The organism is Streptomyces sp. IBSBF 3136 (genome assembly GCF_036815105.1).
GTDB lineage: Bacteria > Actinomycetota > Actinomycetes > Streptomycetales > Streptomycetaceae > Streptomyces.
The window spans coordinates 1-55236 of sequence record NZ_JAJSZC010000028.1 but is presented as its reverse complement, the minus strand read 5'-3'; the positions used below and the strand labels follow the sequence as shown (position 1 = coordinate 55236).

The window sequence follows — 55236 nt, the reverse complement described above, 5'->3', positions numbered from 1 at the left end:
TTCGCGATGTTCTCCGGCTTCCACTTCTGGTGGCCGAAGATGACCGGCAAGATGCTGGACGAGCGCCTCGGCAAGATCACCTTCTGGACGCTGTTCATCGGCTTCCACGGCACCTTCCTGGTCCAGCACTGGCTCGGCGTCAACGGCATGCAGCGCCGCATCCCGGACTATCTCGCGGTCGAGGGGCTGACCACACTCAACACCGTGTCGACGATCTTCTCGTTCCTGCTCGGCTCCTCGATGCTGCCCTTCTTCTACAACGTCTGGAAGACGGCGAAGTACGGGGAGCGGGTCGAGAGCGACGACCCGTGGGGCTACGGCCGTTCGCTGGAGTGGGCGACGTCCTGCCCGCCGCCGCGGCACAACTTCCGTTCGCTGCCGCCGATCCGCAGCGAATCCCCGGCGTTCGACCTGCACCACCCGCAGCGGCGGGGCCGGACGAAGGAGCTGACCGCGCGATGAGCACGGGGGACGAGAGGGTCCTGGTCCAGGAGGTCGAGGGCCATCTGTTGCTCACCGCCGCACGGGAGCAGGGCCGTACGGCGGCGGCCCGGGTCGCCGACCGCCTGGGCTGGCTCACCGAGACCCAACGGGACGACCTGGAACACCACTTCGAGTCGGAGTACTTGGCACTGGCCCGCACCTCGTGGCGCCGCACCGCCGACCGCGCCGAGGAGCTGCGGCACCTCTACGAGGACAGGTACCGGACGCTGCGGCAGCGGATGGTCGCGTGGGGGGTGCTGGGCGCGGCCCTGCTGGCGGCGACGGGCCTGCTGGGCTCGCCGCCGGCTGAGCGGGGCGCGCCGTGCGCCGGCGCCCCAGACGTCTCAGGATTCCAAGTGTCTCAGGGGTCTCAGGTGTCTCAGGGGATTCAGGTGTAGTCGAGCACCATCCGGAAACGGGCCTTGCCGGACATCATCTTCCGGTAGGCCTCGTCCGCGCGGTCCAGCGGGACGGACTCGGTCATCGGGCGGATGCCGTGCAGGGCGCTGAAGGCCATGGTGTCCTCCACGTCCTGCGAGGTGCCCGAGGGGTGGCCGCGGATCACGCGGCCGCTCATCAGCAGTTGCACCGGGCTGATGCCGAGCGGTTCGGTGTCCGCGCCGATGGCGACCAGTTCCCCGCGGTGGGCCAGGCCGTCCACGGTGTCCGCGATGGCCTCGGAGTTCCCGGCGGTCGCCAGCACGACCTTGGCGCCGCCCAGCGACTGCAGCGCCTCGGCGACCGAGGTCCCGGAGGTGCTGTCGACGTAGTGGTGGGCGCCGAGCTGCTTGGCGAAGTCCGCCTTCTCGGGGCCCCGGGCGATGCCCACCGTCTCGAAACCCATGGCGACCGCGTACTGCACCCCCAGGTGCCCGAGACCGCCGAGGCCGAGCACGGCCACCAGGTCGCCCGGCCGCGCGGCGCTGCGCCGCAGCCCGTTGAAGGTCGTCACGCCGGCGCATGCCATGGGTCCGGCGTCGCTCGCCGACACCCCCTCGGGGATCCGGGCCAGCGCGTCGACGGGTGCGATCACCTTCTCGCCGAAGCCCCCGTCGTACGTCCAGCCCGGGACCTTCAGGTTGGGGCACACGATGAAGTCGCCCTCGCGGCACGGCCGGCAGTGGCCGCAGCTGCCGCCGAACCAGCCGACGGCCACCCGGTCGCCGACCCGCCAGCCGCGGTCGTGCACGCCCTGCCCCAGCTCCTCGATGCGACCGGCGATCTCGTGCCCGGGCACTTCGGGGAAGGAGACGCCGGGTAGTCCGCCGCTCACGAAGAGCGCGTCGCTGTGGCAGACCCCGCAGGCCTCCACGGCGACCCTCACGTGGCCTGGTCCCGGCTGCGGCACCTCCCGCTCGACCAGCTCGAACGTGCCGTTCGGGGCGGTCACCTGCGCGGCTCGATACGTACTCATGCGTGTCTCCGGAGAACGGGTACAGAGCCCCCTCATCCAGCAGACCAGCTCCCACCCGATCCCGCGCGCCGAGCCGCACGGATCACGACAGCGCCCGAGATTCGACCCCACGGCACAACAGCCCACCCAGGGGCGCGAGGAACCGCGCGACCAGCCGCGACGGCACCACAGACGGATACGGCAGGGGCACCCCGCGGCGGGAGCCGATCGGCGACGCCGGGTCACCGGTCCCCCTGCCGCCACCCCTCCGGCCGGAGAGTCCCGAGAAGCTGCCGCACCAGCTCGTCGACGACCTCGTCGAGACTCGCGTCCACCCACCCCGCGCTCCAGTCGTGCAGCAACCCGTTGACACTGCCGATGAAGGCCGTCGCCGCGAGCCGGTAGTCGCGCGGAGCCGCCTCACCGCGGGCAACCGCCGCGTCGGCCTCGGCGCGGATCAGGTCGACCCAGCGGGCCCTGCGGGCGAGCCGCTGCTCCTCCAGCGCCGGGCTGACGCCGATGATCTCGACAAAGGTGATCCGGATCCGGCGCGGGTCGGAGGTGACGCCGCGGGCGTAGGCCCGGAACAGCACGGCGACCCGCTCGGCCAGCGGCAGCCCCTCGGCCGCGGCGAGCGCGTCCAGCACCGCCTGTTCCGCCCAGCCGTTCACCTCCAGGTGCAGCGCGGCGAGCACGTCCTCCAGGGTGCGGAACTCCTCGTAGAACTGCCGGGTGGACAGGCCGGCGGCCTGGCTGAGCGCGGCGACCGTCGTCTGCCGGAAGCCCGGGCTGTCACCGAACAGCCGCAGCGCCGCGTCCAGGAACCGGCGGCGCCGCTCGGCCTGGCGTTCCTCGGCGGACCTGCCGCCGTAGCGGCCCTTCGGCGCCCTGAGCCTGCCCGTCACCCGCGCCCCCTCCGTTCACCCACCCGCGCCCAATCTTGTCGTGCACACATCTTGTCGAGTAGCCCGCACCCTCCTTACTTTTCAGTAAGTTCACTGTGAAAGCGCCCGTGTTCAGATTTCCCCGAGGAAAGAGAGCAGTCATGCCTGCCCCAAGAACCAGGCACCTTTGCTCCGTCGCCGCCGCCCTCGCGCTGACCGTCGCCGCCCCCGCGACCGCCGCCTCCGCCACGACCGCCGCGTCCGCCGGCTCCGGTCTGCGTGAGGTGATGTTCGTCGGCAACAACTGGGACGGCACCGCCGACGTCATCCGGTCCTCCGGAGACTTCGCCAAGATCGGCCGCGTCAACGTGATCCCGGACAAGGCCCAGCGGATGGCCGAGATCAACGCGGACCCGATCAAGTGGATCTACTTCACGGCGATCCGCAACGGTGTCGGCGAGGGCCACGACCAGTTCGCCGACGACATGTACTCCACCCCGGACGGCCGCTCGGTGGTCGTCTCCCGGCCGAGCTTCGCGGACGTGGTCTCCGTCGACCTGGCCACCGGCCGGATCAACTGGCGTTTCCCGGTGGCCGGTTACCGGGCCGACCACATGGCGGTGTCCCCGGACGGCACCCGGGTCGCCGTGTCCGCCTCCACCGCCAACACCGTGCACGTGCTGGACATCGGCACGGGCCGGCAACTCGGTTCCTTCGCGACGGGCGACAAGCCGCACGAGAACATCTTCACCAAGGACGGCAAGTACATCTGGAACATGTCCATCGGGGACGTCAACACGGCCCTGGACGACCCGGGCTGGGACTGGACCAAGGGCGACCGCCACATCACGGTGGTGGACGCGAGCACGTACAAGCAGGTCAAGGTCATCGACATGCGCCAGCGGCTGGACGCGATCGGCCTGAAGAACTTCTCCGACGCCGTACGGCCGGCCGTCTTCTCCCCCGACGAGTCGAAGCTGTACTTCCAGGTCTCCTTCTTCAACGGCTTCCTGGAGTACGACGTCGCCACCGACCGGATCACCCGGGTGAAGACGCTGCCGAAGAACCCGGCGACCAGCGAGGACCGCACCACCTGGGTCAACGACTCGCGCCACCACGGCCTCTCGATGAACCCCGAGGGCACGAAGCTGTGTGTCGCGGGCACCATGGACGACTACGCCACGGTGGTCGACCGCGCCACCCTCCAGGAGGGTCCGCTGGTCACCGCGTCCAAGCCGTACTGGGCCACGGTCAGCGGCGACGGCAAGGACTGCGTCATCTCCGAGAGCGGGGCCGACCAGGTCACGGCGATCGACTTCGCGACCGGCGAGAAGGTGACGTCGGTCGCGGTGGGCGACCACCCGCAGCGGGTGCGGCTCGGGCACGTGCAGGCCGACTGGACGGGCCCGTCGGGGAGCTGACGGCCCGGGGGGGGGGGGGGGGGGGGGGGGGGGGGGGGGGGGGGGGGGGGGGGGGGGGGGGGGGGGGGGGGGGGGGGGNCGGGCGGGGCGCGGGGGGGGCCGCCCCCCCGCCCCCCCCCCCCCCGGCCGGGAGGCGCGTTCTCAGAAGTGCGCCGCGACCCACGCCGCCAGTTCGGAACGCGCCGCGCCCAGCAGGTCCGCCGACGGGGCCGTGGCCCCGTTGGTCACCAGGGCGAAGTGCGGGACACCGGAGTCCGCGGCGGTGAGCAGCAGCCGGCGGCTGCCGGTGCCGCCCGGTTCGGGCGCGACGCCGACGGGGGTGGCCGCGGTGTAGGCGGGCGGCCCGCAGACCGTGCCCAGGTCGGAGACGACGGTGGTGGCCGGGGTGGGGAAGGACGCCGGCAGGTGCAGCTCGGTGGGCGCGCCGGCGCCGGAGCGCCAGACCAGCAGCCCGTACTGACCCGAACCGACCAGCCGGGCGACGTCCGGCAGTGAGGCCGGCACCGGGTTCCAGGTCAGGGTGGCCGAGCCGTCCCGGGAGCGGTCCTCATAGGTGAAGGCGAGACCGGAGCCCGCAGTGGCGCTCGGGTAGAGCCGGTCGAGCAGCCGGGCGTCCTGGCGGAGCACCGGGTTCCCCGCGTCGTCGAGCCGTACGGCGGAGAGGTCCTCGTCGTTCCAGCCGTCTTCGGAGGTGACCACCTTGCCGGGGTTGCCGTTCATCGGCTCGTGGTGCCGGCCGTTGTAGAGGTCCCACTGCCACTGCGAGCCGGACAGCACCGGACCGGAGGCAGCAGGGTCCGTCCACCAGCGGCTGCCCGGCAGCCGGGAGTCGAGGCCCTGGTACATCGCCTTGAGGACCGTCGGCGCCTTGTCGGAGACGGTGCCCGAGAGCGGGTGCCCGAACTCGCTGACCACGGCGGCGGTCCCGGCGGCCGCGGCCCGGTCGCGGACGGCCGCGAAGTCGGAGGCGTACTGGCCGTCGGCCGCCTTGCCCCACATCAGGATGCCGGAGATGGCCTTCTGGTCGTAGAAGTGGGTGTTGAAGACGTAGCCCGGGCCGAGCGTGCCCGCGTCCAGCAGTCCGCCTTCCTGCCGCTGGGTGGAGATGTTGGCGTTCCAGAAGAGGTTGGGCTCGACGAAGGCGGGCTTGTCCTGCCAGCCCGCGGCGTCCATCCGGGCCCGGAAGCGCGCGTAGAACGGCCAGAGCAGGTCGCGTTCCCAGGTGCGCGACGACTGCCCGGAGTCGTAGCCGCCCGCGTACGGCTCGTTGTACGGGTCGAAGCCGACGACGCCGGCGAACTCCTCGTCGCTCAGGTGCCGTTGGAGGTAGATCATGGTCGCCTGGGCGGTGCCGAGGAAGGCGTCCTGGACGCCGTGGGCGTCGTGCCAGAAGTCGTACTGCGCCTGCCGCACGGCCGCGTTCTGGGTGATGTTCTGCCCCCAGAACAGGCAGATCCCGCAGGACTCCTTGGGGTAACTCCCGCCTTCGACCGCCCACTTGGGGGCTCCGTCCCCGGTGTACCAGCTGCCCGCGTCGAACAGATACCGGGAGTACAGGTCCTGGTGGAAGTCGGGGTAGACCCGGATGCCCGCGTCGAGGAAGGCGCCCATCTGCTCGGTGACCGCGGCCAGGTAGGCGGTGTCGACCTGGCCGCGCACCGGTTCGGCGTGCGCCCAGGAGAGCGGGAAGCGGACCGCGTTGCCGCCGCCGAGGGCGCGCAGCGCGGTCGCCGACCTGCGGGCGTCGGCGACCGAGGCGAAGGGCAGGCCGCCGTTCTCCTCCAGCTTGGTCTCGCCCGAGACGTTGTACCCGCGCAGCACGACCTCGCGCCCCTGGCCGTCGACGAAACGGCCGCCGCGCACGGTGAGCGGACCGCCGTCGAACCAGAGGGAACCCGAGGGGGCGGCGGCGGTGGCGGGCGGGGCGCCCACCGCCGTCAGGAATCCACAGAGGACGACCAGCACCGGCAGCAGACGCGCCCCAATATTCGGCATGTACACCACAGTCCGGCGTGGTACCGGCGGCGTCAATACCTGCTGACTCGCGAGTAAGTTGACTGGCAGTCAGCCCGACGGATGTCAGTCGCCCACCCGGCGCGTCACGTTCAGCAGGTACTCCTTGCGGTCGAGCGGGTTGTGGTCGGTGCGCGGGCGCTCGGGCAGCGGACCCCGGGTGACCGGCGCGTAGTGGTCGAAGACGGTCTCCAGCTCGCCCTCGCCCCGGGTGAGCCCGGGCAGCCGCTGCCCCAGTTCATGGACCCGGGCGGCGGGCACGGCACCCTCCAGGACGCCGGCAAGGTCGTGCGCGCCCGTGCTCTCCGGCACCGCGCCGAGCCGGGCCAGCACCGGCAGCAGGGCGCCCAGCGTGTCCGCCGGGGCCTCGACCCGGAAGCGGTGCATGGGCTCGTACACCACGGTGCGCGCCCGGCGCAGGGCCTCGATCAGGACCAGCGGGGTCAGGCCGCGGAAGTCGTAGCCGGTGCTGGACATGCTCTTGTCGAATCCCTGGTGGGCGTGGCTCTGCCGAGGCGAGTAGCCGCAGTGGGTCATGGTGACGGCGCAGTCGGTGACCTGCCAGCCGTGCAGCCCCTGCCCCAGCGTCTCGCGCACCGTGTCCTCCACAGCCTTGAAGAAGGCGTACGGCATGGAGCCGAGTTCCACCTCCAGGCCGAAGCGGACCCCCGAGCCGGGCGGTGCCGGGTCCACCCGCAGGCCGACGGTGGCGAGGAAGGGGTTGCCGTCCTTCTTGTTGAACTCCACGGCGGCTCCGCTGCCCACCGGCCGTTCGACGCACAGGGTGGTGGTCTCCCGGAAGGTGACGTCCAGGCCGTACTCGTCGGCGAGGGTGGCCTCGATGACCTCCTTCTGCACCTCGCCGTAGAGGGAGACGGAGGTCTCCTTGCGCAGCTCGTCGTGGCGGACGCCGATGAGCGGGTCCTGTTCGGCCAGCTGGGTGAGCGCGAGGTGCAGCGCACGCCGGTCCGCCCCGGGACCGGGGACGACGACCGTCTCCAGGGTGGGCGGTGGGAAGTGGTGCCCGGCGGCCCGGCCCGGCGTGCCGAGCGCGTCGCCGATCCGGATGCCGCCGAGGCCCCACAGCCGGGCGATCCGGCCCGCCGGCGCCGCCTCCCGCCGGGCGTCGCCGCCGTGGTCGAAAACGGTGAGGGCGGTGATCCTGCCCTCCTCGCGGCCGTCCCCGACCGGGACGCGGTCGCGCACGCGCAGCGTGCCGGAGAAGATCCGCGCGTAGGCGATCTTCTCCCCCGCCGGACCCCGCTCGACCTTGAACACCGTGCCGGACAGCGGGCCGTCCGGGTCGCCGGAGGCGGGCGGCAGCAGCCGTTCGACGCCGCCGACGAGTTCGGCCACGCCGGCGCCGGTGATGGCGGACCCGAACCAGACGGGGTGGACCAGGCCCAGCCGGGTCTGGTCGGCCAGGGCGGCACGCAGCCGGCCGCCGGAGATCCCGCGGTTCACGTAGGCGGCGAGCAGGTCGTCGTCGTGGTCGGCGAGCACGTCCAGCGCGGACGGGCCGAGCCCGGGGACGAACCGGGCGGCGCGGGTGCCGAGCCCGGCGGCGGTCCCCATCGGGACGAGCGGCACGGCAAGCCGGCGGGCCATCTCGTCCAGCACCGCCCCGCCGCGCGCGCCGCGCCGATCGATCTTGTTGACGAAGACGAGGGTGGGGATGCGCAGCCGGCGCAGGGTGCGCATGAGGACGCGGGTCTGCGCCTGCACGCCCTCGACGGCCGAGACGACCAGGACCGCCCCGTCCAGCACCCCGAGCACCCGTTCCACCTCGGCGATGAAGTCGGGGTGGCCGGGGGTGTCGATGAGGTTGACGGTCACCGAGTCGAGCGGGAAGGAGACCACCGCAGACTTGATGGTGATGCCGCGCTGCCGCTCCAGCGCGAGCGTGTCGGTCCGGGTGCTCCCCCGGTCGACGCTTCCGATCTCTTCGGTCACTCCGGCCGTGTGCAGCAGCCGTTCGGTCAGGCTGGTCTTACCGGCGTCGACATGGGCGAGGATTCCGAGATTGAGCAGGTGCACTGGGCGTGATGTCCTTCGGCATGGGGTGGATTCCTTCCTCGGTGGACATGCACGCAGTGCGCATCGGTGGTCCTCTCGCGGTGACGTCGGGTCCCGTGCAGTGCAGCAGGGGCGGCCCTCCGGCGGCAATGGATTAATGCTCAACGAATCCCCCGGCGCAGCGCTCGCCGCCCGCAGAGCACGGAATTAGAGTGACCTACATCACGTCCGGTGGCTGACTACCCACGCCCCTGCCCGGCACGGTCTGGAGGGCACACATGACCCACATCTCGGTGAACGTGGACGGCACGACCTACGAGGACGACGTGGAACCCCGTCTCCTGCTCGCCCACTACCTGCGCGACCGCCTCGGCCTGACCGGCACCCCGATCGGCTGCGACACCTCCAACTGCGGCGCGTGCACGGTCGACCTGGACGGCGCGACCGTCAAGAGCTGCTCGGTCCTCGCCGTACAAGCCGACGGCGGACGGGTGACCACGATCCAGGGGCTGGCCACGGACGGCGAGTGGACCCCGCTGCAACGCGCCTTCCACGAGCGGCACGGACTGCAGTGCGGGTACTGCACCCCCGGGATGATCATGGCCGCGCGCGACCTGCTGCGGGAGAACCCGCACCCCACCGCCGACGAGGTCCGCCAGGCCCTGGAGGGCAACCTCTGCCGGTGCACCGGCTACCAGAACATCGTCCGCGCGGTGCTCGACGCCGCGGGCGCCGAGGTCTCCGAGGAGGTCAGGACATGACCGACCAGGCCGTGGGACCCGAGATCGGCCGCTCCCGGCTGCGCAAGGAGGACGCCCGGCTGATCACCGGCCAGACCAACTGGACCGACAACATCCAGCTCGCCGGACTGCTCCACCTGGCCATTTTGCGCAGCCCGATGGCCCACGCCCGCATCACCCGCGTCGACGTCTCCCCCGCCCTGGAACGCCCCGGCGTCGTCGCCGCGTTCAGCGGTGCCGACCTGGCCGAGGGCCTGGGCTCGCTGCCCTGCGCCTGGCCGGTCACCGAGGACATCGTGCTGCCCGACCACCCGCCGATCGCCGTCGACGAGGTCCGGCACGCGGGCGACCCGGTGGCGGTCGTGGTGGCCCGCGACCGGTACGCGGCCGCCGACGCGCTGGAGGCGATCGAGGTCGACTACGACCCGCTGCCCCCGGTGCTCGACCTGGAGGCCGCGCTCGCCGAGGGCGCCCCGCTGGTCCACGCCGACAAGGGCACCAACCGCTGCTACACCTGGCCGCTGGCCACCGGCGAGAGCTTCGACTCGGTGCGCGAGCGCGCCGAGGTGACCCTGAAGCGGCGCTACCACCAGCAGCGCCTGATCCCCAACGCCATGGAGCCGCGCGCGGTCGTCGTCACCCCGCTCGCCGCCTCCGGCGAGTACACGGTCCACTCGGCGACCCAGATCCCGCACATCCTGCGGATCATGCTCGCCACCGTCACCGGCATCCCCGAGCACAAGCTGCGGGTGATCGCGCCGGACGTCGGCGGCGGCTTCGGCTCCAAGCTCCAGGTGTACGGCGAGGAGGCCGTCGCCCTGGCGGTGGCCCGCCGGCTCGGCCGCCCGGTGAAGTGGACCGAGTCCCGCTCGGAGGGCTACCTCGCCACCCACCACGGCCGCGGCATGATCCAGGACATCGAGATCGCCGCCACCCGCGAGGGGAAGCTGCTCGGCCTGAAGGTCGACCTGCTCGCCGACATGGGCGCCTACCTCATGCTCGTCACCCCGGGCATCCCGATCCTCGGCGCCTTCATGTACCCGGCGATCTACAAGATGGACGCCTACGAGTTCACCTGCACCGGGGTCTTCACCACCCGCACCCCGACCGACGCCTACCGCGGGGCCGGCCGCCCGGAGGCCACCTTCGCCATCGAGCGGACCATGGACGAACTGGCCGTCGAACTCGGCCTCGACCCCGTGGAGGTGCGCCGCCGCAACTGGATCCGGCACGAGGAGTTCCCGTACACCACCGTCGCCGGACTGACCTACGACAGCGGCGACTACGAGGCCGCCACCGACAAGGCGCTGGACCTGTTCGGGTACGACGACCTGCGCGCCGAACAGCGCGAGCGCAACGAGCGCGGCGACACCGTGCGCCTCGGCATCGGCGTCTCCACCTTCACCGAGATGTGTGGGCTGGCACCGAGCCGGGTGCTGCGGGACCTCAGGTACGGGGCCGGCGGCTGGGAGGCGGCGGCCATCCGCATGCTGCCCACCGGCAAGGTCGAGGTCGTCACCGGCACCAGTCCGCACGGCCAGGGCCACGTGACCTGCTGGAGCCAGATCGCCGCCGACGTGCTGGGCGTGCCGTTCGAGGACGTCGAGGTCGTGCACGGCGACACCAGGGCGGCCCCGCAGGGCATGGACACCTACGGTTCACGGTCGCTGGCCGTCGGCGGCGAGGCCGTGCACCGGGCGGCCGTGAAGGTGGTGGACAAGGCCCGGCGGATCGCCGCGCACCTGCTGGAGGCGAGCGAGCAGGACCTGGAGTTCCAGGGCGGCGCCTTCTCCGTCAAGGGCTCGCCCGAGGCCCGTAAGACCATCCAGGAGATCGCCTTCGAGGCGTTCACCAACCATGACCTGCCCGACGGCGTCGAACCGACCATCAACGCCGAGACGGTGCTCGACCCGGAGAACTTCTCCTACCCGCACGGCACCCATCTGTGCGCGGTCGAGGTGGACACCGAGACCGGGAAGACACGCATCCGGTCCTACGTCTGCGTCGACGACGTCGGCCGGGTCGTCAACCCGATGATCGTCGAGGGACAGGTGCATGGCGGCCTCGCCCAGGGCATCGCGCAGGCGCTGTTCGAGGAGGCCGTGTACGACGACCAGGGCAACCTCGTCTCCGGCACCATGGCCGACTACCTCGTGCCGTCCGCCGCGGACCTGCCGGACTTCGTCACCGACCGCACGGAGACCCCGGCCGTCGACAACTCCATGGGGGTCAAGGGCGTCGGCGAGGCCGGGACGATCGCCTCGACACCCGCCGTGGTCAACGCCGTGGTGGACGCGCTCCGGCCGCTCGGCGTGCGGGACGTACGGATGCCGTGCTCGCCGTACCGGGTCTGGCAGGCGATCCGGGCCGCCCGCTCCGGCGCCACGGCGGAGACCGGCGGCACCGGCCCGGCCCAGTCCGGCCAGTCCGGGCAGGCGGCCCAGTCCGGCGACATCGGCCAGTACGGCGACCCCGGTGGGCAGGGCCGGCAGCCGGGAACGGAGGGTTCGGCATGATTCCCCCCACGTTCGACTACACCCGTCCCACGAGCGTGGACGAGGCGCTGCGCGCGCTCGCCGACGCGGGCGACGAGGCCAAGGTGCTGGCCGGCGGGCAGAGCCTGCTGCCGCTGCTGCGGCTGCGGCTCGCCTTCCCCGAACTGGTCGTGGACGTCGGCCGGATCCCGGAGCTGCGCGGGGTCCGCGAGGACGGCGACACGCTGGTCATCGGGGCCATGACCACGCACCACGAGGTGGTCCACGACCCGCTGGTACGCCGGCACGCCGGGCTGCTGGCCGAGGCGACGGCCACGGTGGCCGACCCCGCCGTACGGCACCGGGGAACCCTCGGCGGTTCCCTCGCGCACGCCGACCCGGCCGGTGACCTGCCCGCCGTGGCCCTGGCCCTGGACGCCGAACTCGTCGTCGCGGGACCGGGCGGGCGGCGCACGGTCCCGGCGCGGGAGTTCTTCGTCGACTACCTCCAGTCGGCGCTGGCGCCCGACGAGCTGCTGGTCGAGGTGCGGGTGCCGAAACGGGAGGGCTGGGGCTTCCACTACGAGAAGTTCCACGCCGTCGCCCAGTCCTGGGCCATCGTCGGGGTGGCGGCGCTGGTGCGGCGCGACGACGGGCACATCGCCGAGGCGCGGATCGGGCTGACCAACATGGGCTCGACCCCGCTGAGGGCCACCGCCGCCGAGGAGGCGCTGTCCGGAGCCGACGGCCCCGGGGCGGTGGCCCGGGCCGCCGAGGCGGCGGCCGAGGGCACCCGACCCGCGCAGGACCTGGCCGCCTCGCCCGAGTACCGCGAGCACCTCGCCCGGGTGCTGACCAGGCGGGCCGTGCTGGCCGCCACCGGGATGGGGTGAGCGCCGATCACCCGGACGGACGACCCGGAGCAGGTGCGCGCCCGCCTGGAGGAGACGGGGTACCTCGTCGACGAAGGGCTGGCGATCACCTGCTTCCTGGCGCTGAGGCTGCACCGGCCGCTGTTCTGCGAGGGCGACGCGGGCGTGGGCAAGACCGCGCTCGCCGCCGCCCTGGCCGAGGCGCTCGGCGCGCCGCTGATCCGGCTCCAGTGCCACGAGGGCATCGACGCCTCGCAGGCCCTGTACGACTGGGACTTCCCGCGCCAGCTGCTGCACCTGCGGGCGGCCGAGGCGGCCGGGATCAGGGACGCCGACCGGCTGGAGAGCGAGCTGTACGACCGGCGCTTCCTCATCGCCCGGCCGCTGCTGCGGGCCCTGCAGACCCACCCGGCGGTGCTGCTGGTGGACGAGATCGACCGGGCCGACGACGAGTTCGAGGCGTTCCTGCTCGAACTGCTGTCGGAGTACTCCGTCTCGATCCCCGAGCTGGGCACGCTGCGCGCCGAGGAGCCGCCCGTGGTCGTGCTCACCTCCAACCGCACCCGGGAGGTGCACGACGCGCTGAAGCGGCGCTGCCTGTACCACTGGTTCGACCATCCCTCGTTCGGGCGCGAACTGGCCATCGTGCGGCGACGACTGCCCGAGGTGTCGGCGCGGCTGGCCGAGCAGGTCACCGCGCTGGTGCAGACCCTGCGGGGCGCGGACCTGCTCAAGCCGCCCGGCGTGGCCGAGACGATCGACTGGGCCGAGGCGCTGCACGCGCTGGGCGCGAGCGAGGTGGACGCCGACCTGGCGGTGGCGACCCTGGGTTCGGCTCTGAAATACCGGGAGGACGCGGACCGGGCCCGCGGCCTCGACCTAGCCGCCGTCCTGGCGGCCCGGGGAGGCTGACCATGGCACCCGAACGCGAGGAGAGGGCTGCCGCCCGGCCCAGCGCGACGGGGGCGCGGCGCGACGCGGGGGACACGCGGCCCAGCGCGGCGGGGGCGCGGCCTGACTCGGGGGACGCCCAGCCCGCCGCTGCGGGGGCACGGCGCAGCTCGGCGGACGCCGAACCCACCCCGGCGGAGGCGCGGCCACGCACCGCGGACGCCCAGCCCAACCTGGCGGATGTCCACCCCAGCACTGCGAGCGCACAGCCCAACCCGGCCGGCGCCAAGCCCGACCCGACGGGGGCACGGCCCAGCAAGGCGGGCCCCCAGCCCAACCCGCCGGGGGCGCAGCTCACAGACGCCCAGCCCAACCCAGCGGATGTCCACCCCAGCGCTGCGGGGACCCGGCCCAGCACGGCCGACGGCCAGCCCAACCCGGCGGGGGCGGACCCCGACGCGGCCGGCGCCCGGCCCGGCGCAGCGGGTGTGCCGGCGCTCGGGGGTGATGCCGCGCTGGTCGGGTTCGTGCGGGCACTGCGGGCGGCGGGGCTCGACGCGAGCAGTGAGCGGCTGTACGCCTTCCTGCGGGCCGTGGACCAGGTGCGGACCGGGGTGCGGGCGGACGTGTACTGGGCCGGGCGGGCGACGCTGTGCGCCGGGCACGACGACCTGGAGCGGTACGAGCGGGTGTTCGCCGCGTACTTCGGGGCGACGGGCGGGTCCGGGGCGCGCGCGGTGCCGGCCGCCGCCCCGCCCCGGCTCGGACTCGCCGCCCGGGAGGCGCGCGGCGCCCCGCGCGAGCCCGGTGCGGACGAGCCGTCGGGCCCACCCACCGCCACCCTCGCCAGCTCCGCCGAGGTGCTGCGGCACCGCGACGTCGCCGAGCTCGACCCCGCCGAACGCGCCCAGCTGCACCGGCTGCTCGTCGCGTTCGCCCTGCGCGGGCAGACCCGCCGCTCGGCGCGGCGGCGGCCCGCCAGGCGCGGAGACGTCGACCCGCGCCGCACGGTGCGTGAGCTGCTGCGGCGCGGTGGCGAGCCGGCCCGGCTGCGGCGGCACGCGCGCGTGCCCCGGCCCCGCCGGGTGGTCCTGCTCGTCGACGTGAGCGGCTCGATGGCGCCGTACGCCGACGCGCTGCTGCGGTTCGCGCACGCGGCGGTGCGCGGCGGCCGCACCGAGGTGTTCACCATCGGCACCCGGCTGACCCGGGTCACCCGCGAACTCGCCCACCGCGACCCGGACCTGGCCATGACGGCCCTCGCGGCGGCCGTGCCCGACTGGCGCGGCGGCACCCGCCTCGGCGAGCTGCTGCGCGAGTTCCTGAACCGCTGGGGACAGCGCGGCATGGCGCGGGGCGCGGTCGTCGTCCTGCTCTCGGACGGCTGGGAGCGCGGCGACCCGGAGCTGCTCGGCGCGCAGATGCGCAGACTGCACGCCCTGGCCCACCAGGTGGTCTGGGCCAACCCGCGCAAGGCGCGCCCCGGTTACGCGCCGCTGGCCGCCGGGATGGCGGCCGCCCTGCCCAGCGTGGACGCCTTCGTCGAGGGCCACAGCCTGGCGGCGCTCGAACGGCTGGCGGCGGTGGTACGCGGGGCGGCGGCCGGAGCGGCTCTGGAGAAGGGAGCGCAGCGTGCGTGAGATTCTGCCGGCGCTGGAGCGCTGGTACGCGGCCGGGATCCCGTTCGGGCTGGCCACCGTCGTCGCGGTGAGCCGCAGCGCGCCACGCGGGCCCGGCGCCGCCATGGCGGTGGGCCCCGACGACGAGGTCGTGGGCAGCGTGTCCGGCGGCTGTGTGGAAGGCGCGGTGTTCGAACTCGCGCAGGAGGTCGCGGCGAGCGGCGAGGCACGCCTCGAGACCTTCGGCTACAGCGACGAGGACGCGTTCGCGGTCGGGCTCACCTGCGGCGGCGAGATCACCCTGCTGGTACGACCGGTCACTACGGCCACGGACCCGGCGTTCGACGCGGTCGCAGGGTCGGTCGCCGCGGGCGAGCCGGTGACCGTGGCCACGGTGGTCGACGGGCCGGCGCCGCGCGGCGCGAACCTCGCGGTCTGGCCGGACCGCGAGGCGGGCAGCCTCGGCTCGGCCGGGCTCGACGTCGCGGTCAGCGCCGACGCACGCGGCGAACTCGCTCTGGGCGCCTCCGTCCTGCGGCACTACGGACCGCACGGGGAGCGCCGCGAGGACGCCGTCACCGTGTTCCTGCAGTCCTTCGCGCCGCCGCCGCGGATGCTGGTGTTCGGCGCCATCGACTACGCGGCCTCGGTGGCCCGCATCGGCGACTTCCTGGGCTACCGGGTCACGGTGTGCGACGCCCGCCCGGTCTTCGCCACCCCGAAGCGCTTCCCGGCCGGTGTGGAGGTCGTCGTCGACTGGCCGCACCGCTACCTCCAGGGAACCGGCACCGACGACCGCACGGTCATCTGCGTCCTCACCCACGACCCGAAGTTCGACGTGCCGCTGCTGGAGGAGGCGCTGCGCCGACCGGCCGCCTACATCGGGGCGATGGGCAGCCGCCGTACCCACGACGAGCGGCGCGCCCGGCTCGCCGAGGCCGGTCTCACCGGGGCCGAGCTGGCCCGGTTGCGCTCGCCGCTCGGCCTGGACCTCGGGGCCCGTACGCCGGAGGAGGTCGCGGTGTCCGTCGCCGGGGAGATCGTCGCCCTGCGCTGGGGCGGCAGCGGGGCGCCCCTGACCGGCACCGCCGGGGCCATCCACCCGACCGCCGCCCCCTGAGACGCGAGGAGCACGTCATGGAGCTGCACAACGAGTTCACCGTCCCCGTCCCGGTCGACGACGCCTGGCACGCGCTCCTCGACATCGAGCACGTCGCGCCGTGCCTGCCCGGCGCGGCGGTGGAGAGCTACGACGGCAAGACCGTGACCGGCTCGGTGAAGGTGAAGGTGGGACCCGTCACGGTGACCTACCGGGGCACCGCCGTCTTCGAGGAGCAGGACCAGGAGGCGCACCGGATGGTGCTCGTGGCGAGCGGCCGGGAGACCCGGGGGCAGGGCACGGCCCGGGCGACGGTCACCGCGACCCTGAGCGAGCACGACGGCGGCACGGCGGTGTCGGTGGACACCGACCTGACGGTCACCGGGCGCCCGGCGCAGTTCGGGCGCGGGGTACTGGCGGAGGTGGGCGACCGGCTGGTGGGCCGGTTCGCGGCCTGCCTGGAGGGACGACTGGCCGACCGTCCCGCCGAGCCTACGGCGGTGCCGGTCCAGGAGGAGTCGGCGGCACCCTCGGAGCGTGGGGAGCCGGCGGCACAGCCGCCCCGGGAGGAGCCGGAACCGCTCGATCTGCTGCGGGTGGCCGGGCTGCCGGTGGCCAAGCGGGTCGCGGCGGCGGTGGCGGGCGCCGCCGTCCTCGTCCTGGCGGCCGTGGGGCTGCGACGCCGCGGGCGGACGCGGTCCGGCCGGAGGCGCGGGCGGCGGTAGCCGGGAACGTCCGTGCGGGTCCGGGGAGCATGCGACCCGTCCGTGGCAGGGCCGCTCCGCCGACGGAACCGGCCGGCCGTGGGCGGGGACGCGTAACCGTTCGGATGCCTTGTGGTGGCGGTCGCCGGTGGCGGCCCGCACGCTGGGCGCAGTGGATCGAGTGGACGAGTCGCCGCGCGCCGCGCGGTGGCAGGGCTGCCTGGAGGACCGTGTGACTGCTTCGCCGTCCACCACCGACGCACCGCCGAACCGGTACGACGACCTGCGGGCACTGGTGATCAACTGCACCCTCAAACGCTCGCCGGAGACGAGCAACACCCAGGGACTGATCGACCGGAGCAGCGCCGTCATGGAGGCGCAGGGGGTGCGCGTCGACGTCCTACGGGCGGTGGACCACGACATCGCCACCGGTGTGTGGCCCGACATGACCGAGCACGGCTGGCAGACGGACGCCTGGCCGGACCTCTACCGGCAGGTCCTGGCGGCCGACATCCTCGTCCTGGCCGGCCCGATCTGGCTGGGCGACAACAGCTCCGTCATGAAACAGGTGATCGAGCGCCTCTACTCCTGCTCCAGCCTGCTCAACGACGCCGGGCAGTACGCCTACTACGGCCGCGTCGGAGGCTGCCTGATCACCGGCAACGAGGACGGCGTCAAGCATTGCGCGATGAACGTCCTCTACAGCCTCCAGCACCTGGGCTACACCATCCCGCCCCAGGCGGACGCCGGATGGATCGGCGAGGCGGGTCCCGGCCCCTCGTACCTGGACCCCGGATCGGGCGGCCCGGAGAACGACTTCACCAACCGCAACACCACCTTCATGACCTGGAACCTGCTGCACCTGGCGCGGGCACTGAAGGACCTGGGCGGCATCCCCGCCTACGGCAACCAGCGGACCGCCTGGGACGCCGGATGCCGCCGAGACTTCGAGAACCCCGAGCACCGGTAGCGAGATGCCGAGGCACCCGTTCGCCGTGCGGCCGCCGGGGGTGGCGGTGGCCCTCACGCTCCGGCTTCGTCCCGTCCGGCGCGGCGGCCGCGACGGCGGGCACCGGTCCGCCGCGGGAGACGACGCCGCACTGTGACGACCGACGAGGAGGAGCTGTACGGCGCCGACGAGGATCCCTACGCACTCGCCCTGCGGCCCGGCCGTGGCCCGGTCTACCTGCGGCTGCTCGACGGTCGCCGGATCCTGATGCCGGTACATCGCTGGCACGAGCAGCCCACGGCGGCCGACGAGACCGTGCTGGAACGCTGCGTCGGTCCCGTACTCGACGTCGGCTGCGGGCCGGGGCGGCTGTGCCGGGAGCTGCTCGGTCGGGGGGTCTTCGCCCTGGGAGTCGACATCGCGCCTCGTGCGGTCGCGCTGACCCGTGCCCTGGGCGGGCTGGCGCTGCATCGGTCGGTCTTCGACCGGCTGCCGGCCGAAAGAAGGTGGAAGACGGTACTGCTCATCGACGGCAACATCGGCATCGGAGGGCGCCCTCGCGACCTGCTGCACCGCTGTTGCAGCCTCATCGCACCGGAGGGGCGCCTCGTCGTCGAGGTCGATCCCCACGATGTCGAGGACCTCTGCACCGCCCGCCTGGAGAATCACCAGGGCCAGAGCGGACCGCCTTTCCCGTGGGCACGCCTTGGACGCCGAGCGCTCCGCATGGTCGCCGAGGACCTGGCCCTCGACATCACCGACCAGTGGACGAGCAGGCACCGATGCTTCGCCACGCTGGTCCAGCGCAGGCCGGGCGGTGACTCCGCTGACGTGGATCCACCCTGACCGCGTCGAGCGATGACGGCGCGTCGCGGAGCGTCCGGCCGGCACGGGGCCGATGTCACGGCTGTCCCTGGAGCGCCCAGGCCTCCGGCACGCCGAGGTCCTCGTACAGCCGCCGGCGCTGGCCCTGGCTGAGGGTGGTGGTGGCAGCGGCGAGGAGGCTTCCCGCTTCCTGGGCCGGCGCCGTCTCGACTACACCGCGCACGATCACTGCCCGCACCGCGGGCGGCAGCGCGGGCAGCATCCGGCGAAGATCGGTAAGAGCTTCCTCGGGGCTGCGGGAGGCGCGGAAGGCGGCGAGGACGGCGCCCAGCTCGGCGTCGCCGGCGTACTGCCACAGGGCCGGCATCGCGACCGTCTCCTCGAGGTGAAGGTGTGCGAGGTAGGCGCTGACGACTTCGTTCAAGGCGAGGTAGAGCGCGTGCTGGGCCTGTCGTCCCGCACGCCCCGCCGGCGACACCGGACGCGTCCCGGGGTGCCTCTAACGCCTGCCTGCTTCTCCTTCGTGGCGGTCGAGTTCGGACGCCGCCTTCACCACGCTCGACGAGCGGGCACGCGCGCTGCCTGGCACCCCCGCCGAGGCCCTGCCAGGCAGGAGGACGGCCCGGTCGGGGCCTATGGCGTGGAAGAAGGATCTCAGCGCGAATTCCTTGCTCTGGACCGAAAGGTGGTCAGCTACAAAAGGCCGCGGGCCGGGCCGTGTTCGGCGGCAGGTCAGGCATGCGCGTGGCGTGAGCGGGCGGCACGCGATGGTGCCGCGTGGTGCGCAGGCTCGGCCGGCCCCGCGGCCCGAAGACGCTGGAGCAACAGGGAGGCCGTGAACAGCAGGCCGGCGAAGATGGCCAGCAGGAGTGCGGATACCCACATCTGCCGGCCCCCGGGGGTCTGCCAGCCGGTCCAGGCGGTCGATGCCGCCCACACCAGGGCGCCGGCCGCGTAGAAGGTGCGGATGCGGCGCAGCTGCCGCACGGCCCGCAGGGACTTGATGCGATCAGTCTTGGATGCCATGCCGGCCCGTGTACCCCGGGGTGCGCGGTTCAGCGGACCGCGTTGCCGCTGTTTCCTTCACCCTTGCTCTCGCCGCCGGGCGCGCCCCTCGAAGTCGCGCCGTACCGCGCCTCCTTGGTCCTCGATCAGCCCCGCCCGGTCGGGGAAGTCGAGAACCGCGCCGCAGTGGTCGCAGATCTGGCCGTCTTCGGCGGGCGTGCCGCAGGCCTTGCAGAACCGGTTGCCGTGGTCGTTCTCAGTCTTGTGCGTCATGGTTCTCCTGTGCCCCGTTCTGCCCGCGTCGTGCAAACCGGTTGACTGCCGGCAGCCGGCACACCAGGACCAGGACGGCCGCCATCAGCGATCGCGCGCGCCCTCTGGGGCGGGTCCTCTCCGCGGTCGGGGCTACGGCGCTCACCGGGCTGCTCGCCGTCAGGAGATCGAGCACCGGCGTGCCCCTGCCGTGCGGGCTCGGCGCGCCCTGGCGCCGCGCGGGCCGGCGTCAAGCGCGGCGTGGGCCTGGCCGGGCACAGCTGACGCAGGTGGTCGCCGCCGGACGGATCTGAAGGCGTTCGGGCGGGATCGTCCCGCCGCAGCGTTCGCACTGCCCGTACTGCCCCTGTTCAAGCCGTTCCAGTGCCTGGTCCAGTTCTTCCAGGTGCTCGCGCGCCTGTGCCATCAGGGCGGCGACATGCGCCCGCTCGAAGGCGGTGGTGCCCCCTTCGGGGTCGTGCTCGTCGTCCACGGCGACCAGGGCGTTCGCCGCGACGATCCCGTCGAAGTCACGGCTCAGCGCGGCCGCCCGAGCGAGGGTGTCGGCGCGGTCCGCCGCGAGGCGCGCGCGGACCGTCGAGGAGGTCGCCGGGCGTGGCTCGCCCTGGTCGTACCGAGGTGCGTCTTTCATGCCATGACAACACTGATTCACGGTCCCGAATTCCCCCTCGCCATTCCGCGCCCGCCGTCGCGAGGGACGAAGGTGCGGCCGGCGTCCATCACCTCCGGTGGCACCGTGTCCGTGCGCTGCAAAGGCACCACCGACCTGTCCGGGAGCAGGCCGGCGGTATGCCCGGAGCGCTTGGGGTGGGGCCCCGCCGACGCGGCCCTCAGGCGGCGCGGCACCTCGCGCCGGTCCTGCGAGGTGCCGACCGGCGGACCTGCCGGGTGCCGGCGAGTGGCCGCGAGCCGTCAGAAGTCGTACGGCTTCTTGGCGTTCCAGTTCAACACATCGGCCTCGTTCCAGCGGAACTCCGGCTTCTGGCCCTTGACGTCCACCGAGTAGAAGGGGCCGCTGCGACCGTCCGCGCCGCGCAGCGCGATGGCGAACGAGCGCGCCGTCTGGTTCTTGGAGCCGTAGTCGAAGAGGTTCACCGCGCTGTAGACCTTGTCTCCGGGCCGAAGCGTGATGTGCTTGTCGCCGCCCGGTGCGTCCTTCTTCGAGTGCGGCAGTGCGGGGCCATCGACGTCGTCGCCCAGTTTCACGGCCGGGTACGAGGTGACCCAGCACGGCTTGCTGCCCTCGTTCGACGCCGTCACCAGCAGGTGGTCGCCCTCCTGACCGGCGAACCGGTGCACCGCCGTGACCAGCATCTCGTCCCCGCGGCACCGCACGGCGCCGGCCGTCGTGCCCTTGCCCTTGCTCGTGCTCTCGACCTTGTCCGTCCCGGTCGAGGCGGTCGCCGAGCGCACCTCCGTCTTGGTGTCACCCGCGGTGTCGGCCTGCTCCGCGCTGCCCTTGCCGTTCCCGTCGGACGCGGACCGGCCCTGCGCGCTGCCGGCGGCGTGGCCTGCGCCCGCCGCCTTCGAGCCGTCGCCGCCGCCGCAGGCGGTCAGGCCCACGGCCAGCGCGGCGGTGACGGCGGCTAAGGCCGCGGAACGGGCGGTACGGCCGGCACGATGCGTGGTCATGAGACTCCCCCATGGTCTGTGACGCGGCACCTCCCCCGCTCCCGCAGGGCGGCCGGCCGCGTCGACTGTTTCGCTGCACCCCATGAGATGACGCCCGGGTGGGCCTTGTTCCCTCGCATCTGTCCGCATTTGGTAACAAGGCAACCGGCCCAGACGCATCGGTGTTCGAGTCGAGCCCGAGTCGAGCCCGCCGGCGGTGCGGCCTGCCGGCACACGGCGCCGGGGTCGGCCGCCATGAGCGACGGCACGCTCGTCCTCGGAGGCACCGGCGGGAGGCGCCGGCGACCTGCTCCCGGACGGACGCGTCATCGCGCCCCTCGGCCCAGCCCCGCTCCGCTCCTCGGCCCACCGCCGCGCCGCCCCTCGGCCCACCGCCCGGACCGACCGCCGACCATCCTCGCCGAGTCGATCGGGGCACCGTACAGGGCCCGGGAACGGTGTGTCTGGGTACGGCCTGGCGGGGCACGCAGGAAGGGATCACTGGTGCGGATGACGAGGTGGAGAGGCGGCGTGCGTGGCCGAGCAGGAGCAGGTGCCGCAGGCACAGGGGGTCCGGGACGCGGGGCGCGAGGGCGACCTGCTGCGCGGGCTCGCGGTGGACGACCGGCAACCGGAGCGGCCGGTGCTTCTGGACGGCGACGGTCGACCGATCGAGACCTGGCGGGAGAACCACCCGTACGACCAACGGATCGGCCGGCGGGAGTACGAGCGGACCAAGCGCATCCTGCAGATCGAGCTGCTCAAGCTGCAGCGCTGGGTGAAGGAGACGGGGCAGCGGATCGTCGTGGTCTGCGAGGGGCGGGACGCGGCCGGCAAGGGCGGCACCATCAAGCGGTTCACCGAACGGCTGAACCCTCGCGGCGCCCGCGTGGTGGCACTGGACAAGCCGACCGAGCGGGAGGCGGGGCAGTGGTACTTCCAGCGGTACGTCGCCCATCTCCCGGCTCGCGGCGAGATCGTCTTCTTCGACCGGTCCTGGTACAACCGGGCGGGCGTCGAGAGGGTCATGGGGTTCTGCTCGGAGGAGGAGTACGAGCAGTTCCTGCTCCAGGCGCCGCTGTTCGAGCAGCTGCTCACCGACGACGGCGCCCTGCTGGTGAAGTTCTGGTTCTCGGTGTCCCGTGCCGAGCAGCGCACCCGGTTCGCGATCCGGCAGGTCGATCCGGTACGCCGCTGGAAGCTGTCGCCCACCGATCTGACCTCACTCGACCGCTGGGACGACTACACCGCGGCCAAGGTCGACATGTTCCGGGCGACCGACACCGCGCACGCGCCCTGGACGGTCGTGAAGAACAACGACAAGCGGCGCGGCCGGCTGGAGGCCATGCGCAGCCTGCTGTACCGGTTCGACTATCCGGCCAAGGACCTGACGGCGATCGGTACGCCCGATCCGCTGATCGTCGGCGCGGCGGACACCCTGCTGGAGCCGGGCGAGGAACCGACGGCCCTCTCACCGACACCGCTGGCCGGACCGGGCGGCGGCCCCGGGAACCACCCGGACCCACGCTGACGGCCGGCCGCGCTCGTCCCCGGCAACGACGCGCGGGACCGGCCCCTGATCACCGGGGTCGGTGCGGGGCAGTTCGGCCTTCGCCTCACCACGTGTGCGCCGCCGTTCCGGGCAGGAACGTCAGGAGCCCTCGGCCACGCCGATGCCGATGCCCCGATGAGGTAGGCCGCGCCCAGCAGCTTGAGGACTTGATCGACCACCAGGGAGCGGACGGCGACCAGCGGCCGCCCGACGACGGCGGCGACCATGTGCACGCACAAGCCCCGTCCGGGCACCCAGCGCCGCGGCCCGCCCGCGATGTACGCCGCGGCCCTCGAATCAGCCCATGTGCCAGGTGAAGCTGCCGCCGTTGTTGGCGGCGACGACGAACATCACGATCATGAGGATGATGTCGACCACTCCGAGGCCGATGTCCCACTTCGCCATCACGGAGCCGGTCTGACGCAGCGCCATGACACCGAAGATGACGGCCAGCGGCCCCAGGATGATGGGCAGGATGAAGAGGCCGACGATGCCGCAGACGAGTCCCGCGATCGCCAGTCCGCTCGTCCGGCTCGTCTTGCTCGTGGTGTAGGACGTCATCGGTGTCTCCCCAACTGTCGCGATCGGCTTCTTTCTCTCTTTCGGTTCCCTTCTCGTTGCCCGTCACGGCCGGGTCATGCCTGCCGAAAGAACGCGCAAGTCCTCGTGCTTACCCATGAGTTGGTCACCTCGTGCCATCCGGCGACTCGTCCGAGACCCCTCTCAGGAACGGTTTCAACGTACCGAGTGCACCGCGCCAGCCCGTTCTCGCCTGGCCGTCCCCAAGAGCCCCAGCGGTGACTTCGCCAAGGACGTCGACACGACGAGCTGCGACAACGGCCGACCGTTCCTGTAGGGCTCGTCGTCCCGTCGGTCGCCGTACGTCACCGCGAGCCCGCGGCCACCAGCGTCGCGGTGATGGGTTCGAGCTCGGCGACCAGTTCGTCCAGCTCGGCGGGAGACAGGGCGTCGTACGGCGGTGCGGCGAGCTCGTCGGTCAGGGCTTCGATGCGTTGCTTGGTCTCTCGGCCGGCGTCGGTGAACCGGCCGTCGGTGTCGACGAGCCCGCGCTCGCGCAGGCCGTCCATGACCGCGGCCAGCCGCTCCTTCGGCAGGTGGTGGATGCGCCCGAACGACTCCGGTGGGTGGATGCCCTTCTCCAGCGCCTCGAGCACGTGGGCCTCCGTGCCGCCGACGCGCGCGCCGACCAGAGCGGCGACGTGACCGTCACAGCGGTGCTCGCGCAGCATGGTCGCGGAATGCCACAGTCGGGCGACCGGGTCGCCGGGCACCGGAAGGGTGCGCATTCCGGCGTACATGACCCGGCCTTCCGTGGGCGCCCTGGTCGCGGCTTCGGTGGTCAGGTCCGCCGCGCGCAACAGGCCCGGGGAGTCGGCCAGTTCGGCGCCGAGGATCCGCCGCAGGGAGGCCGCGCTGCCACGTTCCCGCGCGGCGACGGACTCCTCGGGCGGGATCGTCTCCCACGCGCTCGGGATGTGCCGCGCGGCCTCCCCCTCGGCGAAGCTGTAGAAGGCCGCGTGCACGACCTGCGCCGGCACCCGCCCCAGCGGCGCGGCGCGGCTGGCGAAGTAGCCGTCCCAGTAGGTGCGGTGGCCGAGCGCGGCCAGCTCCGCGTTGCACTCGTCGGCGAAGTAGGTGACGAGGCAGATCGGCTCCAGCAGCTCGAACATGCGGCGGGCGGTGTGAGTCATGGCCTCCATCATGCCTGCGGTCGCACCCCGTGGAGGCAGGCCGCCGCCCCGCGAGCGGCACACGGTGGCGACTGCGGACGCCGTGAACGCGAAGCCGCGATCACGGGCTTGGACCGGCGCGCCTGGACCGGTGCGCCCGGCGTGCCGACCGGCCGCGCCGCTGTCGCGGCGGGACGTCTCCGCTGAGGACACTGAGGACACTGAGGACACGTCCACTCGGCCCCCGCACGGGCGCCTCGTGAAGCGGCCGGGTGGTGAGAGAGTGGTCGCATGTGCGGTCGATACGTCTCCACCCGGCGCCCGCAGGACTTGGCGCAGCTGTTCCGCGTCGCCGAGTGGCCCTCCGCCGAGGCGCTCGCGCCGAGCTGGAACGTCGCCCCGACCGACGACGTCTGGGCCGTCCTGGAGCGCACCCCGCGCGACGGCGGCGGTGCCGCGACACCCTTGAGGGAGCTGCGGCCGCTGCGCTGGGGTCTGGTGCCGTCCTGGGCGAAGGAGCCGAAGATCGGCGCACGGATGATCAACGCCCGGGTGGAGACCGTGCACGAGAAGCCTGCCTTCCGCCGTGCGTTCGCCAGACGCCGCTGCCTGCTCCCGGCGGACGGCTTCTACGAGTGGCAGCCGCTCAAGGACCCGGTCACCGGTAAGCCGCGCAAACAGCCGTACTTCATCCACCCCGAGGACGGCCAGGTGATGGCTCTCGCGGGTCTGTACGAGTACTGGCGCGACCCTGCCGTCACCCAGGACGACGACCCGGCCGCCTGGCTGCTGACCTGCACCATCATCACCACCGAGGCCACCGACGCGGCGGGCCGGGTGCATCCGCGCATGCCCCTGGCGCTCACCGAGGACCACTACGAGGCCTGGCTGGACCCCACGCACCAGGACCCCGACGAACTGCGCTCTCTGCTCGCGCAGCCCGCCGACGGGCATCTGGACACGCGCCCCGTCTCCACGGCCGTCAACAACGTCCGCAACAACGGACCTCAACTCCTCGACGAGGTCAGCCTGTAGCGGCAACCGGACCGCGCCGACGCGAGCGAGCGGCTTCGCCGCGTGACGGCGCTACAGGGCCCCGGCACTCTCCGCTTCGGCAGTGATACTCCTCGCCGCCACGATCGCCTCCTACCAGTGACGACCGCTCTCGCGTACGGCGCGGTGGGGGTGTGGTTCGGCGGCTCTCCCGACGCTCGCACGGGAGCGCCCCGCGGCGCTTCGCTGCGGGGCGCCTTGTGGGGTTCAGTCGACCTTCTGCCCGTCGTACATACCGCCCTTGCAGGTGTTGTCCGTCAGATCGGCCGTTCCGCCGCCCTGCCTGCACTGGGAAGGGGTGACGAAGGTCGGGGCACCCTGTGCGGTGGCGGCGGTGGCGGTGGCGGCGCCTGTGAGGCCGAGTCCGGCGAGGGCTGCCGTGGCGATGACGGCGGCGAGGGTTCGTCGAATACGCATGTGGTTCCCTTTCACGGTTTGCCTCGGTTGGGCCACTAACCAGTTTGATCTTCACCCATGTGGGTGGCACGTCATGTACCGCCATTCGGGTGAACGTGCTGTCGGGTGCCGGGCCGGTGACGCGACCCCTCGGACAGGCGTCGACCCACGCGCCCGGTGGCTTCCAGCACGCTGCCGCCGAGATGCCCGGTCGACGGGAAAGGTCCGTCGTGCCGCATCCGTCGGTCACGGCCGCCGGTGCCGCCGCGCGGGTGTGGCCCAGCAGATCCCCGAGGGAGCGGTCGTTGTCCTCGCCGATGTCCCACAGCGGGGTGCCGACGGTGACGGCGGGCACCGCCGGGAAGGGTGCCGGATCGGGTTCCAGGGGGACTGCAGTGGCGGGGGGGCGGGCGTTCGGTCACTTCGTCGAGGTCACGGGGCGGATGCTCCTCGGTCGCCCGGTGTTGTGCGGGCGCGTCGGCGTGCGAGGCGCGGCAGCCGCTCATGCCGTAGAGGCCCACCTGGCGGGCGCGGGCGGCCGCGATGACCTGGCCTTCGTCGGTACCGGCGGGCAGGTGGGCCACCACGTGGAAGCCTGCCGCGAGGCCGGTGACCGGCACCTCGGGGGCGTGTTCGGAGAGTGCGGCGAGCAGGGCGGCGCGGCGGGCGGCGGGTCGTTCCAGCCGTGAAACAGACCCCTCGGCCGGTCTGGCCCGGACTTGGTTCAGCGGACGTGCCCCCACCCGAGTGCCGACGCCCGACCGCGGCGGCCACAATGGGCGGATGACAGGTGCTACGGCCTCGAAGGAACCGGGATGCTGACCGGGATCGTGTTCGACGCGCTGGACGTCCCGCGGATGAACCGCTTCTGGCGGGAGGCGACGCGCGGCCGGACGGACGGCCTGCACCTGCGGTTCGTACCGACCGCGCAGCCCAAGACGGCACACAAGAACCGCGTCCACCTCGACCTGGCCGGGGGGCCGGACTGGGAGGACGAGGTGGCACGTCTGCTCGCGCTCGGTGCGACACGGGCCGACATCGGCCAGGGTGACGTCCCGTGGGACGTGCTGGCCGATCCCGAGGGCAACGAGTTCTGCGTGCTGCGTCCCGGTCACCCGGGCGTGCTCGCCGAGTCCGGCCTCGTCGCTATCTGCCTCGACGTCGCGGAGCCGGACCGCTCCGCGCAGTCGGCCTTCTGGCAGGCCCGGGCCGACTGGCACGCGATCGAGTCCCACGACTGGGGCGTCCGGTTGCGCCGGACGCCCACCGGCACGGTCTCCCTGGTGATGGGGCCGCCCGCCGCGCCGAAGGAGGCGCGGAACAGGCTGCGGCTGGAGGTCACCCGGCACTCCGGGGAAGCCGGTGAGTTCCTCGACGCCGGCGGCAACGAGTTCCATGTCACGGGGTGACCCCCCGCGCGGCGAGTGGTCGCGGCGCCGGCCGTGACCGGATCGGTCCGTATCCGGACGTGATGAGGCCTGCCGCCGGCCGCGGCCCACCGGGCAGGCTGGGGGCATGACCCGAGCACTGATCGTCATCGACGTCCAGGAATCCTTCCGCGCCCGCCCGCTGTGGGAGACCATCTCCAACCCGAAGATCGCCGACCAGGTCGACCGCCTGGTCCGGCTCGCCCGCCAGGCCGGGGACCTGGTGGTGTGGGTGCTTCACTGCGAGCCCGGCAGCGGCGATGTCTTCGACCCCGCCCTCGGCCACGTCCGGCTGATGGAGGAGCTGCGGCGCCGTGACACGGAACCGCTGATCCACAAGACCTCGCACAACGCCTTCACCACCACCAACCTGCAGCAACTCCTCACCGAGCACGGCATCCACGAACTCACGGTGTGCGGCATCCGCACCGAGCAGTGCGTCGAGACCACCACTCGCGTGGCGAGCGACCTCGGCTACCGGGTCACCTTCGTCGTCGACGCCACCGCGACCAACCCCATCCCGCACCGTGACGCTCCCGCGGACCAGAGCGTGGCCGCGCTGTTGGCGGACCCCCGCACGCTGGGCGCCGAGGAGATCATCAGGCGCACCGAGTACGCCCTCGCCGGACGCTTCGCCACGATCACCACCGTCGGGCAGCTGGAGACCGCGGCCGGGGTTCAGGCATGATGACCGGATCGTGAACCACATCGCCTTTCTCCTGGTGCCCGGACTGCACCTGCTCGACCTGGCGGGCCCCGCGCAGGTCTTCTCCACGGCCTCCGACTTCGGGCACCCCTACACGCTCAGCTACATCGCCGAGCAGCCGGTGGTCCCCACCGCCCAGGGCCTGCCGTTGGTGGCCCGGCTCGACTGGCCCGAGCTCGGCCCCGAGGACCTGATCGTGGTGCCCGGCTGGCGGACGCCGACCCTCGTCGACAGCCCGGACATCGGCGCGGCGGCCCTACAGTGCCTCAGGGACCACCACGCCAGGGGCGGGACCGTCGCCAGCGTCTGCGCCGGAGCCGAGGCGCTCGGCCGGGCCGGCCTGCTCGACGGCCACCGCTGCACCACGCACCACGACGTACAGGACGAACTCGCACGCCGCTACCCCCGGGCGACGGTCATCCGCGACGTGCTGTACACCGCCGACGACCGGGTGGTCACCTCAGCCGGCATCGCGAGCGGCATCGACCTGGCTCTGCACCTGATCGCGACCCGGCACGGCCCCGCCGTCGCCGCCCAAGTGGCCCGGGACATGGTCGTCTACGCGCGGCGCAACGGCCACGAGCCGCAAGCCAGCGCGATGCTCCGGTACCGCTCCCACCTCGACGACACCGTGCACCACACCCAGAACCTGATCGACTCCCGCTTCGACCAGCCGTTGCCCCTGTCCGCCCTGGCCGCGACCGTGGGCGTGAGCGAACGCACCCTCACCCGCCTCTTCACCCGCGCCACCGGCGGCCTCACCCCCCTGCGCTACCAGCAGACCTTGCGCCTCGAACGCGCCGAGCACCTCATCAGTCACGGCACCACGGTCGATGCCGCCGCCCGCGCGGTCGGCTTCGAGGACGCCCGCATGCTGCGCCGCCTACGGGCTCGCGAGCAGTGACGGCGCGCGCTGAGCGCTACGCGGACCGCGCCGGTCGTGACGACCGTAGGCGTCCATCGCGTAGGGGCAGTGGTCCTGGCCGGCGTCGGTGTTGCGGCGGCCGCTCACCGCGACAGCCGCATGTGGCTACCGCATCGGCACCATCCCGGACGACGAGATCCCGGAGGTGAGCGTGTCCGCGAAGCCCGCGACCGGCCAGGCGATCGCCGACACGTTCCTGCTGGGTTCCGAACCCGATGCCGCAGCCCGTGTGTCCACGACGTCACTCGGGTGGGTCGGTGTGTGTCTCTAGTTGCTGCCAACAGCGGTGGACGTGCTGTTCGGCCTCGCGTACGGCGCGGACAGCGGCCTCGTCGAACGGCACGGCAGCCAGTCGGTGCGTCGCGCCGCCGGGTCTCATGACACGGTGCGGACGACGGAGCATGGGCGCGCCGATGCTTCGGGTGCGGTGCAGGACCGCGGCCCTGGCGATGAGGATCGCGGCGATGACCGCTGCGGCTGTCAATGTCGTCGCCGCGTGCTGATCTGACATCTGTGCGGACCTTCGCGAGCTAGGAGTGGAGAGCCGGCGGAGGGCCGACCGGCGAGCGGAGGTACCCCGACCGCAGGTGAGCGGTCGGCGCGGTCGGTGTCGTTTCGGGCGGCGGCCGCCGTACCGCTGCGCGGGAGCTTCGTCGCGCACCCGGGCGCGGCTGTGGCTGATCAGCCGGGACGCGTACGTCCGGGAGACGTCGAGCTTGTCGGCGACGCCGCTCTGGGGCATGTCCTCCAAGAGGCGCATGCAGAGGCTCGCGCGCGTTCCGGGACGGCTCGTCGATATGTCGGTCGGCATGCGGAATCGCTCCCGAGACGTTCTCGGGGTTCGCTCCCGTAGACGGCGCTTGCGGGACCGGCCCCAGGCAGTGATGTCAGGGTTCGCCGCACGGGTAATGCCGTGGCCGCCGTAGGGACCGGCAGTCGGGACTTCCCGCTGGGCGCGCGCCTCCGGTCCGAAGCACGAAATGCCTTTTGCCCTCGGGTTTCACCTGTAAACCAGACACCCGGGTGCCCACCACAGGACCGGCTCCGGACCGGCTTCTTCGCCGGCTCCGCGCCTACACGCACTGCACGCTTCGCGTCACGAACCGGAGCTGCCCGCGCGGCAATCTGTCGTTCGCCCGGTCGAGGAGTGCAGCCGGGGGTGCGGATGATGCGTGGACGGCGAAACCTGAGCGACGGGAACCGGCCTGGCCTGATATGCAGAAGCCTCGGTGCGCGCGGGGCGAATCCGGGGAGGGGCGCATGACGGGCGAGAGCACGCGGGGTTCGGGGATCGTCGACGGACGGCCGTGGTACGTGGCGAACGAGCTGCTGGCGTTCCTGATCGAAATCGTCGCGCTCGGGTTGCTGGGCTGGTGGGGTTTCACCACGAGCGGTGATGCGGGGGTCAGCGTGGTCCTCGGTCTCGGCACACCGGCCGTCGCAGCGGCACTCTGGGGGCTGTTCGCAGCACCCCGGGCGCCCTTGCGGCCGTCGCTGCCCGGCGTCCTGCTCGTGAAAGTGCTGGTGCTGGGCGGTGGCGCGCTGGCGCTGTACGGGGTCGGGCATCCGGTCGGGGCAGTGGTCGTGGCGGTCGTGACAACCGTGAACATCACCGTGGCGGAAGTCTTCCGCCGGCCCGTTCCTGGAGGTGCTGCGACTGTGCCCGGAAACGCGGCCCAACGGCCCGAGTGACTTCACGGTGACTTGGCCAGGGACCCGGTATGGTCTGGCATGACCTACGTGATCACCGCCGCCCAGCCGGACGACGCCGCGTCGATAGGGCCCTTGCACCTGCGGAACTGGCTGCAGAACTACACCGACCTGGACGCGGGGATCGACGAGTCCTGGATCCGTGAGCACCGTGGATCGTCCGCCACCGCCGAAGGCATCAGCCAGTGGCGGGAGTTCATCGAGGTGGCGAACCAGAACCCTGCCCCGCACTTCTGCCGTGTCGTCCGGTCCGAGACGGAGATCGTCGGCTATCTGTGCGGCCACTGGGAGAAATCGGAATCGATCACCCTCGGCCCGATGTATCTACTGGACCACGCCCAGGGTCACGGACTCGGTGGCCGCATGATGACCGAGTTCCTCGCCTGGGCGGGCCCCGCCTGCATCCGCCTGGGGGTCGCCGACTTCAACGAACGCGCGATCCGCTTCTACCGGCGCCACGGCTTCGAGATCACCGGTGAGCCTTACCTCTGGCGAGGGAAGCTGCCCAGTGTGCTCATGACCCGCGAGGCGATCTCGGCAGTCGGCTGCGGCTGAGCCGAGCACAGACATCAGGCCGTGGCCGGGCCGTGGCCGGTACGCGGCGCCGGGCACCGTCAGGCGTGCCCTTGCGAGCACTTGGGTGCGGAAACAGAATTGCCCGCCGGGATGCCTGCGGAGGCAGCGGTGGATGGAGGGGCTGCCGCGAAGGCGCGAGAGCGGCGCGGGCCCGGCGGGTGCAACCGGTTCAGCTCGCCCTGGTGTTGGCGACCACCGTATGGGCGCGCTCGTGTTCCGCGCGGGCCGTCTCCAGCAGGCGTCGCCAGGAGGTGACAGTCGGGCGACGCCGCAGCAGGGCCCGGCGCTCCCGCTCGGTCATCCCGCCCCAAATACCGTGCTCGATACGTTGGTCGAGGGCGTAGGCCAGGCACTCGGTCCGGACCCCGCACCCGCCGCACAGCACCTTGGCGCGGTTCTGTGCCGCGCCCTCGACGAACAAGTCGTCCGGGTCGGCTGTCCGGCAAAGCCCCTGCTCGCTCCAGTCGGTGTCCGCCATCCCGTGATGCCGTCCTCTCCCCTGCCCGCCCTGCCGTTGCCTCGGTCGGAGGCAGCGGGCATATGACATTACGCCGTTCGCCGCTTACTCCTTCCTCCGCTGCGCAGCATCACACCTTCGAGTGAGCGACATTTGCCTTCTGGACACCGCGACGCTAGAGACCGTTGTCTTGATGCATTCGATGGCGCCGCCTTGCCGGTTGATCTGCGCCGGGGTCCATGGCGCGCTTGGAGTACGGGCTGTGCCGCGGGTCGGTCGGAGGCTTCTCGGAGCGGCCGTGGCCGCGACCGGCAGCGGGGCGACGCGGGCCAGGTCGCGTGCGTGCGCGGGTGGCCGTGCAGGAGCATCACGGCGGGACCGCTGCCGCCGTGACGTACCCACAACTGTGCCCCGTCGCCTTCGTATCGCGCGAGCTCGATTCGCCCCCGGGGAGGCGCCCGCCCAAGGGGCGGTGGAGTGACACTTCCACCAGTGCCGAGCGGCCTTACCCTCTACGGTGAAAAGGGCGCCCAAGGAGATTGGCGAGTGAGTGCGGACGAACAGGAAGGTGCGTCAGCTCGTGAGCGCCCTGATCGACAGGGCGCGTACGAACCGGGAGATGCGGCGCCTGGCGGACGTGCTGATCGGGCCGATCCAGGTCCCGGTGCCCGCGGACCCCGACGAACTCTTCGAGGCGCTCGTCCTGTCCGTCAACCGGTGGCGGGGGCGTCAGGTACGGGTGCACGAACGATCGTTCCCCGTCGCGCTGCGGGCCACCGGCATGTGGATGGAGCGCCGCGCCCCCGACGGTGACATCGCCGACCACATCATCATCGAGGAACACGCGGCCGCCTGGCACAAGTTCGTGATCTTCGGCCACGAGGTGTGGCACATGTACAAGGACGAGGCGATCGGCCCGTCCCAGCTGGCCGCCGCGTCCCGGACCGACTTCGTCGAGTGCGCGGAGAAGGAAGCGGAAACGTTCGGCCTGCTGATAGCCCAACGGCTGCGGCCCTGGCTCCAGGCGGCGCCGGACTCCGTGTACGCGGCCAGGAGCGGCACCGACAACGTGGCCGGCCGCATCGGAGCTGCCCTCAACTACCGGGGAACCAAGTGATCAACTACATCAGCTGCGGCGTTCTCTGGCTCGGCCTCGCACTCAAGCTCCGCGACCTCGTCGGCCACCGCGGCGACCCCTTCCTGCGCGCCATCACCGCTCTCCTGGCCCTCGCGAGCCTGTGCTGGCTCCTCGGCTCTCCGCCGACCGTGGGCGCGATCAACCGGACCACCGGCATCGCGAACCTCGCCGCTCCCCTGACCTACGCCGTCATCACCGCGTACAGCGCCGCGTGCCTGGTCCTCGTCGTCTACTGGCGTGACGGCCGGCGCGGCCGCGCGACGGCCCGCCGCTGGATCATCAGCTACGCCGTCGTCATCGCCGCGATCGGCCTGCTCTTCGCACTCGGTGACACCCGCACCGAGCGACGGGTCGACTTCGACACCTACTACGCCACCACGCCGTACGTCAGCGAGATGATCGTGCTGTACCTGGTGGCCCACCTGACGGCCGTCACCGTCACCGGCCTGTGGTCCGTGCGGTGGGCCATGGGCGGCACCGTCCACGGCTGGGTGCGGGCGAGCCTTCTCACGCTCGGTCTCGGCACCGTGCTGAGCGCCGGATACAGCCTGTCCAGGCTCGTCGCCGCCGTGGCCCGGTGGTGCGGCGAGGACTGGACCGTCCTCGCCACCAAGCTGTCCCCCGGCTTCGCGGGGGCGGGCGCCTTCCTCACCGTCGCCGGCGTCCTCCTGCCCTTCATCGGGCACCATGTCACGCGCTGGCGGCACGAGTTGCGCGCGTACACGCAACTCGCTCCGCTGGAGCGCCAGCTCGAGGAGCTGCTCAAGCGGCGGACGCTGCGACTGCGCCGGCCGCTGTCCCCGCTGGTGTGGCTGCCCTGGCGCCAGAGCAGCATCCACAACGGCCTCAACGCCCTCCAGGTCCACCTCAACCAGGACCTGTACGAGCAGACCTACGCGCGCGAACGACAACGGACGGACGACCGGCAGCAGGCCGAGGCGACCGCTCTCGCCGCGACCATCGCGGCCGCGGCCGTCAGCGAGCGCGCCGGCCGCCCCGCGCCCGGTACCGAAGGCCACGGCCTCCTCGAGCCACGGCATCTGGAGCTGGCCGTCCTGGTCCGTATCGCCGGTGCCCTGAACGCTCCCGGCCGCGTCGTGCCGGCCCCGGCACACACCGACGCGGCCGCGGGAAGCACCGCGTGATCCAGGCCTCGCCACCACATCGTCCCCTCCCCACGCGGGTCTGATTGGAGTTCCCAGGCATGAGCCTCGTCGTATACGTCGCGGCGGCCGTGTTAGCGGCGGCGGCGCTGCTGTTGATCCCGGCCGGCCCCCGCATGCTCCTGCGCAACCCGCTCACGGCCTCGACCTGCGTCGCCGTCGCCCTCGGCGCGTGCTGCTTCGCGTGCTCCGCACCCGCGACCCTCGCCGCGGTCAACGAGATGACAGGCGTACCGAACTTCGGTGCGCCCATGACCTACTCGACCATCAGCGCCTACAGCGCCTCACTGCTCGTCCTGCTGATCAACTGGCGTGGCGGCCCTCCCGGCGAGATCCGCAGGATGGTCACGCGCATCATCGCCGCCTACGGCCTGCTCATCGTCGCGATCATCGTGCTGTTCGACATGGCCGACGCCCCGGTCGAACGCCTGCGTGACCTCGACACCTACTACGCGCGCACCCCGTACATGCGGGAGATGATCAGCCTCTACCTGATCGGGCACGGCGTGTGCGCCGTGATCATGATCGTCGTGTGTCTCAGATGGTCCCGTACGGTCACCGGCCTGCTGCGGACGGGCCTGCGGCTGATCATGTGGGGGCTGGTCCTCGACGTGGTCGGCTTCGAACTGGCGAAGATCATCGCCGTGCTGGCGCGGTGGGCCGGCAGGGATCTCGACTGGCTCTCCACCTCTGTCGCGCCCCCCGTGGTGTCCCTCGGCGCGCTGGTGTGCAGCCTCGGCTTCGTCCTGCCCCGGCTCCTTCCGGTGGCCCGGGGCCACTGGGACAGCGCCAGGGACTGCCGGGAGCTCCAGCCGCTGTGGGAAGAGGTGAAGGCGGTGACCACGGCCCCGAAGCCCTCCCCGGCCTGGTGGCAGCTCCCCAAGGCCCGGCTGCAGCTGCTGGAGCTCGCCATCCACGACGCCCTGCTCCAGCTCGTCCCCGCCTTCGACCTCGACCTCGGCCGGCGTGTGCTCGCCTCCGCCACGAGCCGGGGACACGCGCAGGACGAGGCGCGCGTCATCTCGGAGGCCGCCATGGTCGTGGGCGCCGTCGAGCAGGTCCGGTCCTCGGCCCCCGACCCGGACGACGCCGGGGCCGAGCGGGGCAGGTACCCGCTGCCCGCCACCGCCGGCACGAAGGAACTGGTCCGCCTCGCGCAGGCCCTGGCCCTGCTGCCCCACTTCCACGAGTCCCGCGCAACGGTGCGGTGATGGCTCCCACCACTGAGCAAGGAGAAGACCTCATGTCGCGTAAGGCTGTCGTCATCGGCGCCGGCGTGGCCGGCATTCTGGCCGCGGCCGCGCTCGCCCCGGTGGTCGATCAGGTGGTCGTGCTGGACCGTGACGCCCTCCCCGACGGACCCGAGCACCGCAAAGGCGTGCCCCAGGGCCGGCACGCGCACCTGATGATGGACGGCGGCCTCGAGGCCATGGACGCGCTCGTCCCCGGCACGGACATGCGGGGTCGCCTCCTGGCGGCCGGCGCCCACGAGATTCATCTGTCCCGGGACATGATCGCGCTGACGCCCGAGGGTTGGTTCCACCGTTGGCGCCGCCGCGAGCACCCCATGATCACCTGTAGTCGGGCGCTGCTGGACTGGTCCGTGCGCACGGCGGTCCTGGACGGCTGCACCGGCATCGAGATCCGGCGGGCACAGGTCGTCGGGCTGGTCGGCGGCGCCGAGCGGGTCACCGGCGTCCGTGTCCTGGCGGACGGTGCCGAGGAGTGTGTGGACGCCGACTTCGTGGTGGACGCGAGCGGGCGCGGTTCGCGGATCGTGAAGTGGCTGGAGCGGCTCGGCATCGACGGCATCCGTGAACGGACCGTCGACTCGGGCCTGGTCAACTCCACGCGGATCTACCGTGTCCCGCCGGGTGCCGAGGACTGGCCGCTCACCCTCGTGCAGCCCCGCCCCCACACGGGCGAGCCGGGTCGCAGCGGAATGATCGTGCCGATCGAGGGCGGCCGGTGGATGGTCAGCCTCGGCGGATCCCGCGGTGGCGAGCCCCCGAAGGATCCGGACGAGTTCGTGCGGTACGCGCTGGAGCTCCCCCACCCCATCGTGGGCCGGCTCATCGCCGGCGCCGAACCGCTCACGCAGGTGTTCACCAGCCACAGCACGAGCAACGCCCGCCGCTATCTGGAGAAGGCCCCCTCCTGGCCCGACGGTCTCGTGGTGCTGGGCGACGCTCTGGCCACCTTCAACCCGTCCTACGGTCAGGGGATGTCGGTCGCGGCCCTGGGCGCCCGGATACTCGCACGGAACGTGCACCGGCGGTGGGGCGGCCCTGGTCTGGCTCGCCGCATCCAGCGCGAGCTGGCCAAGCCCGTGGAGGGTGCCTGGACGCTGGCCGTCAGCTCCGACGTCCTGTACCCCGACGTCATCGGCGGCGAGCCGACCGCCGCGGACCTGCTCGCCGCGAAGTACTCCAGGCGGCTCACGCGGGCCGCGACCGGCTCGTACATGGCCGCGTCGGCGCTGTGGGACGTCACCGGTCTGCGGGCCGCCCCCTCGCGGCTCATGCGGCCGGGGGCGCTCCTGGCCGCCCTGAACGGCCCGTCGCTGCCCCCGCTGTCGGGTCCGCCGCTGACACCCGGGGAACACGGGATCCTCGCCGCGCTCACCTGTGACGGGAAGACCGGGGCCCCGGTCACGCCGTAGGGGCTGTTGCGAATGTGGCCTCGTCGTCCGGAGGGCAAAGGACCGCTTTCGCAACCGGCCCTGGGCCGTGTCCGGCCTGGCCGCCGGCGCCGTGGGCCGGCGGCCAGCCGGCCTGGGCGGCACGACCGGGCCCGCAGCGGTCCGGCGACCTCCGTGCCGCCCGTGACCGGGTGCTCACGAACGGGGGCGTGCCGTGCGGTCCGGGGGTGTCGCAAGGGCGGTGGCACCCGGCAGGATCGACGTCATGGACTTCCGACATGCCGTTGCCGCCGATGCCCCGGCCATGGCCGAACTCTTCGCCGCCAACCACCACGACGCGCTCACGGAGCAGGAGCGTGCGGAGCGGGGCTTCGTGCAGGGGGACTTCGACGCCGGCACGCTGCGTTCGATGGCCGAGGAGGGGAGCCTGCTCGTCGCGGACGACGACGGGCGCCTGGCCGGCCTGCTCGGGCTGGTCTCTCCGGAGAACCTGCCCGGTCCGCCCCCGCCGGTCCGGGCCCTGCTGGACGCGCAGGATTCGCTGGAGTGGCGAGGACGCCCGCTGCGTTCCACCGCCTTCCTGCTCTACGGGCCCGTGGTGGTCGCCGCCGCTTACCGCGGGAAGGGGGTGGCCCGGGGACTGTTCACGGCGGCCCTGCGGGCGGCCGCGGGCCGGGCGGATGTGATGGTCGCCTTCATCGAACTGGCCAACCGTGCCTCGTGGAAGGTCCACGTGGACGGATTCGGCATGACCCCCCTGGGAGAGTTCACCATCGGCGAGCGTGCCTACGGCGTCGTCGGTGCGTCCACCCGGCCGGAGACGACGCCCGGCACCTGAGCGGGACACCACTGCCCTCCCCGGCGGGCGGAACCAGGGCGCCGCGCGCCCTGGCACGCCGGCAAGGCCCGGCTACCGCTCGGGCAGCCGGTGCAGGGTCAGGTCGGTGAGGCTGCCGTCGGTGAGCGCCGCGGTCAGGTAGGTGCGGTAGGGCTGGCGGCGGCGGTCGGTCGGGGAGCCCGGGTTGAGCAGCCGCAGCCCGCCGGGCGCGGTGCTGTCCCAGGGGATGTGGCTGTGTCCGAAGACCAGCACGTCCAGGTCGGGGAAGCGGGCGGCGCAGCGGGCCTCGCGGCCCTTCGCGGGCCCGGTCTCGTGGACCACGCCGAAGCGCAGGCCGTCGAGTTCGGCGTACGCCACCTCGGGGAGCCGGGCCCGCAGTTCGGGGCCGTCGTTGTTGCCGTACACGCCGATCAGCCGGCGGCTGCGGCTCTCCAGCAGGTCGAGGGTGGCGGTGTCCACCCAGTCACCGGCGTGGAACACGACGTCGGCGTCCGGGAGTTCGGCGAGCAGCCGGTCCGGGAGCCGCTTGGCGCGCTTGGGCAGATGGGTGTCGGACATGATGAGCAGACGCACGCCACCAGCCTAGGGGTGTCAGGAGGCCAGACGCCGGATCGCGGTCACCGCGCCGAGGACGGCGGCGCCGGTGCCGAGGGCGGTGGCGGCCGGGTGCCGTACCAGGATCTCCTGCCAGGAGCGGGCGTGGGAGCTCTCGTCGAAGGAGCCGTGGGCGCCCTGGTCCTCGGCGCGCTCCCGGTCGGCGGGTTCGAAGAGGTTGCTGAGGCCGGACGGCGGGACGCTGTCGGTCTGCTGGGAGTCGAAGCCGGTGCGGGCCAGGTAGCGGTCGAGCAGGGCGGGAGCCAGCCGGTTGGCCCAGATCGTGGCCACGGTGGTGGCGCCGACGTAGTACTGCTTGCGGCGCGGGTGGTCGGCGGCGTACGCCACTCCGCGCGCGGCGACCTCCGGCTGGTAGATCGGCGGCACCGGCATCGGGTGTTTGGCCAGCCGGTCGCGGACCCAGTCGAACTGGGGCGTGTTGACGGCCGGCATCTGGGCGACGGTGACGTGCACGTTGCTCCCGCGGTGCAGCAGTTCGACGCGCAGGGCGGAGGTGAAGCCGTTGATGGCGTGCTTGGCCCCGCAGTACCCCGACTGGAGCGGGATCGACCGCTCGCCCAGCGCGGAGCCGACCTGCACGATGGTGCCGCGGTCGCGGGGCAGCATGCGCTTGAGCGCCGTACGGGTGCCGTTGACGAAGCCGAGGTAGGTCACCTCCGTGATCCGCTTGTACTCCTCGGGGGTGATCTCCTCGAACGGTGCGAACACGCTGGAGAAGGCGCAGTTGATCCACACGTCGATGGGGCCGAACTCCCTCTCCGCGGCCTCGGCCACGGCCTCCACCTGCGCCGGGTCGGAGACGTCGGCGGTCTGGACGAGCGGGCGCCCGCCGAGCGCCGCGACCTCGTCGGCCGCCGCTTCGAGACCGCCCTTGCCGCGGGCGACGAGCACGACGTCGGCGCCGCGCCGGCCGTAGAGGCGGGCGGTGGCGCGGCCGATTCCGGCGCTCGCCCCGGTGATGACGACGGTGGGCATCTTCCTCTTCTCCTCTCGCGGGAACGCGTGCGGTTCCCGGTTCCGGCTCGCTCCGGGCTCTCTTCCCGTGCGGGTGTACGGGCTGTGCGGGCTGTGGGGTGTGGTCCGGGTGCCATTGCGGCGACCGTGCCGGCCGGCGCCTCCCTCAGGTGCGGTGCCGCAGCCGCCGCGCCGCGCCGGTGCCGGCCGCGGCGGCCAGGGCCGCAATGGAGGCGGTCGTCGCCCAGCGCAGGACGCGGGACGGCCGGTGCGGGCGGTCGGCCAGGCGTTCGGGTTTCTCGGTGGGCAGGTTGCCGTCCAGGGCCAGGGCGAGGACCTCGGCGAGGTGCAGCGCGCGGCGGCCGGTGCCGCCCTCCTCGATCTGGGTGCGGCAGCTGAAGCCGTCGGCGAGGACCAGGCTGCCCGGGGCGGCGGCGCGGACGGCGGGCAGGACACCCTGCTCGCCGACGGCCATGGACACCTCGTGGTGGCCGCGTTCGAAGCCGAAGTTGCCGGCCAGGCCGCAGCAGCCCTCGTCGAGGACCTCGGCGTCGAGGTGGGCCCGGCGCATGAGTTCGCGGTCGGCGTCGAACTTCATGACGGCGTGCTGGTGGCAGTGGGTCTGCACGGTGGCGTGCCGGGCCGGTTGCGGGGGCCGCCAGCCGTCGGGCGCGTGGTGGACGAGCTGTTCGGCGAAGGTGCGGACCTGCCCGGCGAGCCGCTGCACGTCCTGGTCGGCGGGGAGCAGTTCGGGGGCGTCGGACCGGAAGACGGCGGTGCAGGAGGGTTCGAGGCCGATGACGGGGGTGCCGGCGTCCAGATAGGGGCGCAGCACGTCGAGGGTGCGGCGCAGCACCCTCTCGGCGACGGGGAGCTGGCCGGTGGAGATCCAGGTCAGGCCGCAGCACACCGGCCTGGTGGGTACCGCGACCCGGAAGCCGGCGTCCTCCAGGACCCGTACGGCCGACTTGGCGATCGAGGGGTGGAAGTAGGTGCTGAAGGTGTCGGGCCACAGGACCACGGTGCGCGGGTCGGCCGGGTCGGGTTCGTCGCCACCCCGGGCCTGCCACCACTGTAGGAAGGACTGCCGGGCGAACACCGGGGCCGAGCGGGCCGCGGCGACGCCGGCCAGCCGTTTGCCGGCGCCGGCGAGGCCGGGCGCGTGCAGCGCGAGGTTGACCAGGGCCGGGGAGAGACGGGACAGCCGGGCCCACAGGGGCAGCCAGCCCATCGAGTAGTGGGCGGCGGGCCGCATCCGGCCCGCGTAGTGCCGGGAGAGGAACTCGGCCTTGAGGGTCGCCATGTCGACGCCGGTCGGGCAGTCGGACTTGCAGCCCTTGCAGGCCAGGCAGAGGTCCAGCGCGTCGCGCACCTCGGTGGACCGCCAGCCGTCCTTGATCACCGAGTCGGCGTGCCCGTCCAGCATCTCGAAGAGCAGCCGGGCCCGGCCCCGGGTGGAGTGCTCCTCCTCCCGGGTGGCCCGGTAGGAGGGGCACATCACGCCGCCGGAGTGGCTGCGGCAGTTGCCGATGCCGACGCAGCGCATGACGGCGCGGTTGAAGGAGTGGTCGTCCTCGGGGAACCGGAAGTGGGTGGCGGGGGTGTCGGGACGCCAGGTGGGGCCGAGGCGCAGTTGCCCGTCGACCGGGTTGGGGTCGACGACCTTGCCCGGGTTCATCCGGTTGCCGGGGTCGAACAGCGCCTTCAGTTCGCCGAAGGCGGTCACGAGGCGTTCGCCGAACATCCGGGTGAGCAGTTCGCCCCGGGACTGCCCGTCACCGTGCTCGCCGGACAGGGAGCCCTCGTAGGAGGCGACGAGGTCGGCGGCCCGCTCGACGAAGCGGCGGAAGCGGGCGACGCCGTCGGCGGTCCTGAGGCCGAAGGGGATGCGGGTGTGGACGCAGCCCTGCCCGAAGTGCCCGTACAGGGACGGGTGGTCGTAGTCGAACTCCTCGAACAGCTTCTTCAGGTCCCGCAGGTAGTCGCCGAGCCGCTCGGGCGGGACGGCGGAGTCCTCCCACCCCTCCCAGGCCTCGCGGTCGTCCGGCGGTCGTGCGGTGACGCCGAGTCCCGCCTCGCGGGCCCTGAGCATCTTCTGCTCGCGCTCGGGGTTGTCGGAGAAGGCGACGTTCGCGTCCTTCTCGCCGCGGCCGACGGCCCGCAGCAGGGCGTGCGCCTGCTCGTCGACGGCCTCCTGGCTGTCGCCGCTGAACTGCACCATCAGCCAGCTGTCGCCCTCGGGAAGGATGTGGAGGGATTCGAGGTAGGCGCCCTCCTCGCGCATGAGTTGGGCCATGCGGCCGTCCAGGGCCTCCAGCTGGCTCGGCGAGCAGTGCTCCAGGAGGGGGGAGACGTCGTCGGCGGCGGCGCAGATGTCCTCGTAGCCGAGGACCAGGAGCGACTGGTACGCGGGTACCGGGACGAGGTCGAGTTCGGCGCGCAGGACGGTCACCAGGGTGCCCTCGCTGCCGACGAGCGCCTTGGCCACGTCGAAGCCGTTCTCGGGCAGCAGGGAGTCGAGGTTGTAGCCGGAGACGCGGCGCGGGATCTTGGGGAAGCCACGCCTGATGTCCCCCATGTACGCGGTGGCGATGCGGTCCATGCCGCTGTAGAGCTCGGCGAGCCGCCCGCCGCCGGCCTCGATCCGGGCGCGTTCGCCGGGCGAGGTGGGGCCCACCCAGGCGCGCTGCCCGTCGTAGGTGAGGATCTCCAGGCGGCGCACGTTGTCGACGGTCTTGCCGTAGGCCTGGGCCGAGGCGCCGCAGGAGTTGTTGCCGATCATGCCGCCGAGGGCGCAGTGACTGTGGGTGGACGGCTTGGGCCCGAACTGCAGCCCGTGCACGGCGAGTCGCCGGTTGAGGACGTCCAGGACGATGCCGGGCTCCACCACGCAGGAGCGGGCGTCGGGGTCCACGGACAGCAGCCGGTCGCAGTACTTGGTCCAGTCGATCACCACGGCGGTGTTGGTCGTCTGCCCGGCGAGGCTGGTGCCGCCGCCGCGGGAGAGGACCGGGACGTCGAAGCGCGCACAGACGGACACCGCCCGGGCGCCCGCCTCCACCGTGCGCGGCACCACCACGCCGAGCGGCACCTGCCGGTAGTTCGAGCCGTCCGTGACATAGGCGCCACGACTGCCCGCGTCGAAGCGGACTTCCCCGTCCACTTCGTCCCCGAGTGCGGCCTCCAGACCGGAGATGTCCCGCTGGGTCATCTGCGCTCCCTGCGTTCACCGAGGTGCTGCTCCGTCCGAGGAGGGGCGAGTACCCGGGCAACTCATCAGTCAAAACTGAACAGCCCGGACTGGACAGTTTGTTCTGCGGGACCTAGGGTGACGGCATGGCCGACATCTCCGAATCCGCCGTCCGCACCGCGCGTGACCTGCGCGTGGTGTTCAGCCGACTGCGGCGCCGCATCCGCGAGGTCGCGCAGGACGCCGACCTGACTCCGTCCCAGGAGTCGGCCCTGTCCCTGGTCGGCAAGCACGGCGCGGCCACGGCCAGCGCGCTCGCCGCGGCGGAGGGGGTGCGCCCGCAGTCGATGGCGACCACGCTCGCCGCCCTGGACCAGCACGGCCTGATCCGGCGCGCCCCCGACCCCGACGACGGCCGCCGCCAGCTGGTCACCCTCACCGAGGCCGGCCGGGCCCGGGTCGAGGGGAACAAGCAGCTGCGCGAGGAGTGGCTGGCCCGCGCCTTCCAGGACCGCTACACCGAGGAGGAGCGGCAGGCGGTCCTGCGGGCGCTGGAGCTGATGGAGCGGCTCTCGCGGCCCTGACACCGGGGGCTACGCCGGCGGGCCCTTCGCCTCTCCCCCGCCGAATCCGTCCGAACACTGACCCGCACGGCCAGGTCCGGCCCGCCGCCGCACCCGCCCGACCGTCCCACCGCCCTGTCCCTCGACTTCCCGTCCCTCGACTTGCCGTCTCTCGACGTCCCGTCCCTGGACGTCCCACGCCTCGAAAGGCCCGACCGACCCATGTCGCTCACCACGCTCGACCCCCGCACCGCCCTCGTCGCGATCGACCTGCAGAACGGCATCGTGGGCATGCCGACCCAGCCGCACGCCGCCGCCGACGTCGTGGCGCGCACGGCCGAACTCGCCGGCGCCTTCCGGGACCGCGGTCTGCCCGTGGTGCTGGTCCGGGTCTCCTTCTCGCCCGACTGGGCGGACGCCGTGCCCGGCCGCACCGAGCGCCAGGCCCGCGGTCTCGCCTTCCCGGAGGGCTGGGACGTCGTCGTCGACGAGCTGTCCGGCCACGCCGGTGACATCCGCGTCACCAAGCACAACTGGAGCGCCTTCCACGGCACCGACCTGGAGGTGCAGCTCCGCCGCCGCGGCATCACCCAGATCGTGCTGGCCGGCATCGCCACCAGCATCGGCGTCGAGTCCACCGCCCGCGACGCCTACGCCCACGGCTACCACGTCACCCTCGCCACGGACGCCATGGCGGACAGCGACCCCGAGGCGCACCGGGGCAGCGTCGAGCGGATCTTCCCGCGGCTCGGCGAGAGCGGCACCACGGCCGAGATCCTGGAGCTGCTGGCCAAGACGCACGCCTGACCAGCGGGTCCGGCGCCCGGTGCGGGCGGCCAACCGCCCCCGCCGGGCGCCGCGTTAACATTTCGGCCACGCGCACCGTGCCGCCCAGGTCACGGAAAGCGAACCAAGGGGGCTTGGAAGCCGGATGCCGGTCAAGGTCAGCGTCGTCGTACCCGTGTACAACCCCGGTCCGTACATCGAGGAGTGCGTCGCCTCGCTGCTGCGGCAGTCGCTGCCTCCCGACGAGTTCGAAGTGATCTTCGTGGACGACGGCTCGACGGACGCCACCCCCTCCCGTCTCGACGCGCTCGCCGCCGAGCACCCGCACATCACCGTCATCCACCAGGAGAACTCCGGCTGGTCCGGCAAGCCCCGCAACGTGGGCATCGAAGCCTCCCGCGGCGAGTTCGTGATGTTCGTGGACAACGACGACCACCTCGGCGACGAGGCCCTGGAACGGATGTACGCGTACGGGGTCGCGAACGACGCCGACGTGATCGTGGGCAAGATGGCCGGCAAGGGCCGCCCGGTGCCGGTGGAGCTGTTCCGCCGCAACCGGCCGCGCGCCACCGTGGCCGACGCCCCGCTGATCGACAGCCTCACCCCGCACAAGATGCTCCGGCGCGCCTTCCTCGAGCGCACCGGACTGCGCTTCCCCGAGGGCCGGCGGCGCCTCGAGGACCACGTCTTCGTCACCGAGGCATACCTGCGCGCGGACAACGTCTCGGTGCTCGGCGACTACGTCTGCTACTACCACGTCAAACGTGAGGACGCCGCCAACGCCGGCTTCCAGCGCTTCGAGCCCGTCGGCTACTTCAAGAACCTCCGCGAGGCCCTCGACGTCGTCGAGCGGTACACCGAGCCGGGCCCGCTGCGCGACCGGCTGCTGCGCCGCTGGCTGCGGGTGGAGATGGTCGAGCGGATGAGCGGGCGCCGGCTGCTGGCGATGCCCGACGACTACCGGCGCGAGCTGCTGCGGGAGATGCGCGCGGTCGTCGTGGAGCGCTTCGGCCCCGGGGTCGCCACCGGGCTGCGGCCCGACCAGCGGATCGTCGCCGCCCTGATCCGCGAGGACCGGTACGACGACCTCGTCGCCTACGCCGCGTGGGAGACCGAGGTGCGGCCGAAGGCCGCCCCGACGGCCGTCGAGTGGCAGGAGGGCACGCTGCGCGTGCGCTTCACCGCGGAGTACCACGGCCCCGACGGCGCCCTGACCGTGGACCCGGGCGCGCCCCGCCCCGCGGCCGACGGCGTGCCCGCCGACCTCGCGGAGGCAGCGGAACGGCTGGCCGCGGCGGCCGCCGACGGTTTCGAGGACGCGCGCGCCGATCTCGTGCTGCGCGACCGGCAGACCGCCGCGTCCTTCTTCCAGCCGGTGGAGGTCACCCGCGAACGCGTCCCGGCCGGGGACGGCCGGGTCCGGCTGGTGCTGCGCGGCACGGCCACCGTCGACCCCGCCCGCGCGGCGGGCGGCGCCGCGCTGTCCGGCGGCCTCTGGGACGCCCACGTCCGGGTCTCGCTCGGCGGCTGGACCAAGGAGTGCCGGCTGGGCCCCGCCCCCGAGCGGGCGGCCGCGCTGCCGCCGGCCGGGATCGTCGCCGGCCGGGTGGTGCTGCCGTACTGGACGAAGCAGTACCGCAACTTCTCCCTGGACGTGGACCGGGCCGTCAGGTCGCTCGGCCTGCACCGGCTCACCCCGGCGGACGCGGCGGTGTCCGACACCGAGGTGCTGACCGTCGCGCTGCCGCTGCACGTCCCGGACACCACCGACGTCGCGGTCCGGCTGACCGACATCGCCTCCGGCCGGACGCTCGACCGGGCGGCCGTACTGACGCCCGCCGACGGCGCCCACGCGCTGCTGGAGGCCGCGCTCCCGTCGCACGAGCTGCGCAGCACCACCTGGCGGACCGATCTGCGCCCGGCCGACGGCCGGGTCCTCGCGCTGCCGCTGCTGCTGCGGGCCGGCCGGACCCGGGGCGCCGTCGAGGTGACCCGCACCGCGCCGCCCGGGCTGCTGCGGCGGGTGCTGCGCGGGGCGCGGCGCCTGCTCGGCGCCGTACGGGGCAAGACGACGACTCGAAGGGCCTGACGGGATGCGGCAGTTGGAGATAGCGGGCGCCTGGGTGCTGGAGCCCAAGGTGTTCCCGGACGACCGGGGCAGCTTCCACGAGTGGTACCGGGGCGCGGAGTTCCGCGAGGCCACCGGGTACGACCTCGCGCTCGCCCAGGCCAACTGCTCGGTGTCGCGGCGGGGCGTGCTGCGCGGCGTCCACTTCGCCGATGTGCCGCCCGGGCAGGCCAAGTACGTCACCTGTGTGCGCGGTGCCGTCCTGGACGTGGTCGTGGACATCCGGGTGGGCTCGCCCACCTTCGGCCGGTGGGAGGCGGTGCGCCTGGACGACGACACCCGGCACGCCCTGTTCCTCGCGGAGGGTCTCGGGCACGCCTTCATGGCGCTGACCGACGACGCCACGGTGGTGTACCTGTGCTCGGCCGGCTACGCGCCGGGGCGCGAGCACGGCGTGCACCCGCTCGATCCCGGCCTGGCCATCGCCTGGCCGGAGGGCGTCGAGCCGGTGCTGTCGGCGAAGGACGCCGAGGCGCCCACCCTCGCCGAGGCGGAGCGGTCCGGGCTGCTGCCCAGCTACGCGGACTGCTCCGCCCACTACGAGCGGCTGCGCTCGGGCCGGTTCAGCGGCTGACGGAGTACGGCGCCAGCGCGCGCCGCAGCGGCTCCCAGCCGCGGGCCCGTCCGGTCCCGCGGTTGCGGGCCGCCACCAGCGGCTTCCAGAAGCCGGCGCCGAGGAAGTCCCCGGGCTCGACGGCCGTGGTGCGCCCCAGGACGGACTCGGGCACCTTCTGCGGGTCGGGCACCTCGAACTCCGCGACGATCTCGTCGTAGCGGTCCTTCAGGACGGTGTTCGCCGGGTCGGCGCCGAACACCACCAGCTGGCCGGTGGGGGCGGTGTCGACCAGGACCGTGACCAGGTCCGGCCGGTGCCGATTCAGGATCTCGACCAGCTTGTAGACGTCTCCGGTCCAGGCGTCGGTGTGCCGGTCGCGGGCGGCCTCGTCGACGTTGCGCGGGAGCATGTCGTCGAAGACGATCACGCTGGCCCAGTCCGCGTGCTTCTCGATGTTGATGAAGTCCCGCAGCGCGTACTCGAACAGGTGCATGCCGTCGATGAACGACAGGTCGAGGGTGGTGCGCTTCCAGTACCCGAACGGGCTGCGGTTGCGCGCCAGGTTGCGCAGCGGATGGCGCCCGCCCCTGAGGTGCGCGAGGGGGTTGTCGCGGGCGAAGAAGTCGTCGCTGGTGGCCTTGGCGAGATGCACGTCGCAGCGGATCTCCGTGACCACCTTGAACGCGGGGTCCACCGCGATGCTCGGCACCCGGGACAGCGTCAGGCTGCGACCGTCGTTGACGCCGATCTCCAGGTAGTTGCGGTTCGCGCTGACCTTGTGGAGCTCCCGCAGGAACTCGTGCCGTTTCACTGGGACATCTCCTGGCGGACGGGAGGCGGGGCATGGCTGCGTGAGCCGAGCGCCGCTCCCTCGGCTCGCCGCCTCACCCTAGTGGTGATCGCCCGGATCGGACCTTTGTTTGCCGCAAAGGGCCGCCGCCAAACGCGCCGCCCCGCCGCTCAGTCCTCGCCGCGCACTATGTGGTCCTCCGCCGCGGCGCCCTGCTGTGTGCGGGAACGTTCCAGCACGGCCGGCAGACAGGTGCGCGCCCGGGTGCCCTGCCGGCGCTTGGCCTTGGACCAGCCGGTCTCGGCGTAGGGGAGCGTGGTCTTCTCACTGCTGTGCGCGGTCACGGCGCTTCATCTTCCTTCTGGATTCCCTCGGGCTCCCGGGCCGGTGCGGGGAAAGCCTCCCACGCCCGGCCCGGCGCACGGTGTGTGCCGCCCGGGTCCCCTTGCCGCACGGCACGCAAACCCGGCAAAGACACCTCAGGTCCGGCCGCCGCCACCACCGCCGAAGGAACCACTGGATCCGGGCGACCAGCGCGGGCGCCGCTGGTCGTCGGCGCGCCGGGTGCCGACGTTGCCGAGCTGGTGAGGCGTGAGCCGCTCGCTCTCGTCCGTGGCGCGCGGCACCTCGTGGGGCTCCCGCATCTCGCGCGTCTCACGCACCGGCCCCTCGGGCGGGAGCGTGGGCTGCTCGTCCGGCCGGGGCGGGGCGGACTCCCCCCCGCGCACCCTCATGCCGAGCCGGACGGCCCACACCAGCCCGGCCGTGACGGCGACACCGGCGACGAGGACGAGGACGTATCCGAACACCTGACCGCCCGCGGCTGCTTCGTACGTGGCTGCGTTCATGAGCGCCGGGTACCCGGGGGCGCCCGGCGGATGCCTGGCGGATACCGTGCCGGGGGCGCTTCACCCGGACGGCCGAACGGGCCGCGGCCCCGACCGTGGGCCCGCAGGGCGTGGCGCGGACGGGCCTGTCGGCCCGCGGAGTAGCGTCGCCCGCGATGACCGAATCACCGGAAATCTCCGATATCAGGGAGATCACCGCGCGGTACTCGGCCCCCGCCCAGCGGCCCGGCCGGGCCCTGCTGCGCTGGGCCTTCACCGCCGACCACAAGGTGATCGGCCGGCTCTACATGGTCACCTCGTTCTCCTTCTTCCTGCTGGCCGGGCTGCTCGCGCTCGGCATGCGTGCCGAACTGGCGCGCCCCGGACTGCAGCTCCTGAGCGAGGAGAGCTACAACCAGTTCTTCACGATCCACGGCACCATCATGATGCTGCTGTTCGCCACGCCCATGTTCGCCGGTTTCGCCAACGCCGTGATGCCGCTGCAGATCGGCGCTCCCGACCTGGCGTTCCCGCGGCTGAACGCGATGTCGTACTGGATGTACCTGTTCGGCGGGCTGATGGTGGTCTCCGGCTTCGTGGTGCCCGGCGGGGCGGCGGCGTTCGGCTGGTTCGCGTACGCGCCGCTGAACAGCGCCTACTTCTCCCCCGGCGCAGGCGGCGACCTGTGGACCATGGGACTGGTGGTGTCGGGCGTCTCGACGACCCTGACCGCGGTGAACTTCATCGCCACCATCGTGTCCCTGCGCGCGCCGGGCCTGACCATGTTCCGCATGCCGATCTTCACCTGGAACGTGCTGTTCACCTCGATCCTGGTGCTGCCCTCGTTCCCGGTGCTCACCGCGGCGCTGCTGGCACTGGAGTCGGACCGCAAGTTCGGGGCGCACGTCTTCGACGCCTCGAACGGGGGCGCGCTGCTGTGGCAGCACCTGTTCTGGTTCTTCGGGCATCCCGAGGTGTACATCGTCGCGCTGCCGTTCTTCGGGATCATCTCCGAGATCATCCCGGTCTTCTCCCGCAAACCGCTGTTCGGCTATCTGCCGATGATCGGTGCGACGATCGGCATCACCATGCTGTCGGCGGTGGTGTGGGCGCACCACATGTTCGCCACCGGGGCGGTGCTGCTGCCGTTCTTCTCGATCATGTCGTTCCTGATCGCGGTGCCCACGGGCATCAAGTTCTTCGCGTGGACCGGGACGATGATCAACGGCTCGCTCTCGTTCGAGACGCCGATGCTGTGGTCGCTCGGGTTCATGGCGACGTTCCTGCTGGGTGGGCTCAGCGGGGTGCTGATCGCCTCACCGCCGCTGGACTTCCACCTGACCGACTCCTACTTCATCGTGGCCCACCTGCACTACGTGCTGTTCGGCACCGTGGTGTTCGCGATGTTCGCCGGTTTCTACTTCTGGTGGCCGAAGTTCACCGGGAAGATGCTGGACGAGCGGCTCGGCAAGTGGCACTTCTGGCTGCTGTTCCCGGGGTTCCAGGCGACCTTCCTCGTGCAGCACTGGCTGGGCGAGGAGGGCATGCCCCGCCGGTACGCGGACTACCTGCCGTCGGACGGCTTCACGCTGCTCAACGCCATCTCCTCGGCCGGGGCGTTCGTGATCGGCGTCTCCACGCTGCCGTTCCTGTACAACGTCTGGCGCACCGCCGTCCGGGGGAAGCGGGTCACCGAGGACGACCCGTGGGGCTGGGGCCGGGGCCTGGAGTGGGCGACGTCCTGCCCGCCGCCCCGGCACAACTTCGTGGCGCTGCCCCGGGTGCGGTCGGAGGCGCCCGCGTTCGACCTGCACCATCCGGACGTCGTGCGGATGGCCGAGGAGGAGGGACTGCGGTGAAGGCGGAGGCGATGCTGTTCGCCGGGGTGGCGCTGTTCTTCGGCGGGTCCGCCGCCCTGTACGGGGTGTGGTCGGGCGACGCGACGGGCACGACCGCGCTGGTGGTGGCGTGCGGGATGGCGGCGCTGATCGGCTTCTTCTGCTTCATCCAGTACCGGCGCCGGGGCGCACGGCCGCAGGACCGCACGGACGCGGACGTGGCGGACGCCGCCGGGCCGGTGGCGTTCTTCCCGGACGAGAGCCCGTTCCCCGTCGTCACCGCGCTGGGGTTCGCGCTGACGGCGACCGGTGTGGTCTACGGGCTGTGGCTGTTCCTCATCGGCCTGGTCGTTCTGGCTCGCGGGGTGTACGGGATGGTGTTCCAGTACGCCCGCCGGTGAGCACCCGGCGCGGCGCTCCGGGCCGGAACTCCTCGACGGGCTCGTGGTCGCTCTCGTAGCCGCCGGTGACGTTCTGGCGGATGTCGCCGGTGGGTACGCCCTCGGCCAGGCGCTCGCGCTCGGCCTCGGTGAGCGCCCGGCACAGCCAGCGGGTGACCAGGAAGGCGACGACGGGGGCGACCACGAGCGCGACGCGCAGGATCCAGGTCAGGGCGTCCACCGAGACGCGGAAGGACTGGGCGATGACGTCGTTGGCGCCGGCCACCAGCAGCACGACGTAGAAGACGGTGCCCGCCACCCCGAGGCCGGTGCGTACGGGACGCTCGCGCGGCCGGTCGCACAGGTGCTGCTCGCGGTACCACTCCCCGGTCAGGCGCTGCTCGACGAACGGGTAGGCGTACAGCACGCCGAACAGCAGGCCGGGCAGCACGACCGCCGGGAGGAGCACGTTCCACATGAGGGTGTGCCCCGCGAAGTTCGTCTCCCAGGGCGGCACCAGCCGCAGCGCGCCCTCCAGGAAGCCCACGTACCAGTCCGGCTGCGAGCCGGTGGAGTCCACGTCCGGGCGGTAGGGGCCGTAGGTCCACACCGGGTTGATCTGCGCGACGCCCGACATCAGCGTCAGGACGCCGCCCACGGTGAGGGACAGCCCCACGGAGGAGGCGGTGAACTGCGGGAAGAGCGGCTTGCCGAGGACGTTGCGGTTGCTGCGGCCGGGCCCCCGCCACTGCGTGTGCTTGAGGTGGAACACCAGGATGAGGTGGACCGTCACCAGGGCGAGGATCGCGCCCGGGAGCAGCAGGATGTGCAACGGGTACAGCCGGGTGATGATGTCGTGGCCCGGGTAGGGACCGCCGAAGGCGAGGAACGCCACGTACGTGCCCACCACGGGCAGAGACGTCATGATGCCCTGCGCGATGCGCAGTCCGGTGCCGGAGAGCAGGTCGTCGGGGAGCGAGTAGCCCGCGAAGCCCTCGGCGAGCGAGAGGACGAACAGGGTCAGCCCGATCGCCCAGTTCAGCTCGCGCGGCCGGCGGAAGGCGCCGGTGAAGAAGATCCGCAGCATGTGCAGGCCGATCGCGGCGATGAAGACCAGCGCGGCCCAGTGGTGGAGCTGCCGGATCAGCAGGCCGCCGCGCACGTCGAAGCTGATGTTCAGGGTGGAGTCGAAGGCGGCCGACACCAGCACACCGCGCAGGGGCACGTAGGAGCCGTCGTAGACGACTTCGGTCATCTCCGGCTGGAAGAAGAAGGTCAGCCACACCCCGGTCAGGATCAGCACCAGGAGGCTGTAGAGCGCGATCTCGCCGAGCAGGAACGACCAGTGCTCCGGGAACGCCTTGCGCAGCAGCGCGCCGCCCTCGAGCGCCGGCAGCCTGGCGTCCGCCGCGTCCGCGATCCGTTCCGCGCGGCGGGCGGCTCGGCTCACGTGTCCTCCGGTGCCGCCGCTCGTGCCACCTCGGCCTCCACCTCGGCGCGCGGCCGGCCCGTCTCGCGCGCGTACTCGTTCAGCGCGGTCTGCACGTCCCGGGCGAGGTCCCGCCAAGCGCGCAGCGCCGTCTCGTAGGTGCCCGACTGGGCGCCCGTCATCTGCTGGCCGGCCGGCGGGCCGTACGCGGTGCGCAGCTCGTCGACCATGCGCTGGGCTGCTTCGGCGGCCCGCTGCTTGGCCACCAGCTCTTCGAAGGTGTGTGCCACGTCAAGACCCTAGGCACGGTCGGCGCGACCCCGCCTCCCGAGCCGCCGCGGGCGGGCCGCAGCGCTACCCGGGTGGCGGATCGGCGCCGCCCGGACCGCCGCGCGCGGTCCCTACGGTCGGTCCGGCGACGGGCCGGTGTCCGGCACGAGGTCGGCCCACACCTGTTTGCCGCCGCTGACCGGCACCGAGCCCCAGGCGGCCGAGACCGCCTCGACCAGGAGGATGCCCCGCCCGCCGGTGGCCTCCCAGCCGATGCTGGTGGGTTTGACGGGGCTGCGCGGCGAGCCGTCGGCCACGGCGAGGCGGAGCCGGTGGTTGAGCAGGCTGAGATCGAGGCGGACCTGGCCCTCGGTGTGCACGAGGGCGTTGGTGACCAGCTCGGAGACGATGAGCAGGGCCGCGTCCATGGTGTCGCGCTCCACCCCCCAGGTGCGCAGGGTGCGCCGGGTGAAGCGGCGGGCGTGCCGGACGGCCTCCGGGACCCGCCACACGGTCCAGCTCTCGCGCAGCGGGCGTACGGCCATGCCGTCGTAGCGCATCAGCAGCAGGGCGACGTCGTCGCCGCGGTGCGCCCCGGTCAGCAGGGCGTCGGCGACCAGGCCGAGGTGGCCGGGGTCGGCGGCGGCCAGTTCCGCGGCGAACCGGGCCATGCCCTCGTCGATGTCGGCCTCGGCGGACTCCACCAGGCCGTCCGTGGTCAGCGCGAGCACCGTGCCGGGCTGGAGCCGGAGCGGGGTCATCGGGAACTCGGCCCGGGTGAGCACGCCGAGCGGCGGGCCGCCCTCGGCCTCGACGATCTCGGTTGAGCCGTCCGGGTGGCGCAGCACCGGCTGGAGGTGGCCGGCGCGCACGCACCAGGCGGTGCCCTGCTCCATGTCGACGTCGACGTAGCAGCAGGTGGCGAAGAGGTCGGTCTCCATGTCCACCAGCAGCCGGTTGGCGTGGGTGACGACGACGTCGGGGGCGTGGCCCTCGACCGCGTAGGCGCGCAGGGCGGTGCGCATCTGGCCCATGAGGGTGGCGGCGCCGGCGTTGTGGCCCTGGACGTCGCCGATGACGAAGGCCACGTGGTTGTCGACCAGCGGGATCACGTCGTACCAGTCGCCGCCGACCTCGAGACCGGCGGTGGTGGGCAGGTAACGGGCGACGGCGACCGCGCCGGGCAGCCTGGGCAGGCGGCGGGGCAGCAGGGTGCGCTGGAGCATGCCGACGAGTTCGTGCTCGGCGTCGAAGGCGTGCGCCCGCAGCAGGGCCTGTCCGGCGAGGCCGGCGGAGGCGGTGAGCAGGGCGCGCTCGTCGGGGGCGAACTCGTGCGGCTGGTCCCAGCCGATCAGGCAGGCGCCGGCCATGCGGCCGCCCGCGGGCAGCGGCAGCACGGCGAGGCCGCCGGGGCCCACCTCGGCGAGGGCGGGTTCCAGCGTGCTGCCGGCGGGCCAGATCCGGGAGCGGCCCTCGCGCAGAGCGGCGGCGAGGGTGGGCATGGCGCGCACCGGCGCGTCGGGCCACTCGGTGCGCCACTCGCTGCGCCACAGCTCGGGCCACGACTCGGGTTCGGGCGGGTCGAGCACGGTGACGACGAGGCGCTCGTTCTCCAGCTCGGCCAGGGCGAGACGGTCGGCCTGCAGGGGCTTGCGCAGGGCGACGACGACGGCCTTGCCGACGTCCTTGACCGTGCCGGCCATGGCGAGGGCGGCGGCCAGGCGCTGCACCCGGGCCACGTCGGTGACGTCGGAGCGCAGCGTCGAGGCGTCCGCGACGGTGCCGACGAGCCGGGTCGGGCGGCCCTCGCCGCTGCTCAGCATCCGCCCGCGCAGCCGCAGCCACTTGGGCGGTCCGGACGGCTGCAGGACGCGGAACTCCAGCTCGCGTTCGCCGATGGACATGTGGTCGGCCTCGACCACCGACATCAGGGCGGGCAGGTCCTCGGGCACGGTGAGGCCGAGGAGCGTCTCCACCCTGCCGTCGAACTTCTCCCGGCCGATCCCGAAGAGCCGCAGGATGGTGTCGCCGACCTCGACCCGGCCGCTGTCCATGGCCAGGCTGAACCGGTCGGCGGGCAGCTCGCCGGCCTCGGCGGCCGCGCCGATCGACGCGGGCACGGCCACCGCCCGGGCGACGAGTTCCAGACAGGCGCGGTCGTCGGTGCCGAAGCCGCCCGGGTGCTCACTGACGGCGAGCAGACAGCCGCTGCCGGCCGGGCCGAGCGGCAGTACCGCCACCGAGAAGTCGGCCGACGGGGTGCGGCGCGCCTCGGGGCAGTCGGCCAGCTCGGCCGGGCCGAGCCATACGGACCGCCCGGTGCGGTGCGCCTCCGCGACCGGCGAGGCGCCCGCGGCCGGATAGCTGTCGCGCAGGCCGTACAGCGTGCGCGGCAGTCCCGCCGACTCCGCGAGGCACAACCCGGCGGGGTCGGCGCCGGGCGCGTAGACCCCCGCGAACGCCGCCCCGGCGAACACAAGCGCCTGTTCGAGAACCCGGCGCAGCCGGTCGGGAGAGGCGGACACGTCGATGAGCGTTTCAAGGGCGGTCTCGGCACGCTCGGCTCTCGTTCTGCGCACCGCAGCACCCTCACTGGCCACTTGGCCATTACAGCGCGGATGGGCCGCCCGCGCAGCCCCTGCGGACGCATCACGCGCCGGGCGGCCGAGGTTCGCTCGAAAGCCGCCGAACACATCTTCACCCGTGCGTTCCGCACGGGCAGCTCATGGACGGCAGCTACTGTCCGCGACCCTGTGGCGTCACTGCGGGTCCGTCGTCGAGATCACCAGCAGCCTGGTCACGGTGCCGTCGTCGCCCACCACGTCGCGTACATGGCGGAAGCCCAGCCGGCGGCACATGGTCAGGCTGGCGGTGTTGTCACCGCCGACCATGCCGTAGGCCTCCTTCAGGCCCAGATTGTCGGCGGCGTGGCGGAGCAGGCCGCGGACCGCTTCGGTGCCCAGGCCCCGGCCCCAGTGCCCGGGGGCGAGGGCGGTGACCAGTTCGTGGCCGTCGACGTTGCCGGTCGGCTTCACCTCCGCGTGGCCGACGTAGACCTCCTCGTGCCACAGTCCCCAGACGTCGAATCTGTGCTGCGGGTAGACGTCGGTGAGGATGGCCTGGAACAGCGTGCGGATGTCGGCCTCCGGCACGCGTTCCTGGCCCATCCAGCGGCAGACCTCCTCGTCGCGCAGCAGGGCCACGAAGACGTCCTCGTCCTCGGGGCGGTAGGGCCGGAACGTGAGTCGTTCGGTGTGCAGGACGGGTGTCATGAGGGCTCCCCCGGTCGGACGGACGGTCGGATGGGTGGACGGGCGGGGGGGGGGGGGGGGGGGGGGGGGGGGGGGGGGGGGGGGGGGGGGGGG

Annotated in this window: 55 protein-coding genes and 1 pseudogene; 32 read left to right on the top strand and 24 right to left on the bottom strand. The window is 72.7% G+C overall.

Annotated features, from left to right (window positions below):
• Together V7E45_RS09170 and V7E45_RS09165 are read left to right on the top strand one after the other, a co-directional pair.
• The coding region (locus V7E45_RS09170; protein WP_333773605.1) for a cbb3-type cytochrome c oxidase subunit I at positions 1 to 462 on the top strand (462 nt) is incomplete at its 5' end.
• Entirely contained in the window at positions 459 to 881 is a 423-nt protein-coding gene (locus V7E45_RS09165; protein ID WP_333773604.1) for a hypothetical protein, read from the top strand. The genes V7E45_RS09170 and V7E45_RS09165, both read left to right, overlap by 4 nt.
• Here the strand turns inward: V7E45_RS09165 and V7E45_RS09160 are convergent.
• The gene (locus V7E45_RS09160) at positions 872 to 1897 is read right to left on the bottom strand and encodes an alcohol dehydrogenase (RefSeq protein ID WP_333773603.1); all 1026 of its coding nucleotides are present in this window, start codon (positions 1895 to 1897) and stop codon (positions 872 to 874) included. The two genes, V7E45_RS09165 and V7E45_RS09160, sit on opposite strands and share 10 nt — an antisense overlap.
• Positions 1898 to 2118: 221 nt before the next feature.
• A complete protein-coding gene (locus tag V7E45_RS09155; protein ID WP_333773602.1) occupies positions 2119 to 2781 on the bottom strand; it encodes a TetR/AcrR family transcriptional regulator in 663 nt (220 codons plus the stop codon).
• Positions 2782 to 2921: 140 nt separating this feature from the next.
• Here V7E45_RS09155 and V7E45_RS09150 point away from each other — a divergent pair, with 140 nt between their 5' ends.
• Positions 2922 to 4181: a YncE family protein gene (locus tag V7E45_RS09150; RefSeq protein WP_333773601.1), complete on the top strand. Its 1260-nt coding sequence runs from the start codon at positions 2922 to 2924 to the stop codon at positions 4179 to 4181.
• A 141-nt stretch (positions 4182 to 4322) separates the two neighbouring features.
• Here V7E45_RS09150 and V7E45_RS09145 read toward each other — a convergent pair whose 3' ends face one another.
• Together V7E45_RS09145 and V7E45_RS09140 are read right to left on the bottom strand one after the other, a co-directional pair.
• On the bottom strand, positions 4323 to 6176 hold the full coding sequence (locus V7E45_RS09145; protein WP_333773600.1) for a cellulase family glycosylhydrolase: 1854 nt from the start codon (positions 6174 to 6176) through the stop codon (positions 4323 to 4325).
• 84 nt (positions 6177 to 6260) lie between these two features.
• Entirely contained in the window at positions 6261 to 8231 is a 1971-nt protein-coding gene (locus V7E45_RS09140) for a translation factor GTPase family protein (protein WP_333773599.1), read from the bottom strand.
• 257 nt (positions 8232 to 8488) lie between these two features.
• On the opposite strand from V7E45_RS09140, the gene V7E45_RS09135 reads away from it, so the two are divergent.
• From V7E45_RS09135 to V7E45_RS09095, 9 genes are all read left to right on the top strand, one after another.
• A complete protein-coding gene (locus V7E45_RS09135) occupies positions 8489 to 8971 on the top strand; it encodes a (2Fe-2S)-binding protein (RefSeq protein WP_333773598.1) in 483 nt (160 codons plus the stop codon).
• Positions 8968 to 11466, top strand: a complete 2499-nt coding sequence (locus V7E45_RS09130; protein ID WP_333773597.1) for a xanthine dehydrogenase family protein molybdopterin-binding subunit — start codon at positions 8968 to 8970, stop codon at positions 11464 to 11466. The genes V7E45_RS09135 and V7E45_RS09130 overlap by 4 nt, the downstream gene beginning before the upstream one ends.
• Positions 11463 to 12317 carry an FAD binding domain-containing protein gene (locus V7E45_RS09125; protein ID WP_333773596.1) on the top strand — a complete coding sequence of 285 codons (855 nt, stop codon included), beginning with the start codon at positions 11463 to 11465 and terminating at the stop codon, positions 12315 to 12317. The genes V7E45_RS09130 and V7E45_RS09125 overlap by 4 nt, the downstream gene beginning before the upstream one ends.
• A gap of 33 nt (positions 12318 to 12350) precedes the next feature.
• Positions 12351 to 13208: an AAA family ATPase gene (locus V7E45_RS09120; protein WP_443055991.1), complete on the top strand. Its 858-nt coding sequence runs from the start codon at positions 12351 to 12353 to the stop codon at positions 13206 to 13208.
• Between the two features lie 467 nt (positions 13209 to 13675).
• A complete protein-coding gene (locus tag V7E45_RS09115; RefSeq protein WP_443055993.1) occupies positions 13676 to 14827 on the top strand; it encodes a vWA domain-containing protein in 1152 nt (383 codons plus the stop codon).
• On the top strand, positions 14820 to 15926 hold the full coding sequence (locus tag V7E45_RS09110) for an XdhC/CoxI family protein (RefSeq protein WP_333773594.1): 1107 nt from the start codon (positions 14820 to 14822) through the stop codon (positions 15924 to 15926). The genes V7E45_RS09115 and V7E45_RS09110 overlap by 8 nt, the downstream gene beginning before the upstream one ends.
• Before the next feature lie 17 nt (positions 15927 to 15943).
• Entirely contained in the window at positions 15944 to 16630 is a 687-nt protein-coding gene (locus V7E45_RS09105; RefSeq protein WP_333773593.1) for an SRPBCC family protein, read from the top strand.
• Positions 16631 to 16841: 211 nt separating this feature from the next.
• A complete protein-coding gene (locus V7E45_RS09100) occupies positions 16842 to 17579 on the top strand; it encodes a flavodoxin family protein (protein ID WP_333773608.1) in 738 nt (245 codons plus the stop codon).
• A gap of 132 nt (positions 17580 to 17711) precedes the next feature.
• Positions 17712 to 18404: a class I SAM-dependent methyltransferase gene (locus V7E45_RS09095; RefSeq protein WP_333773592.1), complete on the top strand. Its 693-nt coding sequence runs from the start codon at positions 17712 to 17714 to the stop codon at positions 18402 to 18404.
• A gap of 55 nt (positions 18405 to 18459) precedes the next feature.
• On the opposite strand, the gene V7E45_RS09090 is transcribed toward V7E45_RS09095, so the two are convergent.
• The 5 genes from V7E45_RS09090 to V7E45_RS09070 form a co-directional block, all read right to left on the bottom strand.
• The gene (locus tag V7E45_RS09090) at positions 18460 to 18807 is read right to left on the bottom strand and encodes a hypothetical protein (protein WP_333773591.1); all 348 of its coding nucleotides are present in this window, start codon (positions 18805 to 18807) and stop codon (positions 18460 to 18462) included.
• Between the two features lie 308 nt (positions 18808 to 19115).
• On the bottom strand, positions 19116 to 19409 hold the full coding sequence (locus V7E45_RS09085; protein WP_333773590.1) for a hypothetical protein: 294 nt from the start codon (positions 19407 to 19409) through the stop codon (positions 19116 to 19118).
• A 57-nt stretch (positions 19410 to 19466) separates the two neighbouring features.
• On the bottom strand, positions 19467 to 19661 hold the full coding sequence (locus V7E45_RS09080; RefSeq protein WP_333773589.1) for a zinc ribbon domain-containing protein: 195 nt from the start codon (positions 19659 to 19661) through the stop codon (positions 19467 to 19469).
• Positions 19662 to 19890: 229 nt separating this feature from the next.
• Positions 19891 to 20292, bottom strand: a complete 402-nt coding sequence (locus V7E45_RS09075; protein ID WP_333773588.1) for a TraR/DksA family transcriptional regulator — start codon at positions 20290 to 20292, stop codon at positions 19891 to 19893.
• Between the two features lie 281 nt (positions 20293 to 20573).
• On the bottom strand, positions 20574 to 21293 hold the full coding sequence (locus tag V7E45_RS09070; RefSeq protein WP_333773587.1) for a DUF4232 domain-containing protein: 720 nt from the start codon (positions 21291 to 21293) through the stop codon (positions 20574 to 20576).
• 514 nt (positions 21294 to 21807) lie between these two features.
• On the opposite strand from V7E45_RS09070, the gene ppk2 reads away from it, so the two are divergent.
• A complete protein-coding gene (gene ppk2, locus V7E45_RS09065) occupies positions 21808 to 22803 on the top strand; it encodes a polyphosphate kinase 2 (protein ID WP_443055990.1) in 996 nt (331 codons plus the stop codon).
• Between the two features lie 318 nt (positions 22804 to 23121).
• Here the strand turns inward: ppk2 and V7E45_RS09060 are convergent, their stop codons facing one another.
• Together V7E45_RS09060 and V7E45_RS09055 are read right to left on the bottom strand one after the other, a co-directional pair.
• Entirely contained in the window at positions 23122 to 23385 is a 264-nt protein-coding gene (locus tag V7E45_RS09060) for a DUF4190 domain-containing protein (RefSeq protein WP_333773586.1), read from the bottom strand.
• Positions 23386 to 23708: 323 nt separating this feature from the next.
• Positions 23709 to 24536, bottom strand: a complete 828-nt coding sequence (locus V7E45_RS09055) for an SCO6745 family protein (RefSeq protein WP_333773585.1) — start codon at positions 24534 to 24536, stop codon at positions 23709 to 23711.
• Positions 24537 to 24806: 270 nt separating this feature from the next.
• On the opposite strand from V7E45_RS09055, the gene V7E45_RS09050 reads away from it, so the two are divergent.
• Positions 24807 to 25550, top strand: a complete 744-nt coding sequence (locus tag V7E45_RS09050) for an SOS response-associated peptidase (RefSeq protein ID WP_333773584.1) — start codon at positions 24807 to 24809, stop codon at positions 25548 to 25550.
• Between the two features lie 225 nt (positions 25551 to 25775).
• On the opposite strand, the gene V7E45_RS09045 is transcribed toward V7E45_RS09050, so the two are convergent.
• A complete protein-coding gene (locus V7E45_RS09045; protein ID WP_333773583.1) occupies positions 25776 to 25985 on the bottom strand; it encodes a hypothetical protein in 210 nt (69 codons plus the stop codon).
• Positions 25986 to 26446: 461 nt separating this feature from the next.
• Between V7E45_RS09045 and V7E45_RS09040 the strand changes: the two genes are divergently transcribed.
• The 7 genes from V7E45_RS09040 (at position 26447) to V7E45_RS09010 (ending at position 31287) form a co-directional block, all read left to right on the top strand.
• Complete coding sequence (locus V7E45_RS09040; protein ID WP_333773582.1) at positions 26447 to 26653, top strand: hypothetical protein; 207 nt, start codon at positions 26447 to 26449, stop codon at positions 26651 to 26653.
• A 126-nt stretch (positions 26654 to 26779) separates the two neighbouring features.
• The gene (locus tag V7E45_RS09035; RefSeq protein WP_333773581.1) at positions 26780 to 27373 is read left to right on the top strand and encodes a VOC family protein; all 594 of its coding nucleotides are present in this window, start codon (positions 26780 to 26782) and stop codon (positions 27371 to 27373) included.
• A gap of 106 nt (positions 27374 to 27479) precedes the next feature.
• Positions 27480 to 28079, top strand: a complete 600-nt coding sequence (locus V7E45_RS09030) for an isochorismatase family protein (RefSeq protein WP_333773580.1) — start codon at positions 27480 to 27482, stop codon at positions 28077 to 28079.
• A 10-nt stretch (positions 28080 to 28089) separates the two neighbouring features.
• Positions 28090 to 29001: a GlxA family transcriptional regulator gene (locus tag V7E45_RS09025; protein WP_333773579.1), complete on the top strand. Its 912-nt coding sequence runs from the start codon at positions 28090 to 28092 to the stop codon at positions 28999 to 29001.
• 307 nt (positions 29002 to 29308) lie between these two features.
• Positions 29309 to 29530: a hypothetical protein gene (locus V7E45_RS09020; protein WP_333773578.1), complete on the top strand. Its 222-nt coding sequence runs from the start codon at positions 29309 to 29311 to the stop codon at positions 29528 to 29530.
• Between the two features lie 752 nt (positions 29531 to 30282).
• On the top strand, positions 30283 to 30714 hold the full coding sequence (locus V7E45_RS09015; RefSeq protein WP_333773577.1) for a YrdB family protein: 432 nt from the start codon (positions 30283 to 30285) through the stop codon (positions 30712 to 30714).
• A gap of 39 nt (positions 30715 to 30753) precedes the next feature.
• A complete protein-coding gene (locus V7E45_RS09010; RefSeq protein ID WP_333773576.1) occupies positions 30754 to 31287 on the top strand; it encodes a GNAT family N-acetyltransferase in 534 nt (177 codons plus the stop codon).
• Between the two features lie 190 nt (positions 31288 to 31477).
• On the opposite strand, the gene V7E45_RS09005 is transcribed toward V7E45_RS09010, so the two are convergent.
• Positions 31478 to 31786 (bottom strand): WhiB family transcriptional regulator, encoded by a 309-nt coding sequence (locus V7E45_RS09005; RefSeq protein WP_333773575.1) that lies wholly within the window; start codon positions 31784 to 31786, stop codon positions 31478 to 31480.
• 217 nt (positions 31787 to 32003) lie between these two features.
• Positions 32004 to 32205 (bottom strand): annotated as a pseudogene (locus V7E45_RS09000) (alpha/beta fold hydrolase); the annotation flags it as partial.
• Positions 32206 to 32384: 179 nt separating this feature from the next.
• On the opposite strand from V7E45_RS09000, the gene V7E45_RS08995 reads away from it, so the two are divergent.
• The 5 genes from V7E45_RS08995 to V7E45_RS08975 all read left to right on the top strand — a co-directional run bounded on the left by V7E45_RS08995 (position 32385) and on the right by V7E45_RS08975 (position 37545).
• Positions 32385 to 32882: a toxin gene (locus tag V7E45_RS08995; RefSeq protein WP_333773606.1), complete on the top strand. Its 498-nt coding sequence runs from the start codon at positions 32385 to 32387 to the stop codon at positions 32880 to 32882.
• On the top strand, positions 32879 to 34048 hold the full coding sequence (locus V7E45_RS08990) for a DUF6545 domain-containing protein (RefSeq protein WP_333773574.1): 1170 nt from the start codon (positions 32879 to 32881) through the stop codon (positions 34046 to 34048). Before V7E45_RS08995 ends, V7E45_RS08990 begins: the two co-directional genes overlap by 4 nt.
• Before the next feature lie 59 nt (positions 34049 to 34107).
• Positions 34108 to 35277 (top strand): DUF6545 domain-containing protein, encoded by a 1170-nt coding sequence (locus V7E45_RS08985; RefSeq protein ID WP_333773573.1) that lies wholly within the window; start codon positions 34108 to 34110, stop codon positions 35275 to 35277.
• A 32-nt stretch (positions 35278 to 35309) separates the two neighbouring features.
• A complete protein-coding gene (locus V7E45_RS08980) occupies positions 35310 to 36728 on the top strand; it encodes an NAD(P)/FAD-dependent oxidoreductase (RefSeq protein ID WP_333773572.1) in 1419 nt (472 codons plus the stop codon).
• A 244-nt stretch (positions 36729 to 36972) separates the two neighbouring features.
• Positions 36973 to 37545: a GNAT family N-acetyltransferase gene (locus V7E45_RS08975; RefSeq protein ID WP_333773571.1), complete on the top strand. Its 573-nt coding sequence runs from the start codon at positions 36973 to 36975 to the stop codon at positions 37543 to 37545.
• 72 nt (positions 37546 to 37617) lie between these two features.
• Here the strand turns inward: V7E45_RS08975 and V7E45_RS08970 are convergent, their stop codons facing one another.
• From V7E45_RS08970 to V7E45_RS08960, 3 genes are all read right to left on the bottom strand, one after another.
• Positions 37618 to 38118: a metallophosphoesterase family protein gene (locus V7E45_RS08970; protein WP_333773570.1), complete on the bottom strand. Its 501-nt coding sequence runs from the start codon at positions 38116 to 38118 to the stop codon at positions 37618 to 37620.
• 18 nt (positions 38119 to 38136) lie between these two features.
• The gene (locus V7E45_RS08965) at positions 38137 to 39135 is read right to left on the bottom strand and encodes an SDR family oxidoreductase (protein WP_333773569.1); all 999 of its coding nucleotides are present in this window, start codon (positions 39133 to 39135) and stop codon (positions 38137 to 38139) included.
• 145 nt (positions 39136 to 39280) lie between these two features.
• Positions 39281 to 42325: an FAD-binding and (Fe-S)-binding domain-containing protein gene (locus V7E45_RS08960; protein ID WP_333773568.1), complete on the bottom strand. Its 3045-nt coding sequence runs from the start codon at positions 42323 to 42325 to the stop codon at positions 39281 to 39283.
• 125 nt (positions 42326 to 42450) lie between these two features.
• On the opposite strand from V7E45_RS08960, the gene V7E45_RS08955 reads away from it, so the two are divergent.
• From V7E45_RS08955 to rfbC, 4 genes are all read left to right on the top strand, one after another.
• Positions 42451 to 42888 carry a MarR family winged helix-turn-helix transcriptional regulator gene (locus V7E45_RS08955; RefSeq protein ID WP_333773567.1) on the top strand — a complete coding sequence of 146 codons (438 nt, stop codon included), beginning with the start codon at positions 42451 to 42453 and terminating at the stop codon, positions 42886 to 42888.
• Positions 42889 to 43089: 201 nt separating this feature from the next.
• Positions 43090 to 43674 carry a hydrolase gene (locus V7E45_RS08950; RefSeq protein ID WP_333773566.1) on the top strand — a complete coding sequence of 195 codons (585 nt, stop codon included), beginning with the start codon at positions 43090 to 43092 and terminating at the stop codon, positions 43672 to 43674.
• Between the two features lie 124 nt (positions 43675 to 43798).
• A complete protein-coding gene (locus V7E45_RS08945; protein ID WP_333773565.1) occupies positions 43799 to 45742 on the top strand; it encodes a glycosyltransferase family 2 protein in 1944 nt (647 codons plus the stop codon).
• A 4-nt stretch (positions 45743 to 45746) separates the two neighbouring features.
• Complete coding sequence (gene rfbC / locus V7E45_RS08940; RefSeq protein ID WP_333773564.1) at positions 45747 to 46355, top strand: dTDP-4-dehydrorhamnose 3,5-epimerase; 609 nt, start codon at positions 45747 to 45749, stop codon at positions 46353 to 46355.
• On the opposite strand, the gene V7E45_RS08935 is transcribed toward rfbC, so the two are convergent.
• The 3 genes from V7E45_RS08935 to V7E45_RS08925 form a co-directional block, all read right to left on the bottom strand.
• Complete coding sequence (locus V7E45_RS08935) at positions 46345 to 47148, bottom strand: class I SAM-dependent methyltransferase (RefSeq protein WP_333773563.1); 804 nt, start codon at positions 47146 to 47148, stop codon at positions 46345 to 46347. The two genes, rfbC and V7E45_RS08935, sit on opposite strands and share 11 nt — an antisense overlap.
• Before the next feature lie 149 nt (positions 47149 to 47297).
• On the bottom strand, positions 47298 to 47471 hold the full coding sequence (locus V7E45_RS08930) for a hypothetical protein (protein WP_333773562.1): 174 nt from the start codon (positions 47469 to 47471) through the stop codon (positions 47298 to 47300).
• A gap of 135 nt (positions 47472 to 47606) precedes the next feature.
• Positions 47607 to 47975 carry a DUF6479 family protein gene (locus tag V7E45_RS08925; protein ID WP_333773561.1) on the bottom strand — a complete coding sequence of 123 codons (369 nt, stop codon included), beginning with the start codon at positions 47973 to 47975 and terminating at the stop codon, positions 47607 to 47609.
• Between the two features lie 155 nt (positions 47976 to 48130).
• On the opposite strand from V7E45_RS08925, the gene ctaD reads away from it, so the two are divergent.
• Together ctaD and ctaF are read left to right on the top strand one after the other, a co-directional pair.
• Positions 48131 to 49813 carry an aa3-type cytochrome oxidase subunit I gene (gene ctaD, locus V7E45_RS08920; RefSeq protein WP_333773560.1) on the top strand — a complete coding sequence of 561 codons (1683 nt, stop codon included), beginning with the start codon at positions 48131 to 48133 and terminating at the stop codon, positions 49811 to 49813.
• Positions 49810 to 50193 carry an aa3-type cytochrome oxidase subunit IV gene (gene ctaF / locus V7E45_RS08915; protein WP_333773559.1) on the top strand — a complete coding sequence of 128 codons (384 nt, stop codon included), beginning with the start codon at positions 49810 to 49812 and terminating at the stop codon, positions 50191 to 50193. Before ctaD ends, ctaF begins: the two co-directional genes overlap by 4 nt.
• Here ctaF and qcrB read toward each other — a convergent pair.
• The 4 genes from qcrB to V7E45_RS08895 all read right to left on the bottom strand — a co-directional run bounded on the left by qcrB (position 50129) and on the right by V7E45_RS08895 (position 55143).
• Positions 50129 to 51622 (bottom strand): cytochrome bc1 complex cytochrome b subunit, encoded by a 1494-nt coding sequence (gene qcrB, locus V7E45_RS08910; RefSeq protein ID WP_333773558.1) that lies wholly within the window; start codon positions 51620 to 51622, stop codon positions 50129 to 50131. The two genes, ctaF and qcrB, sit on opposite strands and share 65 nt — an antisense overlap.
• On the bottom strand, positions 51619 to 51891 hold the full coding sequence (locus V7E45_RS08905; protein WP_333773557.1) for a hypothetical protein: 273 nt from the start codon (positions 51889 to 51891) through the stop codon (positions 51619 to 51621). The genes qcrB and V7E45_RS08905 overlap by 4 nt, the downstream gene beginning before the upstream one ends.
• Before the next feature lie 111 nt (positions 51892 to 52002).
• Positions 52003 to 54471, bottom strand: coding sequence for a SpoIIE family protein phosphatase (locus V7E45_RS08900; protein WP_333773556.1), 2469 nt, complete (start codon positions 54469 to 54471; stop codon positions 52003 to 52005).
• A gap of 159 nt (positions 54472 to 54630) precedes the next feature.
• The gene (locus tag V7E45_RS08895; RefSeq protein ID WP_333773555.1) at positions 54631 to 55143 is read right to left on the bottom strand and encodes a GNAT family N-acetyltransferase; all 513 of its coding nucleotides are present in this window, start codon (positions 55141 to 55143) and stop codon (positions 54631 to 54633) included.
• Positions 55144 to 55236: the final 93 nt, after the last annotated feature.

Bases quoted from the DNA above. Each gene is read 5' to 3' on its own strand.
- V7E45_RS09165 (WP_333773604.1), top strand. From the start codon at position 459: ATGAGCACGGGGGACGAGAGGGTCCTGGTCCAGGAGGTCGAGGGCCAT.
- V7E45_RS09160 (WP_333773603.1), bottom strand. From the start codon at position 1,897: ATGAGTACGTATCGAGCCGCGCAGGTGACCGCCCCGAACGGCACGTTC.
- V7E45_RS09150 (WP_333773601.1), top strand. From the start codon at position 2,922: ATGCCTGCCCCAAGAACCAGGCACCTTTGCTCCGTCGCCGCCGCCCTC.
- V7E45_RS09145 (WP_333773600.1), bottom strand. From the start codon at position 6,176: ATGCCGAATATTGGGGCGCGTCTGCTGCCGGTGCTGGTCGTCCTCTGT.
- V7E45_RS09135 (WP_333773598.1), top strand. From the start codon at position 8,489: ATGACCCACATCTCGGTGAACGTGGACGGCACGACCTACGAGGACGAC.
- V7E45_RS09130 (WP_333773597.1), top strand. From the start codon at position 8,968: ATGACCGACCAGGCCGTGGGACCCGAGATCGGCCGCTCCCGGCTGCGC.
- V7E45_RS09125 (WP_333773596.1), top strand. From the start codon at position 11,463: ATGATTCCCCCCACGTTCGACTACACCCGTCCCACGAGCGTGGACGAG.
- V7E45_RS09105 (WP_333773593.1), top strand. From the start codon at position 15,944: ATGGAGCTGCACAACGAGTTCACCGTCCCCGTCCCGGTCGACGACGCC.
- V7E45_RS09085 (WP_333773590.1), bottom strand. From the start codon at position 19,409: ATGGCATCCAAGACTGATCGCATCAAGTCCCTGCGGGCCGTGCGGCAG.
- V7E45_RS09080 (WP_333773589.1), bottom strand. From the start codon at position 19,661: ATGACGCACAAGACTGAGAACGACCACGGCAACCGGTTCTGCAAGGCC.
- V7E45_RS09075 (WP_333773588.1), bottom strand. From the start codon at position 20,292: ATGAAAGACGCACCTCGGTACGACCAGGGCGAGCCACGCCCGGCGACC.
- V7E45_RS09070 (WP_333773587.1), bottom strand. From the start codon at position 21,293: ATGACCACGCATCGTGCCGGCCGTACCGCCCGTTCCGCGGCCTTAGCC.
- V7E45_RS09060 (WP_333773586.1), bottom strand. From the start codon at position 23,385: ATGACGTCCTACACCACGAGCAAGACGAGCCGGACGAGCGGACTGGCG.
- V7E45_RS09055 (WP_333773585.1), bottom strand. From the start codon at position 24,536: ATGACTCACACCGCCCGCCGCATGTTCGAGCTGCTGGAGCCGATCTGC.
- V7E45_RS09050 (WP_333773584.1), top strand. From the start codon at position 24,807: ATGTGCGGTCGATACGTCTCCACCCGGCGCCCGCAGGACTTGGCGCAG.
- V7E45_RS09045 (WP_333773583.1), bottom strand. From the start codon at position 25,985: ATGCGTATTCGACGAACCCTCGCCGCCGTCATCGCCACGGCAGCCCTC.
- V7E45_RS09035 (WP_333773581.1), top strand. From the start codon at position 26,780: ATGCTGACCGGGATCGTGTTCGACGCGCTGGACGTCCCGCGGATGAAC.
- V7E45_RS09030 (WP_333773580.1), top strand. From the start codon at position 27,480: ATGACCCGAGCACTGATCGTCATCGACGTCCAGGAATCCTTCCGCGCC.
- V7E45_RS09015 (WP_333773577.1), top strand. From the start codon at position 30,283: ATGACGGGCGAGAGCACGCGGGGTTCGGGGATCGTCGACGGACGGCCG.
- V7E45_RS09010 (WP_333773576.1), top strand. From the start codon at position 30,754: ATGACCTACGTGATCACCGCCGCCCAGCCGGACGACGCCGCGTCGATA.
- V7E45_RS09005 (WP_333773575.1), bottom strand. From the start codon at position 31,786: ATGGCGGACACCGACTGGAGCGAGCAGGGGCTTTGCCGGACAGCCGAC.
- V7E45_RS08995 (WP_333773606.1), top strand. From the start codon at position 32,385: ATGCGGCGCCTGGCGGACGTGCTGATCGGGCCGATCCAGGTCCCGGTG.
- V7E45_RS08985 (WP_333773573.1), top strand. From the start codon at position 34,108: ATGAGCCTCGTCGTATACGTCGCGGCGGCCGTGTTAGCGGCGGCGGCG.
- V7E45_RS08980 (WP_333773572.1), top strand. From the start codon at position 35,310: ATGTCGCGTAAGGCTGTCGTCATCGGCGCCGGCGTGGCCGGCATTCTG.
- V7E45_RS08975 (WP_333773571.1), top strand. From the start codon at position 36,973: ATGGACTTCCGACATGCCGTTGCCGCCGATGCCCCGGCCATGGCCGAA.
- V7E45_RS08965 (WP_333773569.1), bottom strand. From the start codon at position 39,135: ATGCCCACCGTCGTCATCACCGGGGCGAGCGCCGGAATCGGCCGCGCC.
- V7E45_RS08960 (WP_333773568.1), bottom strand. From the start codon at position 42,325: ATGACCCAGCGGGACATCTCCGGTCTGGAGGCCGCACTCGGGGACGAA.
- V7E45_RS08955 (WP_333773567.1), top strand. From the start codon at position 42,451: ATGGCCGACATCTCCGAATCCGCCGTCCGCACCGCGCGTGACCTGCGC.
- V7E45_RS08950 (WP_333773566.1), top strand. From the start codon at position 43,090: ATGTCGCTCACCACGCTCGACCCCCGCACCGCCCTCGTCGCGATCGAC.
- V7E45_RS08945 (WP_333773565.1), top strand. From the start codon at position 43,799: ATGCCGGTCAAGGTCAGCGTCGTCGTACCCGTGTACAACCCCGGTCCG.
- rfbC (WP_333773564.1), top strand. From the start codon at position 45,747: ATGCGGCAGTTGGAGATAGCGGGCGCCTGGGTGCTGGAGCCCAAGGTG.
- V7E45_RS08925 (WP_333773561.1), bottom strand. From the start codon at position 47,975: ATGAACGCAGCCACGTACGAAGCAGCCGCGGGCGGTCAGGTGTTCGGA.
- ctaD (WP_333773560.1), top strand. From the start codon at position 48,131: ATGACCGAATCACCGGAAATCTCCGATATCAGGGAGATCACCGCGCGG.
- V7E45_RS08895 (WP_333773555.1), bottom strand. From the start codon at position 55,143: ATGACACCCGTCCTGCACACCGAACGACTCACGTTCCGGCCCTACCGC.